This window comes from Pseudomonas sp. GL-B-26 (assembly GCF_019947405.1).
In the GTDB taxonomy this organism is placed as follows: domain Bacteria; phylum Pseudomonadota; class Gammaproteobacteria; order Pseudomonadales; family Pseudomonadaceae; genus Aquipseudomonas.
Genome location: NZ_JAGYGJ010000042.1, coordinates 1 through 57671 on the forward strand (window position 1 = coordinate 1; position 57671 = coordinate 57671).

At 58.9% G+C, this 57671-nt stretch carries 52 protein-coding genes, 1 tRNA gene, 2 rRNA genes and 2 pseudogenes (1 of these 57 running past the window's edge); 41 read left to right on the forward strand and 16 right to left on the reverse strand.

The genetic code is table 11. From position 1 onward, the window contains the following. Nucleotides 1–98 (forward strand): 23S ribosomal RNA (locus tag KGB23_RS23020); the annotation flags it as partial. A 147-nt stretch (nt 99–245) separates the two neighbouring features. After that, nucleotides 246–361 (forward strand): 5S ribosomal RNA (gene rrf / locus KGB23_RS23025). A 175-nt stretch (nt 362–536) separates the two neighbouring features. Here rrf and KGB23_RS23030 read toward each other — a convergent pair. From KGB23_RS23030 to KGB23_RS23040, 5 genes and pseudogenes are all read right to left on the reverse strand, one after another. Next, nucleotides 537–902 (reverse strand): NIPSNAP family protein, encoded by a 366-nt coding sequence (locus KGB23_RS23030; protein ID WP_150659132.1) that lies wholly within the window; start codon nt 900–902, stop codon nt 537–539. A gap of 57 nt (nt 903–959) precedes the next feature. Beyond that, nucleotides 960–1442: pseudogene (locus tag KGB23_RS23035) on the reverse strand (IS66 family transposase); the annotation flags it as partial. Next, a pseudogene (locus KGB23_RS30260) lies at nt 1442–1654 on the reverse strand (hypothetical protein); the annotation flags it as partial. The pseudogenes KGB23_RS30260 and KGB23_RS23035, both read right to left, overlap by 1 nt. A 277-nt stretch (nt 1655–1931) precedes the next feature. After that, entirely contained in the window at nt 1932–2330 is a 399-nt protein-coding gene (locus tag KGB23_RS30500) for a phage integrase central domain-containing protein (RefSeq protein ID WP_411741508.1), read from the reverse strand. Between the two features lie 231 nt (nt 2331–2561). Beyond that, nucleotides 2562–2646: transfer RNA gene (locus KGB23_RS23040), tRNA-Leu, on the reverse strand. A 107-nt stretch (nt 2647–2753) separates the two neighbouring features. Between KGB23_RS23040 and queA the strand changes: the two genes are divergently transcribed. From queA to KGB23_RS23070, 6 genes are all read left to right on the forward strand, one after another. After that, nucleotides 2754–3803, forward strand: a complete 1050-nt coding sequence (gene queA / locus KGB23_RS23045; protein ID WP_027922739.1) for a tRNA preQ1(34) S-adenosylmethionine ribosyltransferase-isomerase QueA — start codon at nt 2754–2756, stop codon at nt 3801–3803. A gap of 14 nt (nt 3804–3817) precedes the next feature. Continuing rightward, nucleotides 3818–4933 (forward strand): tRNA guanosine(34) transglycosylase Tgt, encoded by a 1116-nt coding sequence (tgt, locus tag KGB23_RS23050; RefSeq protein WP_161990833.1) that lies wholly within the window; start codon nt 3818–3820, stop codon nt 4931–4933. A gap of 43 nt (nt 4934–4976) precedes the next feature. Beyond that, nucleotides 4977–5312 (forward strand): preprotein translocase subunit YajC, encoded by a 336-nt coding sequence (yajC, locus tag KGB23_RS23055; RefSeq protein WP_008147715.1) that lies wholly within the window; start codon nt 4977–4979, stop codon nt 5310–5312. A gap of 63 nt (nt 5313–5375) precedes the next feature. Continuing rightward, a complete protein-coding gene (gene secD, locus KGB23_RS23060; protein ID WP_223432725.1) occupies nt 5376–7244 on the forward strand; it encodes a protein translocase subunit SecD in 1869 nt (622 codons plus the stop codon). Nucleotides 7245–7253: 9 nt separating this feature from the next. Next, the gene (gene secF, locus KGB23_RS23065) at nt 7254–8168 is read left to right on the forward strand and encodes a protein translocase subunit SecF (protein ID WP_223432726.1); all 915 of its coding nucleotides are present in this window, start codon (nt 7254–7256) and stop codon (nt 8166–8168) included. A 120-nt stretch (nt 8169–8288) separates the two neighbouring features. Then, nucleotides 8289–8840: a glycine zipper 2TM domain-containing protein gene (locus KGB23_RS23070; RefSeq protein ID WP_046046026.1), complete on the forward strand. Its 552-nt coding sequence runs from the start codon at nt 8289–8291 to the stop codon at nt 8838–8840. Nucleotides 8841–9092: 252 nt separating this feature from the next. Here KGB23_RS23070 and suhB read toward each other — a convergent pair whose 3' ends face one another. Then, a complete protein-coding gene (gene suhB / locus KGB23_RS23075; protein WP_223432727.1) occupies nt 9093–9908 on the reverse strand; it encodes an inositol-phosphate phosphatase in 816 nt (271 codons plus the stop codon). Nucleotides 9909–10053: 145 nt separating this feature from the next. Here suhB and trmJ point away from each other — a divergent pair, with 145 nt between their 5' ends. The 21 genes from trmJ to KGB23_RS23180 all read left to right on the forward strand — a co-directional run bounded on the left by trmJ (nt 10054) and on the right by KGB23_RS23180 (nt 28770). Then, entirely contained in the window at nt 10054–10824 is a 771-nt protein-coding gene (trmJ, locus tag KGB23_RS23080; protein ID WP_046046028.1) for a tRNA (cytosine(32)/uridine(32)-2'-O)-methyltransferase TrmJ, read from the forward strand. A 2-nt stretch (nt 10825–10826) separates the two neighbouring features. After that, on the forward strand, nt 10827–11603 hold the full coding sequence (gene cysE, locus KGB23_RS23085) for a serine O-acetyltransferase (protein WP_223432728.1): 777 nt from the start codon (nt 10827–10829) through the stop codon (nt 11601–11603). A gap of 169 nt (nt 11604–11772) precedes the next feature. Further along, nucleotides 11773–12264, forward strand: a complete 492-nt coding sequence (gene iscR / locus KGB23_RS23090) for a Fe-S cluster assembly transcriptional regulator IscR (protein WP_007903581.1) — start codon at nt 11773–11775, stop codon at nt 12262–12264. Between the two features lie 50 nt (nt 12265–12314). Beyond that, on the forward strand, nt 12315–13529 hold the full coding sequence (locus KGB23_RS23095; RefSeq protein WP_074873944.1) for an IscS subfamily cysteine desulfurase: 1215 nt from the start codon (nt 12315–12317) through the stop codon (nt 13527–13529). 84 nt (nt 13530–13613) lie between these two features. Further along, a complete protein-coding gene (iscU, locus tag KGB23_RS23100; protein WP_003443374.1) occupies nt 13614–14000 on the forward strand; it encodes a Fe-S cluster assembly scaffold IscU in 387 nt (128 codons plus the stop codon). Between the two features lie 34 nt (nt 14001–14034). Next, nucleotides 14035–14358, forward strand: a complete 324-nt coding sequence (gene iscA, locus KGB23_RS23105) for an iron-sulfur cluster assembly protein IscA (protein ID WP_007903589.1) — start codon at nt 14035–14037, stop codon at nt 14356–14358. An 8-nt stretch (nt 14359–14366) separates the two neighbouring features. Beyond that, the gene (gene hscB, locus KGB23_RS23110) at nt 14367–14888 is read left to right on the forward strand and encodes a co-chaperone HscB (protein ID WP_008070981.1); all 522 of its coding nucleotides are present in this window, start codon (nt 14367–14369) and stop codon (nt 14886–14888) included. A gap of 51 nt (nt 14889–14939) precedes the next feature. Then, nucleotides 14940–16802, forward strand: coding sequence for a Fe-S protein assembly chaperone HscA (hscA, locus tag KGB23_RS23115; protein ID WP_223432729.1), 1863 nt, complete (start codon nt 14940–14942; stop codon nt 16800–16802). A gap of 2 nt (nt 16803–16804) precedes the next feature. Continuing rightward, nucleotides 16805–17146 (forward strand): ISC system 2Fe-2S type ferredoxin, encoded by a 342-nt coding sequence (gene fdx, locus KGB23_RS23120; protein WP_046046032.1) that lies wholly within the window; start codon nt 16805–16807, stop codon nt 17144–17146. 14 nt (nt 17147–17160) lie between these two features. Then, nucleotides 17161–17361 carry a Fe-S cluster assembly protein IscX gene (gene iscX, locus KGB23_RS23125; protein WP_095079942.1) on the forward strand — a complete coding sequence of 67 codons (201 nt, stop codon included), beginning with the start codon at nt 17161–17163 and terminating at the stop codon, nt 17359–17361. Between the two features lie 92 nt (nt 17362–17453). Continuing rightward, on the forward strand, nt 17454–17879 hold the full coding sequence (ndk, locus tag KGB23_RS23130) for a nucleoside-diphosphate kinase (protein ID WP_007916882.1): 426 nt from the start codon (nt 17454–17456) through the stop codon (nt 17877–17879). Between the two features lie 28 nt (nt 17880–17907). Next, nucleotides 17908–19056, forward strand: coding sequence for a 23S rRNA (adenine(2503)-C(2))-methyltransferase RlmN (gene rlmN, locus KGB23_RS23135; protein ID WP_059403385.1), 1149 nt, complete (start codon nt 17908–17910; stop codon nt 19054–19056). 12 nt (nt 19057–19068) lie between these two features. Then, a complete protein-coding gene (gene pilW / locus KGB23_RS23140; protein WP_223432730.1) occupies nt 19069–19827 on the forward strand; it encodes a type IV pilus biogenesis/stability protein PilW in 759 nt (252 codons plus the stop codon). After that, nucleotides 19827–20858 carry a helix-turn-helix domain-containing protein gene (locus KGB23_RS23145; RefSeq protein WP_223432731.1) on the forward strand — a complete coding sequence of 344 codons (1032 nt, stop codon included), beginning with the start codon at nt 19827–19829 and terminating at the stop codon, nt 20856–20858. The genes pilW and KGB23_RS23145 overlap by 1 nt, the downstream gene beginning before the upstream one ends. Before the next feature lie 3 nt (nt 20859–20861). After that, complete coding sequence (gene ispG / locus KGB23_RS23150; RefSeq protein ID WP_008147751.1) at nt 20862–21971, forward strand: flavodoxin-dependent (E)-4-hydroxy-3-methylbut-2-enyl-diphosphate synthase; 1110 nt, start codon at nt 20862–20864, stop codon at nt 21969–21971. Between the two features lie 24 nt (nt 21972–21995). After that, nucleotides 21996–23285, forward strand: coding sequence for a histidine--tRNA ligase (gene hisS / locus KGB23_RS23155; RefSeq protein ID WP_223432732.1), 1290 nt, complete (start codon nt 21996–21998; stop codon nt 23283–23285). A gap of 40 nt (nt 23286–23325) precedes the next feature. Next, nucleotides 23326–23967 carry a tetratricopeptide repeat protein gene (locus tag KGB23_RS23160; protein WP_223432733.1) on the forward strand — a complete coding sequence of 214 codons (642 nt, stop codon included), beginning with the start codon at nt 23326–23328 and terminating at the stop codon, nt 23965–23967. Then, the gene (bamB, locus tag KGB23_RS23165; protein WP_150659141.1) at nt 23960–25111 is read left to right on the forward strand and encodes an outer membrane protein assembly factor BamB; all 1152 of its coding nucleotides are present in this window, start codon (nt 23960–23962) and stop codon (nt 25109–25111) included. Before KGB23_RS23160 ends, bamB begins: the two co-directional genes overlap by 8 nt. A gap of 139 nt (nt 25112–25250) precedes the next feature. Then, nucleotides 25251–26720 (forward strand): ribosome biogenesis GTPase Der, encoded by a 1470-nt coding sequence (gene der / locus KGB23_RS23170; RefSeq protein ID WP_046046039.1) that lies wholly within the window; start codon nt 25251–25253, stop codon nt 26718–26720. 122 nt (nt 26721–26842) lie between these two features. Further along, the gene (locus tag KGB23_RS23175; RefSeq protein ID WP_223432734.1) at nt 26843–27991 is read left to right on the forward strand and encodes a pyridoxal phosphate-dependent aminotransferase; all 1149 of its coding nucleotides are present in this window, start codon (nt 26843–26845) and stop codon (nt 27989–27991) included. Then, nucleotides 27979–28770 (forward strand): amidohydrolase, encoded by a 792-nt coding sequence (locus KGB23_RS23180; RefSeq protein ID WP_223432735.1) that lies wholly within the window; start codon nt 27979–27981, stop codon nt 28768–28770. Before KGB23_RS23175 ends, KGB23_RS23180 begins: the two co-directional genes overlap by 13 nt. A gap of 205 nt (nt 28771–28975) precedes the next feature. Here KGB23_RS23180 and leuA read toward each other — a convergent pair whose 3' ends face one another. Next, a complete protein-coding gene (leuA, locus tag KGB23_RS23185; RefSeq protein WP_008147766.1) occupies nt 28976–30655 on the reverse strand; it encodes a 2-isopropylmalate synthase in 1680 nt (559 codons plus the stop codon). Between the two features lie 398 nt (nt 30656–31053). On the opposite strand from leuA, the gene KGB23_RS23190 reads away from it, so the two are divergent. Further along, nucleotides 31054–31410, forward strand: a complete 357-nt coding sequence (locus KGB23_RS23190; protein WP_223432736.1) for a hypothetical protein — start codon at nt 31054–31056, stop codon at nt 31408–31410. A 136-nt stretch (nt 31411–31546) separates the two neighbouring features. Here the strand turns inward: KGB23_RS23190 and KGB23_RS23195 are convergent, their stop codons facing one another. Further along, complete coding sequence (locus tag KGB23_RS23195) at nt 31547–32368, reverse strand: peptidoglycan DD-metalloendopeptidase family protein (protein ID WP_223432737.1); 822 nt, start codon at nt 32366–32368, stop codon at nt 31547–31549. Between the two features lie 3 nt (nt 32369–32371). Next, nucleotides 32372–33751 carry an exodeoxyribonuclease VII large subunit gene (gene xseA, locus KGB23_RS23200; protein WP_033061484.1) on the reverse strand — a complete coding sequence of 460 codons (1380 nt, stop codon included), beginning with the start codon at nt 33749–33751 and terminating at the stop codon, nt 32372–32374. A 185-nt stretch (nt 33752–33936) separates the two neighbouring features. Between xseA and KGB23_RS23205 the strand changes: the two genes are divergently transcribed. From KGB23_RS23205 to guaA, 4 genes are all read left to right on the forward strand, one after another. Next, nucleotides 33937–34704: a sulfite exporter TauE/SafE family protein gene (locus KGB23_RS23205; RefSeq protein WP_223432738.1), complete on the forward strand. Its 768-nt coding sequence runs from the start codon at nt 33937–33939 to the stop codon at nt 34702–34704. A 60-nt stretch (nt 34705–34764) separates the two neighbouring features. After that, nucleotides 34765–35313 carry a sugar ABC transporter ATPase gene (locus KGB23_RS23210; RefSeq protein ID WP_223432739.1) on the forward strand — a complete coding sequence of 183 codons (549 nt, stop codon included), beginning with the start codon at nt 34765–34767 and terminating at the stop codon, nt 35311–35313. Nucleotides 35314–35430: 117 nt separating this feature from the next. After that, the gene (gene guaB / locus KGB23_RS23215; protein ID WP_123368331.1) at nt 35431–36900 is read left to right on the forward strand and encodes an IMP dehydrogenase; all 1470 of its coding nucleotides are present in this window, start codon (nt 35431–35433) and stop codon (nt 36898–36900) included. Between the two features lie 93 nt (nt 36901–36993). Beyond that, nucleotides 36994–38571, forward strand: coding sequence for a glutamine-hydrolyzing GMP synthase (gene guaA, locus KGB23_RS23220; protein ID WP_046046047.1), 1578 nt, complete (start codon nt 36994–36996; stop codon nt 38569–38571). A 79-nt stretch (nt 38572–38650) separates the two neighbouring features. Here the strand turns inward: guaA and KGB23_RS23225 are convergent, their stop codons facing one another. Then, nucleotides 38651–41692, reverse strand: coding sequence for a membrane-targeted effector domain-containing toxin (locus KGB23_RS23225; protein WP_411741507.1), 3042 nt, complete (start codon nt 41690–41692; stop codon nt 38651–38653). A gap of 134 nt (nt 41693–41826) precedes the next feature. Then, nucleotides 41827–42531: a trehalose operon repressor gene (treR, locus tag KGB23_RS23235; protein WP_223432742.1), complete on the reverse strand. Its 705-nt coding sequence runs from the start codon at nt 42529–42531 to the stop codon at nt 41827–41829. Between the two features lie 237 nt (nt 42532–42768). Between treR and treP the strand changes: the two genes are divergently transcribed. The 7 genes from treP (at nt 42769) to tadA (ending at nt 52307) form a co-directional block, all read left to right on the forward strand. Further along, a complete protein-coding gene (gene treP, locus KGB23_RS23240; protein ID WP_223432743.1) occupies nt 42769–44211 on the forward strand; it encodes a PTS system trehalose-specific EIIBC component in 1443 nt (480 codons plus the stop codon). A 119-nt stretch (nt 44212–44330) separates the two neighbouring features. Beyond that, on the forward strand, nt 44331–45980 hold the full coding sequence (treC, locus tag KGB23_RS23245; RefSeq protein WP_223432744.1) for an alpha,alpha-phosphotrehalase: 1650 nt from the start codon (nt 44331–44333) through the stop codon (nt 45978–45980). Between the two features lie 95 nt (nt 45981–46075). Then, entirely contained in the window at nt 46076–47299 is a 1224-nt protein-coding gene (locus tag KGB23_RS23250) for a maltoporin (protein WP_223432745.1), read from the forward strand. Between the two features lie 62 nt (nt 47300–47361). Continuing rightward, the gene (gene ptsP / locus KGB23_RS23255) at nt 47362–49890 is read left to right on the forward strand and encodes a phosphoenolpyruvate--protein phosphotransferase (protein WP_223432746.1); all 2529 of its coding nucleotides are present in this window, start codon (nt 47362–47364) and stop codon (nt 49888–49890) included. Between the two features lie 2 nt (nt 49891–49892). Next, on the forward strand, nt 49893–50183 hold the full coding sequence (locus KGB23_RS23260) for a PTS transporter subunit EIIB (protein ID WP_223432747.1): 291 nt from the start codon (nt 49893–49895) through the stop codon (nt 50181–50183). Nucleotides 50184–50433: 250 nt separating this feature from the next. Further along, the gene (locus KGB23_RS23265; protein ID WP_150658658.1) at nt 50434–51810 is read left to right on the forward strand and encodes a multicopper oxidase family protein; all 1377 of its coding nucleotides are present in this window, start codon (nt 50434–50436) and stop codon (nt 51808–51810) included. Next, nucleotides 51810–52307 (forward strand): tRNA adenosine(34) deaminase TadA, encoded by a 498-nt coding sequence (tadA, locus tag KGB23_RS23270; RefSeq protein WP_223432748.1) that lies wholly within the window; start codon nt 51810–51812, stop codon nt 52305–52307. The genes KGB23_RS23265 and tadA overlap by 1 nt, the downstream gene beginning before the upstream one ends. Nucleotides 52308–52440: 133 nt before the next feature. On the opposite strand, the gene cmoB is transcribed toward tadA, so the two are convergent. The 5 genes from cmoB to lon all read right to left on the reverse strand — a co-directional run. Further along, nucleotides 52441–53397 (reverse strand): tRNA 5-methoxyuridine(34)/uridine 5-oxyacetic acid(34) synthase CmoB, encoded by a 957-nt coding sequence (gene cmoB / locus KGB23_RS23275; RefSeq protein ID WP_223432749.1) that lies wholly within the window; start codon nt 53395–53397, stop codon nt 52441–52443. Beyond that, the gene (gene cmoA, locus KGB23_RS23280; protein ID WP_223432750.1) at nt 53394–54173 is read right to left on the reverse strand and encodes a carboxy-S-adenosyl-L-methionine synthase CmoA; all 780 of its coding nucleotides are present in this window, start codon (nt 54171–54173) and stop codon (nt 53394–53396) included. The genes cmoB and cmoA overlap by 4 nt, the downstream gene beginning before the upstream one ends. Before the next feature lie 182 nt (nt 54174–54355). Further along, a complete protein-coding gene (locus KGB23_RS23285; RefSeq protein WP_223432751.1) occupies nt 54356–54991 on the reverse strand; it encodes a lysoplasmalogenase in 636 nt (211 codons plus the stop codon). Between the two features lie 2 nt (nt 54992–54993). Next, nucleotides 54994–55386 (reverse strand): protease inhibitor I42 family protein, encoded by a 393-nt coding sequence (locus KGB23_RS23290; protein ID WP_223432752.1) that lies wholly within the window; start codon nt 55384–55386, stop codon nt 54994–54996. Between the two features lie 117 nt (nt 55387–55503). Beyond that, on the reverse strand, nt 55504–57671 hold the 3' portion of the coding sequence (gene lon / locus KGB23_RS23295; RefSeq protein ID WP_223432753.1) for an endopeptidase La. 250 nt of this gene lie beyond the right edge of the window; only the last 2168 of its 2418 coding nucleotides appear in the window; its start codon lies beyond the right edge, outside the window; it ends in the stop codon at nt 55504–55506.

Here is a 57671-nt window from a genome sequence, read left to right on the forward strand (position 1 = left end):
TGAAGGGCCGTCGAAGACTACGACGTTGATAGGTTGGGTGTGTAAGCGCTGTGAGGCGTTGAGCTAACCAATACTAATTGCCCGTGAGGCTTGACCATATAACACCCAAGCAATTTGCTGACCTGAAGAGGCACCAGATTGCGGTGTGTGAAGACGACACAAGTCGAAAATTCGCAACGCAACACACAAATCTATTGCATACCCAATTTGCTGAAACGTCGAAAGACGGCTCAGTACCCGAATTTCTTGACGACCATAGAGCATTGGAACCACCTGATCCCATCCCGAACTCAGCAGTGAAACGATGCATCGCCGATGGTAGTGTGGGGTTTCCCCATGTGAGAGTAGGTCATCGTCAAGATTAAATTCCGAAACCCCTATCTGCGTCTGCAGGTAGGGGTTTTGTTTTGTCCTCGAAAAAAGCATCCTGAGACTGGTACGGAGGTTGAGTTTGTATCTGGTTTGTAACCGTCCGGCCAACACATCTTCCTGATCCCCGCGTTTAAGGCTACGGGGGCTGCCTTTGTCGATGTCAGCTACGCGGATCGAGCTTCGGCTCTAGATAGATCTACGGAAGTTCTGATGGCATCAATTACGTCTTGAGCGAGCGCCATAACTGTCGTTGTACTGACTTCAATCCGGCTGACAATGTCTTCTCTCGGGCCCTGTTTCCAGGCAGCGCTTGCGTAAAAAACATCTTGAGATACTTGGCGATGGATCTCGCTTTCATAGGAGCGAATCAGGTGATAGCTGTCACAATCATGTAATGAGCTGCCATAAGAAACGACATCTATGCCAGATTCTAGGTGAAGCGGTACACTTACATTCTGCATTATTTGATGAAAATCCAATCCCGATCCTGGCTTTAAGGTATACATCAGGATTTCAATAATTCGAGTCATTCCAAGTCTTCCATGTGGAGTTTCAACGTGAGCATCCGTACATCCCAGCTTACGTTATTAGGCGGGAGTCCAGCTATGCGGCAGCAGTTGCGTAATCTCATTCGCTCGCTGCGTCGGTAGGCGTGTAAGGACGTCCTTTAAATAAGCGTACGGATCATGCTCGTTGAGCCGCGCAGACTGGATTAAGCTCATGATCGCCGCCGCCCGATGCCCGCTGCGTAACGACCCTGCGAAGAGCCAGTTCTTGCGTCCAAGAGCCCACGGCCGGATCTGGTTCTCTGCCCAATTATTGTCAATGGGTACGGCCCCGTCATCAAGGTAGCGCGACAGCGCTGCCCAGCGTTTCAAGCTGTAATCCAATGCTCTGCTGATGGCTGAGCCTTCAGGCACGAGATCACGCTGGGCAATCATCCAGGCATGCAGCATATCCATCACCGGTACCGCTTTTTCTTGCCGTTTTCGGCGCCGTAAATCCGGCTCCAGATCGTGAACTTCACGTTCGATTTCGTACAGCAACTGGATATAACGCAGGGCCTGTCTAGATGCCGAAAAACGTCCTGAATCCCAAAACCGTCGGGGACCACTATTGGTTTGGACAGCAATCGAGGCACGACATCGAGGTCGTGGGGCGCACTCTTGGTCGAGCAGCAGAATGTCGGATCGGTCCGCACTGCATGAAAATAATGGGCTGCTGCCCATCTCTGCGCACTGGGGGTTGCCGTGAGTCCCCGAACGTACCGCGCGGTCGCGCTCCCGACTCCCAGGAACACCTGCAAGCGCTCTTGCAAGAATGTTGAGTGTTATCAGGGATCAAGGCCCCTGCGACCTGTGAGGGTTGTCCACTAACGCGGGACTGGCGGCTCCTTACGGCCGGGAGCTTGGGCATCTCATGATCTGGCCTCCTGAACACTTCCGAAGAAGTGGGCGGGTGGAGGCGGCGCTGCAATCCTCGACGGCAACCGGCTGGTGGTCTTACTCAGCGCCTGAAGAAATTCCGGCAGCTTGCTTTCACGCAAATGCGGAGAGTACTCAGGGGAAGGCGGCGCCAGCGCGATGGCATGAAGTTCTGAAGCCGGATTGTGTTCGCACACCCCCCCCTCCCCGCGCAATCGCCTGACTGAAAAACTTCTTGAGCCAGGTCCGGGCTTTGTCTGCCACATTGAACGCCCCGCGCTTTTCGATGCTGGCCTGCAACTTCGCGCAGTCGGCGCGATTGATGTGTTCCAGCTGCATCTCGCCGAGTGCCGGTAGCAGATCCTTGTCGAGGTAGTCGCGAATCTTCTTTAACGTCGCATGGCTGCGGCCGGAGTCGGCCTTGAACTGATACCAGTACTCCGTAGCTCGCCTGAAGGTGTTGAGCCCAGCCTCCCGTTGCTGCTGCTTGTCATCCCGCCGCTTGGCGCCAGGGTTGATGTCGTTCTTGAGCAGCTTCCGGCATTCAGCAGTCGTTCACGAGCCTCCTGCGGCTTGGACACTTTGAGTTGCAAGGCGGTGAGGGGCATGGCTGTACACATCCGGTTCTCGAACTGGAATCTGTACAGAAAATGTACCAAGAAGAGGCTGGCTTGCGAGGGATGGAACCCCAAAGACCAAAAAGCCCGCAGTTAGCGGGCTCTAGGGGTGTTGCGTAGACGCTGGTAGTCGTCTATGTACTGCAAATGGTGCCCCGAGGGAGACTCGAACTCCCACTCCTTTCGAAAACGGATTTTGAATCCGCCGCGTCTACCAATTCCGCCATCAGGGCTCAATGGCGGCGAAGTATAGAGATGAGATAACCGTCGGTCAATCAGGTACATGGAGAATTTTTGATATTTCCGCTAGACTTCCCGGCCCTGCTAGACGAACCCCATCATGCGCGTTGCTGACTTTACCTTCGAGCTCCCTGATTCGCTGATCGCTCGCCATCCTTTGGCTGAGCGTCGCAACAGTCGCCTGTTGACCCTTGATGGGGTCAGCGGCGCCCTGGCACACCGTCAATTCACTGATTTGCTCGAGCATTTGCGCCCGGGTGATTTGATGGTGTTCAACAATACCCGGGTGATTCCGGCGCGGCTGTTTGGCCAGAAGGCTTCCGGCGGCAAGCTGGAAATCCTGGTGGAGCGGGTGCTCGACAGTCATCGCGTGCTGGCCCATGTGCGGTCCAGCAAGTCGCCGAAGCCGGGGTCGAAGATCCTGATCGACGGCGGTGGTGAAGCCGAGATGCTGGCGCGTCACGATGCGCTGTTTGAGCTGGGCTTTGCCGAAGAGGTGTTGCCGCTGCTCGACCGCGTCGGTCACATGCCGTTGCCTCCTTATATAGACCGCCCGGATGAAGGCTCGGACCGCGAGCGTTATCAGACGGTCTACGCCGAGCGTTTGGGTGCGGTAGCAGCGCCGACGGCGGGGCTGCATTTCGATCAGCCGCTGATGGAGGCGATTGCCGCCAAGGGCGTCGAGACTGCGTTCGTGACGTTGCACGTGGGTGCGGGCACGTTCCAGCCAGTGCGCGTCGAGAAGATCGAAGACCACCACATGCACAGTGAGTGGTTGGAAGTCGGTCAGGACGTGGTCGATGCAGTTGCAGCCTGCCGCGCTCGCGGTGGTCGCGTGGTGGCGGTGGGGACCACCAGCGTGCGCTCCCTGGAAAGCGCTGCGCGCGATGGTGTGCTCAAGCCGTTCAGTGGCGACACCGACATCTTTATTTACCCGGGCCGCCCGTTTCATGTGGTCGATGCCCTGGTCACCAACTTTCACTTACCCGAATCCACGCTGTTGATGCTGGTTTCGGCGTTCGCCGGTTATCCCGAAGCCATGGCCGCTTATAAAGCCGCCGTTGAGCATGGTTACCGCTTTTTCAGCTACGGTGATGCGATGTTTATCACCCGTAATCCCGCACCACGTGGCCCTGAGGAAACAGAATGAGTCGCACCAGTCGCATGTCTTTTGAGCTTCTTGCCACCGATGGCAAGGCTCGTCGCGGTCGTTTGACCTTCCCGCGCGGTACCGTCGAGACCCCGGCGTTCATGCCGGTGGGCACGTATGGCACGGTCAAGGGCATGTTGCCGCGGGATATCACCGCCACGGGCGCGGAAATCATTCTGGGCAACACCTTCCACTTGTGGCTGCGTCCTGGCACCGAAGTGATCAAGAAGCACGGCGATCTGCACGATTTCATGCAGTGGAAAGGCCCGATTCTGACCGACTCCGGCGGTTTCCAGGTGTTCAGCCTGGGCGCGATGCGCAAGATCAAGGAGGAGGGCGTGACCTTCGCTTCTCCGGTCGACGGCGCCAAAGTGTTCATGGGCCCGGAAGAGTCGATGCAGGTCCAGCGCGATCTGGGCTCGGACATCGTGATGATTTTCGACGAATGCACCCCGTACCCAGCCGATGAAGACGTCGCGCGGGTGTCCATGGAGCTGTCGTTGCGCTGGGCCAAGCGTTCGAAAGAGGCCCATGGCGACAACACTGCGGCGCTGTTCGGCATTGTTCAGGGCGGCATGCACCAGGATCTGCGCATGCGCTCCCTGGAAGGTCTCGACAATATCGGCTTCGATGGTCTGGCCATTGGCGGTCTGTCGGTGGGCGAGCCGAAGCACGAGATGATCAAGGTCCTGGATTACCTGCCGGGTCAGATGCCGGCTGACAAACCTCGTTACCTTATGGGCGTTGGCAAACCGGAAGATCTGGTTGAGGGTGTGCGCCGCGGTGTGGACATGTTCGATTGCGTGATGCCAACCCGTAATGCCCGCAATGGGCATCTGTTCATTGATACAGGCGTGCTGAAGATCCGTAACGCGTTCCATCGCCATGATGATTCGCCGCTGGATCCGACCTGCGATTGCTACACCTGCCAGAACTTCTCCCGTGCTTATCTGCACCATCTGGACAAGTGTGGCGAAATGCTGGGTAGCATGTTGAATACCATCCACAATTTGCGCCATTACCAGGTGCTTATGGCTGGTTTGCGCGAGGCTATTCAACAGGGTACATTGGCCGCCTTTGTCGATGCCTTCTACGCCAAACGCGGGCTTCCTGTTCCGCCTTTGGACTGAGTTTTCTGACCCCAAGATTCAACATTTGCAACTGGAGTGCTAAATGAGCTTTTTTATCTCTAATGCCATGGCTGACGCTGCTGCACCTGCTGCAGGCCCAATGGGCGGCGGCTTTGAGTGGATTTTCCTGGTCGGTTTCCTGGTCATCTTCTACCTGATGATCTGGCGTCCACAGGCCAAGCGCGCCAAAGAGCAGAAAAACCTGCTGAGCAGCCTGCAGAAAGGCGACGAAGTTGTTACCACCGGTGGTATCGCCGGCAAGATCACTAAAGTGGCAGACGACTTCGTTGTTCTGGAAGTTTCCGACACCATCGAAATGAAGTTCCAGAAAGGCGCCATCGCCGCCACGCTGCCAAAAGGCACGCTGAAAGCGATCTAAGTTTCAACTTCTACTCAATCGACGGGGCGCGCAAGGCGCCCCGCGTCATAAGCGGGCGGCGTGATGCTGAACAAATACCCTCTGTGGAAATACATTCTGATCCTGGCGGTGCTGGCGGTCGGTCTGATTTATTCCGCTCCCAATCTATATCCTGATGACCCGGCCATTCAGGTCAGCGGTGCAAGCACTGCGCTGCAAGTCAATCAGGCTGATCTGGATCGTGTGAGCGCAGCGCTCAAGGAATCCGGGATCAACGTCAAGGCTGCCACCCTGGCAGCAAACGGCAAGGGCGGTCTGATTCGTCTGACCAAGGCTGAAGACCAGCTACCTGCCAAGGACGTCGTACGCAAGGCATTGGGTGATGACTACGTCGTTGCACTGAACCTGGCACAAACCACCCCGCAATGGCTGCGCAGCCTGGCCGCGCACCCGATGAAGCTGGGTCTGGACTTGTCCGGTGGTGTGCACTTCCTGCTGGAAGTGGACATGGACAAAGCGCTCGATGCGCGCCTGAAAGTCTACGAAGGCGACGTCAAGAGCCTGTTGCGTAAAGAGAAGCTGCGCTATCGCAGCCTGCCGCAACTCAACGGTGCCATTCAGCTGGGCTTCACTGATGAAGCAACCCGCGAACAAGCCCGTACGCTGATCCGCAAGAGCTTCAATGATTTCGACATTGTTCCGGCCGACCTCAATGGCCAACCGGTACTGCGTCTGGCGATGACCCCGGCCAAGCTGGCGGAAATCCGTGAATACTCCATCAAGCAGAACTTGACCACGGTACGTAACCGCGTCAACGAGCTGGGTGTTGCCGAGCCAATCGTTCAGCGTCAGGGCGCCAACCGCATCGTGGTTGAGCTGCCGGGCGTGCAGGACACTGCCGAAGCCAAGCGTATCCTCGGCAAGACGGCCAACCTTGAGTTCCGTCTGGCCGCTGAGCCAGGTGCTTCGAAAGCCACTTCCGAAACCTTCGAGTTCCGTGAAGGCAATCGTCCGCCAGCACAGATCGAGCGTGGCTTGATCATCACTGGCGACCAGGTGACGGACGCCAAGGCTGGCTTCGGCGAGCACGGCACGCCAGAAGTGAACATCCGTCTGGATGGCCACGGTGGCGAGCTGATGAGTCGTGCGACTCGCAGCAACGTCGGTCGCAGCATGGCAGTGATCTTTATCGAGCAACGTCCGGTTACCACTTACGTCAAGCAAGTGGTTAACGGCGTCGAGAAAGACGTGCCGGTCCAGACGTTCAAGGAAGAGAAAAAGATCATCAGCCTGGCGACCATCCAGTCGCCGCTGGGTGCTCAGTTCCGCATCACTGGCCTGAACGGCCAGGGCGAGTCGTCCGAACTGGCGCTGCTGCTGCGTGCCGGTGGTCTGGCTGCACCGATGTACTTCGCTGAAGAGCGCACCATTGGCCCGAGCCTGGGTGCCGACAACATCGTCAAGGGTATCGATGCATCGCTGTGGGGCATGCTGTTTGTCTCGCTGTTCATCATGGCCATCTACCGCTTCTTCGGCATCATCGCCACCGTCGCGCTGGCGGTGAACATGGTGCTGCTGCTGGCCTTGATGTCGCTGCTGGGGGCAACGCTGACCCTGCCGGGTATCGCCGGTATCGTATTGACCATGGGTATGGCCGTCGACGCCAACGTTCTGATCTTCTCGCGGATACGTGAAGAGATCGCGGCAGGCATGACCGTACAACGGGCAATCAACGAAGGCTTCGGCCGGGCATTCACCGCGATTCTCGACGCCAACCTGACAACCTTGTTGGTCGGCGGGATTCTCTTTGCGATGGGCACCGGCCCGGTCAAAGGTTTCGCAGTGACCATGTCCCTCGGGATCTTTACCTCGATGTTCACGGCCATCATGGTGACCCGCGCGATGGTCAACCTGATCTTCGGCGGTCGTGACTTCAAGAAGTTGTGGATTTAAGGGGCTGCCATGTTACGTACAATCAACTTCATGGGCGTTCGCAACTTTGCGTTCGGCGTCACATTGTTCCTTACCGCACTGGCATTGTTCAGTGTTGCCACCAAGGGCATGAACTGGGGGCTGGACTTCACCGGCGGTACGCTCATTGAGCTGACCTACGAGCGTCCGGCCGATGTCACCAAGGTGCGTGAGCAACTGGCCACTTCGGGTTATCACGAGGCAATCGTGCAGAGCTTCGGTGCGACTACCGATTTGCTGGTGCGCATGCCGGGTGAAGACCCGCAGCTGGGTCATCAAGTGGCAGAAGCGCTGCTGAAAGTCGGCGGCGACAACCCGGCGACGGTCAAGCGCGTCGAGTTCGTCGGCCCGCAGGTGGGTGAAGAGCTGCGCGACCAGGGCGGCCTCGGCATGCTGATGGCGCTCGGCGGCATCCTGATCTACCTGGCTTTCCGCTTTCAGTGGAAGTTTGCGGTTGGTGCCATTGTTTCGCTGATCCACGACGTGATCGTGACCATCGGTATCCTGTCGTTCTTCCAGATCACCTTCGACCTGACGGTGTTGGCGGCGGTACTGGCGATCATTGGTTACTCGCTCAACGACACCATCGTGGTATTCGACCGGGTTCGTGAGAACTTCCGTGTGCTGCGCAAGGCGTCCTTGATCGAGAACATCAACATCTCGACTACCCAGACCCTGCTGCGGACCATGGCAACGTCGATCTCCACTTTGCTGGCGATCGCGGCCCTGTTGTTCTTTGGTGGCGACAACCTGTTCGGCTTCTCCATCGCGCTGTTTATCGGTGTGTTGGCGGGTACTTACTCGTCGATCTACATCGCCAACGTCGTGCTGATCTGGCTGAACCTGAGCACTGAGGATCTGATTCCTAGTGTGGCTACCGATAAGGAAGTCGACGACCGCCCATAACGGCTATCGTTTTCCAGCTGTCGGCCGAAAAGGCGCGAGTGTTGAACTCGCGCCTTTTTTTATGCTCCAAGGCTAGGAGAAGCGCGGGCATGTCCCGCATGTGATGGTCAGGAGGTTCATGTGAACAAGTCGATGCTGGTTGGTGCAGTATTGGGTGCTGTTGGTGTGACGGCCGGAGGTGCTGTTGCCACCTACAGCCTTGTCAAAAAAAGCGGCCCTGAGTATGCGCAAGTTCTGGCCGTTGAACCGGTCAAGACACAAATCAAGACGCCACGTGAAGTATGCAAGGATGTTGCAGTAACCCGGCAAGCGCCGGTGAAAGATCAGCATCAGATCGCCGGTACCGTGGTCGGTGCGTTGGCGGGTGGTCTGCTGGGTAATCAGATCGGCGGCGGCACCGGCAAGAAAATTGCTACGGTCGCAGGCGCTGTCGGTGGTGGTTACGCCGGCAATAAGGTTCAGGAAGGCATGCAGGAGCGCGACACCTACACCACGACTCAGACGCGGTGTAATACCGTGAATGACATCAGTGACAAGGTCGTAGGTTATGACGTCCGTTATTCGCTGGACGGCAAGGAAGGCAAAGTGCGGATGGATCGCGACCCGGGCAACCAGATTCCGGTCGATAAGGAAGGCAAGCTGATCCTGGGGCAGAACGAAGAGAATCGCTAAATACTCAGGTTTGAGATTCAAAAAGAAGCACCCTTCGGGGTGCTTTTTTTGTGCCTGAAATCCGGTCTCGGAAACACCCAAAACCCAATGTGGGAGCGGGCTTGCTCGCGAAAGCGGTGTGTCATTCACTGTAAATGCTGAATGTTAGACCGCGTTCGCGAGCAAGCCCGCTCCCACAAGGGGTTGGTGGTGAGGCACAAATTTCGGGCATAAAAAAAGCACCCCGAAGGGTGCTTTTTTGTGGCTGCTCGCTTAGCGCCTCAGCGAGGCCGGCAGGTGCGGCTGGATGGCCGTCAGTACTGCTTTGAAGCATTTGGTATTGCCGGCAACGACGTGGCCTTTCTCAAGGAAGTCGTGACCGCCGGTGAAGTCGCTCACCAGGCCGCCTGCTTCCTGGATCAGCAGGGCGCCAGCAGCCATGTCCCACTCGGACAGGCCCGACTCCCAGAACGCGTCGAAACGGCCGGCCGCTACGTAAGCCAGGTCCAGGCTCGCCGAGCCAGCACGGCGGATGCCGGCAGTTTGGCCAACCAAGGCGCGGAACATGCCCAGGTAGTTGTCGAGGTTGTCCATCTGGTCATCGCGGAACGGGAAGCCGGTACCCAGCAGGGCGCCGTCCAGGCTGGTGCGGCCGCTGACGCGCAGACGACGACCGTTCAGTTGAGCGCCGCGACCACGGCTGGCGGTGAATTCTTCCTGGCGAACCGGGTCCAGAACAACAGCGTGTTCCAGGCGACCGCGGTATTTGCAGGCGATGCTGACAGCGAAGTGAGGAATGCCGCGCAGGAAGTTGGTGGTGCCGTCCAGTGGGTCGATGATCCACAGGTAGTCTTCGCCTTCGCCGCTACCCGGGTGCATGCCGGTTTCTTCGCCGAGAATGCCGTGGGTAGGGTAGGCCTTGCGCAGCGCGTCGATGACTTTCTGTTCGGCGGCGCGATCCACCTCGGATACGTAATCCTTGGCGTCTTTTTCGTCGACCTTGATGGTATCCAGGCGCTCGATGGAGCGGAAGATCAATTCACTGGCGCTGCGGGCGGCGCGCAGCGCGATATTCAGCATGGGCTGCATGGATGTGTCACCTAAGGTTGTTAAAGAAAGCCGGGCATTCTATCAGAACTTTTCTACAGGTGAAGGTTGGTGTTCGCTTTCATAGCTTAACGGTAGGTTGAGCTGTAAGATTCTGCTCCCATTAAAGTGTTCGAGAGCGCCTCCCTTGCTGCAAAACATTCGTGTCGTCCTGGTCAATACCAGCCATCCCGGGAATATCGGCGGGGCTGCGCGTGCCATGAAGAACATGGGCCTGTCGCGGCTGGTGCTGGTCGAACCGCGGTTGTTCCCGCATCACGAAGCCGATGCTCGTGCTTCCGGTGCCGGTGACATCCTTGAAAACGCGCAAGTCGTCGCCACCTTGGAAGATGCCTTGGTTGGCTGCAATCTGGTGCTCGGCACGAGCGCCCGTGACCGTCGCATTCCCTGGCCGTTGCTCGATCCCCGCGAATGCGGTGTAAAAGTGGTCGAGGAGGCAACGCAGGGTGCTGAAATCGCCTTGGTCTTTGGTCGTGAAGATTCCGGCCTGACCAATGAAGAGCTGCAGCGATGTCATTATCACGTGCACATCCCATCAGACCCTGAGTTCAGCTCGCTGAACCTTGGGGCGGCGGTGCAGGTTTTGAGCTATGAAGTGCGTATGTCCTGGCTCGCGGCCCAGGGTCAGCCGAGCAAGGTCGAGAAGGATGAAGTGGCGTCCACCAAAAGTGGTGAGCTGGCGACCATGGATGAACTGGAGCGATTCTATGAGCACCTGGAGCAAACCCTGGTGGCCATTGAGTTTCTCGATCCGGAAAAACCACGGCACTTGATGGCGCGCCTGCGCCGGTTGTACGGACGCAGCTCGGTCAGCCGGGCGGAAATGAATATATTGCGTGGCATCCTCACGGAAACCCAGAAAGCGGCCCGTGGCGAGCTTCTTAAGCGGAAGGATTAAAAATGTTCGAGCGTTTGCGTGAAGATATCCAGAGTGTTTTCCATCGTGATCCGGCAGCGCGCAACGCCTTTGAAGTTCTGACGTGCTACCCGGGCATGCACGCCATCTGGATCCACCGTCTGTCGTCGGTCCTGTGGAGTATGGGCTGGAAGTGGCTGGCGCGGCTGGTGTCAAACTTCGGTCGCTGGTTGACCGGGATCGAAATTCATCCGGGTGCCAAGGTCGGTCGTCGCTTCTTTATTGACCATGGCATGGGCATCGTCATCGGTGAAACCGCTGAGATCGGCAATGACGTCACCCTTTATCAGGGTGTGACCCTGGGTGGCACTAGTTGGAACAAGGGCAAGCGTCACCCGACGCTTGAAGATGGCGTGGTGGTCGGGGCGGGGGCCAAAGTACTGGGTCCGTTTACGGTCGGCGCCGGAGCCAAGGTCGGTTCCAATGCCGTGGTCACCAAGGCGGTTCCGGCGGGTGCGACGGTGGTCGGCATTCCGGGTCGGATCATCGTCAAGCCCGATGAAGAGCAGGACGCCAAGCGCAAGGCCATGGCCGAGAAGATCGGTTTCGATGCCTACGGTGTTGGCGAAGACATGCCGGACCCGGTGGCGCGTGCCATCAATCAGTTGCTCGATCACCTGCAGGCCGTCGACGGCCGTCTGGAAGGTATGTGCGGTGCGTTGAAAGATCTGGGCAGTAACTACTGCGCCAAGGATCTACCTGAGTTGCGCGAAGAAGACTTCGCCTGTGTCAAGGACAAGGATGAAAGCAAGGCGAGCTAACTCCGGGCTGACCCCTTCGCAAGCAATTGCTGGCTGTTCGCGGCCAGCCTTTGCTATGATGCGCCCGCTCTTTTGCGGGTAATCCTGACTAAAGTACTAGGTCTTATAGTTGACTTAAATACTCGGGAATTGCATACTCGCCCCATTCCGAACTCCGTGGTAATTGTCCATGCGACTGACTACAAAAGGCCGATACGCCGTGACTGCCATGCTTGACCTGGCGTTGCACGCGCAGCACGGGCCGGTGTCCCTGGCCGATATCTCCGAGCGCCAAGGCATCTCCCTGTCCTACCTCGAACAGCTCTTCGCCAAATTGCGCCGCAGCAATCTGGTGTCCAGCGTCCGTGGTCCAGGCGGCGGCTATCAGCTGTCGCGCGACATGCAGGGTATCCAGGTCGCCCAGGTGATCGATGCGGTGAACGAATCGGTCGATGCCACCAAATGCCAGGGCCAAGGTGATTGCCATCAAGGCGACACCTGTCTGACCCACCACTTGTGGTGCGATCTGAGCCTGCAGATTCACGAGTTTCTCAGCGGTATCAGCTTGGCTGACCTTGTCACTCGCCGTGAGGTACAAGAAGTAGCCCAGCGTCAGGATCAGCGCCGTTGCAATAGCAAAGCGCCACGCCTGGACAAGATTGAAGCGTCCGCCGTCGAATGACAGCCAAAGAGCTAGCGGCACGCCAGCCAGCCTGATTTAGGAGATAGTCCATGAAATTGCCGATTTACCTTGATTACTCTGCGACCACCCCGGTTGATCCGCGTGTAGCGCAAAAGATGAGTGAGTGCCTGCTGGTTGACGGAAACTTCGGTAACCCGGCGTCCCGTTCCCACGTGTTCGGCTGGAAAGCTGAAGAGTCCGTCGAAAACGCTCGTCGTCAGGTCGCTGACCTGGTCAACGCCGACCCGCGTGAAATCGTCTGGACCTCCGGTGCCACCGAGTCCGACAACCTGGCAATCAAGGGTGCGGCGCATTTCTATGCCACCAAAGGCAAACACCTGATCACCACCAAGATTGAGCACAAGGCTGTCCTCGACACCATGCGCCAACTGGAGCGTGAAGGCTTCGAAGTCACTTACATCGAGCCTCGCACTGATGGTCTGGTCACTCCAGAGATGATCGAAGCTGCCCTGCGCGACGACACCATCCTGGTTTCGGTCATGCACGTGAACAACGAAATCGGCACCATCAACGACATCGCAGCCATCGGCGAACTGACCCGCTCCAAGGGCATCCTGTTCCACGTCGACGCTGCTCAGTCCACCGGCAAGGTCGATATCGACCTGTCGAAGCTGAAAGTCGACATGATGTCGTTCTCTGCCCATAAAACCTACGGCCCTAAAGGCATCGGCGCACTGTACGTCAGCCGCAAGCCGCGTGTTCGCATCGAAGCGACCATGCACGGCGGCGGTCACGAACGCGGTATGCGTTCGGGCACCCTGGCGACCCACCAGATCGTCGGCATGGGCGAAGCCTTCCGCGTAGCCAAGGAAGACATGGTTGCCGAGAACATCCGCATCAAGGCCTTGAGCGACCGTTTCTTCAAGCAGGTCGAAGGCCTGGAAGAGCTGTACATCAACGGCAGCATGACCGCCCGCGTTCCGCACAACCTGAACCTGAGCTTCAACTACGTTGAAGGCGAGTCGCTGATCATGGCGCTCAAGGATCTGGCGGTTTCGTCCGGTTCGGCCTGCACCTCGGCTTCCCTTGAGCCTTCGTACGTACTGCGCGCCCTGGGCCGCAACGACGAACTGGCACACAGCTCGATTCGCTTCACCTTCGGCCGTTTCACCACCGAAGAAGAAATCGACTACGCCGCGCAGAAAGTCTGCGAGGCCGTTACCAAGCTGCGCACTCTGTCGCCGCTGTGGGACATGTACAAAGACGGTGTCGACATTTCGAAAATCGAGTGGGCGGCACACTGATTTCAAGTCGCCGCAACCCGGCCCTGTAAGACGCAGGTTTTCAGGGCTTAAGAGCGACTCTCTGATGAGTGAGGATTAAGAATCATGGCTTACAGCGAAAAGGTCATCGACCACTACGAGAACCCGCGCAACGTCGGCAAGATGGACGCGGAAGACCCTGATGTCGGCACCGGCATGGTCGGCGCCCCGGCGTGCGGCGACGTGATGCGTCTGCAGATCAAGGTCAACGAGCAAGGCATCATCGAAGACGCCAAGTTCAAGACCTACGGTTGCGGTTCGGCTATCGCCTCCAGCTCCCTGGCGACCGAGTGGATGAAAGGCAAGACTCTGGATGAAGCAGAGACCATCAAAAACACTCAGCTGGCTGAAGAACTGGCTCTGCCGCCAGTAAAAATTCACTGCTCCGTACTTGCTGAAGACGCTATCAAAGCGGCCGTTCGCGACTACAAGCAGAAGAAAGGCTTGATCTGACTTTCAAGTTTTGGCGACGAGTAAGGAGTCACCGATGGCTATCAGCATGACAGAAGCGGCTGCTCAACACGTGCGACGCTCCCTCAACGGGCGCGGCAAAGGTGAAGGGATTCGTCTGGGTGTTCGCACCACAGGCTGTTCCGGCCTTGCCTACGTGCTGGAGTTTGTCGACGAGGTGGTTGCAGAGGATCAGGTGTTCGAAAGTCACGGCGAGAAAGTGATCATCGACCCGAAAAGCCTGGCCTACCTGGACGGCACCGAACTCGACTTCGTCAAGGAAGGGTTGAACGAAGGCTTCAAGTTCAACAACCCCAACGTGCGCGGTGAATGTGGCTGCGGCGAAAGCTTCAACATCTGAGGCTGCGCGTGGGTACTCCTTGTCATTTCGCTTTATTTGAGCTGAAACCGAGCTTCCGTCTGGATCTCGATCAGTTGGCCACGCGCTACCGTGAGTTGGCGCGCGGTGTTCATCCGGACCGCTTTGCAGACGCTTCCGAGCGCGAGCAGCGGCTGGCGCTAGAGCAATCCGCGAGCCTCAACGAGGCCTACCAGACGCTCAAAAGTCCCCCAAAGCGCGCGCGTTATTTGCTCGCCATGGGCGGTCGCGAGCTGCCGCTGGAGGTCACGGTGCATGATCCGGAGTTTCTTCTGCAGCAGATGGAGCTGCGTGAAGAGCTCGAAGACCTGCAAGACAGCGCCGACCTGGCGGGTGTTGCAGTGTTCAAGCGTCGCCTGAAGACTGCGCAAGATGAACTGAACGAAAGCTTCGCAGCCTGTTGGGATGATGCAGCGCAACGTGAACAGGCCGAACGCCTGATGCGGCGCATGCAGTTTCTCGACAAGCTCACCTACGAAGTGCGCCAGTTAGAAGAGCGCCTCGACGATTAACCCAGTGCCGCTCCGGTCGCACGCCTGATATACAGATAAGTCCTGATAACGATGGCCCTACTGCAGATCGCCGAACCCGGCCAAAGTCCTCAACCGCACCAGCGCCGTCTGGCTGTGGGGATCGACTTGGGCACTACCAATTCGCTGGTCGCTGCATTGCGCAGTGGTCTTTCCGAACCTCTGGCTGACGCTGACGGGCAGGTCATCCTGCCGTCTGCCGTGCGCTACCACGCCGATCGCGTCGAAGTCGGCGAGTCGGCCAAGCTGGCTGCCGCCACCGATCCTTTGAACACTGTGCTATCGGTCAAGCGCTTGATGGGTCGTGGTCTGTCCGACGTCAAGCAATTGGGCGATCAACTGCCGTACCGCTTTGTCGGCGGCGAATCGCACATGCCGTTCATCGACACCATTCAGGGGCCGAAAAGCCCGGTCGAAGTTTCCGCCGATATCCTGAAAGTGCTGCGTCAGCGCGCCGAAGCGACGTTGGGTGGCGAACTTGTGGGTGCGGTGATCACCGTTCCGGCCTATTTCGACGATGCTCAGCGTCAAGCCACCAAGGATGCGGCCAAGCTGGCCGGTCTGAACGTGCTGCGTCTGCTCAATGAGCCGACCGCCGCCGCTGTGGCTTACGGTCTGGATCAGCACGCTGAAGGCCTGGTCGCTATTTATGACCTGGGTGGCGGCACCTTTGATATTTCGATTCTGCGCCTGACCGGCGGTGTGTTTGAAGTTTTGGCTACCGGCGGCGACAGCGCGCTGGGCGGCGATGACTTCGACCACGCAATCGCTGGCTGGATCATCGAGAGCGCCGGTCTGTCCGCCGACCTCGATCCGGGTGCGCAACGCCATCTGCTGCAAACCGCTTGTGCGGCCAAAGAAGCCCTGACCAATACCTCGACCGTTGAAGTCGCTTATGGCGACTGGAAAGCCGGGCTGACCCGTGAAGCCTTCAATGCGCTGATCGAGCCAATGGTTGCCCGCAGCTTGAAAGCCTGTCGCCGCGCTGTGCGTGATTCCGGCATCGAGCTGGAAGAAGTGCATGCCGTGGTCATGGTCGGCGGTTCGACCCGTGTGCCTCGCGTCCGCGAAGCCGTCGCTGAAGCCTTCGGCCGCGAGCCGTTGACCGAAATCGATCCGGATCAAGTGGTGGCCATTGGTGCCGCGATCCAGGCCGATACCCTGGCCGGCAACAAGCGCGATGGCGATGAACTGCTGTTGCTTGACGTGATTCCGTTGTCCCTTGGGCTGGAAACCATGGGCGGGCTGATGGAGAAGGTGATTCCTCGCAACACCACCATCCCTGTCGCCCGAGCTCAGGACTTCACGACTTATAAAGATGGCCAGTCGGCCATGGCGATCCACGTATTGCAGGGTGAGCGCGAGCTGATCAGCGACTGCCGTTCCCTGGCACGCTTCGAATTGCGCGGCATTCCGGCGATGGTGGCCGGTGCGGCGAAGATTCGCGTGACCTTCCAGGTCGATGCCGACGGTCTGCTCAGTGTTTCTGCTCGCGAGCTGGGCTCGGGCATTGAGGCCAGCATCCAGGTCAAGCCGTCCTACGGTCTGACGGATGGCGAAATTGCCAAGATGCTCAAGGACTCGTTCCAGCACGCCAACGACGACAAGGTCGCTCGGGTGTTGCGTGAACAGCAGGTCGATGCCCAGCGCCTGATCGAAGCGGTGCAGGGCGCCCTCGATGTCGATGGCGAGCGCTTGCTCGACGCCGAAGAGCGCATGGTCATCGAATTGCAGATGCAGGAACTGACCGAACTGATGAAAGGTACTGATGGTTATGCCATCGAGCAGCAGACCAAGCGTCTGTCGCAAGTGACCGACGCCTTTGCTGCCCGCCGCCTGGACTCGACGGTGAAAGCCGCGCTGGCGGGGCGCAACCTGAATGAGATTGAGGAATAACGATGCCGCAGGTCATTTTTCTGCCACACGAGAAGTTCTGCCCGGAAGGTATGGTTGTAGAAGCTGAGCCTGGCACATCCATTCTCGAGCTGGCCCACGAACACCATATCGAGATGGAAAGCGCCTGTGGCGGCGTTTGCGCCTGTACCACCTGCCACTGCATCATCCGCGAAGGTTTCGACTCGCTGGAAGAAGCGGATGAGCTGGAAGAAGACTTTCTTGATCGTGCCTGGGGTCTGGAGGCGCAATCGCGTCTAGGCTGTCAGGCGATTGTCGGGAATGAAGACCTGACTGTTGAAATTCCGAAATACTCGCTCAACCATGCAGCCGAAGCGGCGCACTGATTCAAGGAACTGAAATGAGTCTGAAATGGGTTGATGTGCTGGAAATCGCGATCCAACTGGCTGAATCCAAGCCGGATGTGGACCCGCATTACGTGAACTTCGTCGATCTGCACCAATGGGTGCTGGCATTGCCGGAGTTCAGTGATGATCCGACCCGCGGTGGCGAGAAGGTGCTTGAAGCCATTCAGGCCGCCTGGATCGAAGAAGCAGACTGAGTCTGCGCCGTACGCAGTTAGGCAATACTAAAGAACCCGCGTATAATTCGCGGGTTTAATTTTTCGCAAATTACCGTTTCTGGAGTTACACCATGGCTGTTCAACGTACTTTCTCCATCATCAAGCCTGACGCTGTTGCAAAAAACGTTATCGGCGAGATCACCACTCGTTTCGAAAAAGCTGGCCTGCGCGTTGTAGCTTCGAAACTGAAGCAACTGTCCAAAGCTGAAGCTGAAGGCTTCTACGCTGAGCACAGCGCTCGTGGTTTCTTCGGCGACCTGGTTGCTTTCATGATCTCCGGTCCGGTTGTCGTTCAGGTTCTGGAAGGCGAAAACGCTATCGCTCTGAACCGTGAGCTGATGGGCGCTACCAACCCTAAAGAAGCTGCTGCCGGTACCATCCGCGCTGACTTCGCTGATTCGATCGACGCCAACGCTGTACACGGTTCGGACTCCGAAGCCGCTGCTGCTCGCGAAATCTCGTACTTCTTCGCAGCTACTGAAGTAACCACTCGCTAAGCATTGGCTTAAGAGTGAAGGTGAATCCATGACTACATCGACTGTAAAAACCAACCTGCTGGGTCTGACTCAGCTGGAAATGGAAAAATTCTTCGACTCAATCGGGGAGAAGCGTTTCCGTGCCGGTCAGGTAATGAAATGGATTCACCACCTTGGCGTCGATGATTTCGACGCCATGACGAACGTCAGCAAGGCCTTGCGCGACAAGCTCAAGGCTATTGCCGAGGTTCGCGGTCCTGAAGTTGTCAGCGAGGACATCTCCACCGACGGCACCCGTAAGTGGGTGGTGCGCGTGGCGTCCGGCAGCTGTGTCGAGACCGTGTACATTCCCCAGGGCAAACGCGGCACTTTGTGCGTTTCGTCCCAGGCAGGCTGTGCCCTGGATTGCAGTTTCTGCTCCACCGGCAAGCAAGGATTCAACAGCAACCTCACTGCCGCCGAAGTCATCGGCCAGGTGTGGATTGCCAATAAATCGTTCGGCAGCATCCCGGCGACTGCCGACCGTGCCATCACCAACGTGGTGATGATGGGCATGGGTGAGCCGCTGCTGAACTTCGACAACGTCGTGGCTGCCATGCATCTGATGATGGATGACCTGGGCTACGGGATCTCCAAGCGCCGCGTAACCCTGTCTACATCGGGTGTGGTGCCGATGATCGATGAGCTGTCCAAGCACATCGACGTCTCCCTGGCGTTGTCCCTGCACGCACCGAACGACGCATTGCGTAACCAATTGGTGCCGATCAACAAGAAGTATCCGCTTAAGATGCTGCTCGAGTCGTGCCAGCGCTACATGTCGTCCCTGGGCGAGAAGCGCGTGCTGACCATTGAGTACACCTTGCTCAAGGACATCAACGACAAGGTCGAACACGCGGTCGAAATGATCGAGTTGCTCAAGAACATCCCGTGCAAGATCAACCTGATTCCGTTCAACCCGTTCCCGCATTCCGGTTACGAGCGCCCGAGCAACAACGCGATTCGTCGTTTCCAGGATCAGCTTCACCATGCCGGCTTCAATGTCACCGTACGCACCACCCGCGGTGAAGACATCGATGCCGCGTGTGGCCAATTGGTAGGACAGGTGCTGGATCGCACCCGTCGCAGCGAACGTTATATCGCCGTGCGCGAGTTAAGCGCCGAAAACGATATCGCACAGAACGCTGCGAACAATAATTAAGAGAGGATCTCTATGTCCCTGCGCTTCGCGCTGCTTTTGCTGTTGGCCAGCCTGTGTGCTGGTTGTGTCCTGTCGGGCGATTTCAACCCGATGAAGACCAGCAAGGGCCGCGATGAGGCGCGCGTTGCGTATGTGCAGCTGGGCTTGGGGTACTTGCAGCAGGGTATGACCGAACGGGCGAAAGTACCGTTGAAGAAAGCGCTGGATCTGGATGAGTCGGATCCGGATGCCAACGCTGCGCTGGGTCTGGTATTCCAGGCCGAGATGGAGCCGGAGCTGGCGGATCAGCATTTTCGCAAGGCGCTGTCTTCCCGTCCCAACGATGCGCGAATCCTGAACAACTACGGCAGTTTTCTTTTCGAAGAGAAACGCTACAAAGAAGCTTACGAGCGCTTTGAACAGGCCGCCGCCGATACCTTGTATCCTGAGCGTTCGCGAGTGTTCGAGAACCTCGGCATGACCGCTTCGAAGCTGGGGCAGCGCGATCTGGCGCAGCAGCAGCTGGAAAAATCCCTGCGTTTGAATCGCCAACAGCCACGAGCATTGCTGGAAATGGCTGAGTTGTCCTTCGAAGACAGGCATTATGTGCCCGCGCGTGACTATTACGATCGTTTTAGCCGGCTCACCGAGCAAAATGCACGTAGTCTATTGCTCGGCGTTCGGCTGGCAAAAGTGTTTGATGATCGCGACAAGGCCGCCAGTTTTGGCCTGCAACTAAAACGACTCTATCCCGGTACGCCGGAATATCAGCAATACCTGTCGGAGCAATGATGAAAGCGGCGCATCCCGAAGTTGTAGCAGCGAATCGCGTTAATCCCGGTGAGACTTTGCGCCAGGCTCGCGAAAGCAATGGCTGGTCGCTGGCCGAAGTGGCCCTCAAGCTCAACCTCACCGTCAATTCCCTGAGCAATCTGGAAGCCGGCGCTTTCGACAAGCTGCCTGGGCATACCTTTGCTCGCGGTTATATTCGCACCTACGCGAAACTGCTCGGCATGGATCAAACCGTACTGGTCCAACAGTTCGACCAATCCACCGGCACCGACTCCCAGGGCAGCAACGTTCATAGCCTGGGACGTATCGAAGAGCCGGTTCGGGTTTCCCACACCATTTTGCGAATTGTCAGCCTGCTGTTGCTGTTCGCAGTGATTGGTGGTGGTTTTGTCTGGTGGCAGGATCAAACCTCATTGCGCACCAAAGACCTGACCAGCCTGAGCCCGGAACACGTTGAAGTCGAAGGCGCTGACGGCACCACCCAGATTCATCCGCTGGACGAGCCGGAAGACCAGGCCGTTGCGGAAGGTCAGGCTGAAGGCACAACCGCTCTTGCGTTGCCGCAGGCCGAGACGTCGGCTGAAGCGCCGGCCGAAGCTGAAGCGACTGCGCCTGCTGCACCGGTTGCACCAACGCCTGTTGCACCTGCCCACAGCATCGCTCCGGTTGTCGCGACTCCGGCCGCGCCTGCCCCGACTGCCCCGACTGCTCCCGTTGTATCGACCCCGCCTGCGAGCGCTTCGGTTACTCCGACCATTCCCGCTCCAGTCGCGGCGGCTCCGGTTGCCGGTCAAGGCCAGGTTCAACTGCAATTCACTGCCGATTGCTGGACGCAAGTGACCGATGGCACCGGCAAGGTGCTGTTGAGCGGTCTCAAGCGTAAAGGCGAAAACGTTTCCGTGAGCGGCAAGCCACCGTTTTCCGTGCGTCTGGGCGTCGCCCGTGGCGCGCAGGTCAGCTACAACGGGCAGGTGGTTGATGTCGCTCCGTTCACCAGTGGCGAGACTGCTCGCCTGAAGTTGGGTCAATAAGTCATGCACGGCGAATCTCCAATCAAACGTCGCGAATCCCGCAAGATCTGGGTCGGTAACGTGCCTGTTGGCGGCGATGCGCCTATCGCTGTGCAGAGCATGACCAACAGCGACACCAACGACGTGGCCGCCACCGTGGCCCAGATCAATCGCCTGGAAGCGGCTGGCGTCGATATCGTACGAATTTCCGTTCCCGATATGGATGCCGCTGAAGCCTTCGGCAAGATCAAGAAGCTGGTCAAAGTACCGTTGGTTGCCGACATTCACTTCGACTACAAGATCGCTCTGCGCGTAGCCGAACTGGGCGTTGACTGCCTGCGCATCAATCCGGGCAACATCGGTCGCGAAGACCGCGTACGTGCGGTAGTCGATGCCGCCCGTGATCGCGGGATTCCGATCCGTATCGGCGTGAACGCCGGTTCCCTGGAAAAAGACCTGCAAAAGAAATACGGCGAGCCGACTCCGGCTGCGCTGGTTGAATCTGCCCTGCGTCACGTCGAGCACCTTGAACGTCTGAATTTCCAGGACTTCAAGGTCAGCGTGAAAGCCTCCGACGTGTTCATGGCCGTCGCCGCTTACCGCTTGCTGGCCAAGGAAATCGTCCAGCCGCTGCACCTGGGCATCACCGAAGCCGGTGGTTTGCGTTCAGGTACGGTGAAATCCGCCGTGGGCCTCGGTATGCTGCTCGCCGAAGGGATTGGCGATACTATTCGCATCTCGTTGGCGGCGGACCCGGTCGAGGAAGTGAAAGTCGGCTACGACATTCTCAAATCCCTGCACCTGCGTTCCCGTGGCATCAACTTCATCGCCTGCCCGAGTTGCTCGCGGCAGAACTTCGATGTGGTCAAAACCATGAACGAGCTGGAAGGGCGCCTCGAAGACCTGCTGGTGCCATTGGATGTCGCGGTCATCGGTTGCGTGGTCAACGGACCGGGCGAAGCCAAGGAAGCCCATATCGGCTTGACCGGCGGCACGCCAAACCTGATTTACATCGACGGTAAGCCGTCGCAGAAACTGACGAATGACAATCTGGTGGATGAGCTTGAACGCTTGATCCGCCAGAAAGCGGCCGAAAAGGTCGAAGCTGACGCAGCAGTCATTGCGCGCGGCTAAGTCGAACGAATTTAAGGATTTATAGTGAGCAAGTCTCTGCAAGCCATACGTGGCATGAACGACATCCTGCCCGAGCAGACTCCCCAGTGGCGTCATTTCGAGGGCACCGTCTCGCGTTTGCTGGATAACTACGGTTACAAGCAGATCCGCATGCCAATCGTCGAGTTCACCGAGCTGTTCAAGCGCTCCATCGGTGAAGTGACCGACATCGTCGAAAAAGAGATGTACACCTTCGACGACCGCAACGGCGACTCCCTGACCCTGCGCCCTGAAGGCACGGCGGCCTGTGTGCGTGCGGTGCTTGAGCACGGCATCACCGGCGGTGGCCAAGTGCAGAAACTCTGGTACATCGGCCCGATGTTCCGCCACGAACGTCCGCAGAAAGGCCGTTATCGCCAGTTCCACCAGATCGGTTGTGAAGTCTTCAACCTCGACGGTCCGGACATCGACGCCGAGCTGATCGTGCTGACCTGGCGCCTGTGGGGCGAGTTGGGTATCCGTGATGCGGTCAAGCTCGAACTCAACAGCCTCGGCACTGCCGAGTCCCGCGGTCGTTATCGCGAAGCGCTGGTCGAGTTCCTTTCGGCCCGCCTGGACAAGCTGGACGAAGACAGCCAGCGCCGTCTGAAGACCAACCCTTTGCGGGTCCTGGATACCAAGAACGCTGACACTCAAGCCGTGCTGGTCGACGCGCCGAAAATGGCTGACTACCTCGACGAAGAATCCCGCGTGCACTTCGAGGGCCTCAAGGCTCGTCTGGACACCGCTGGCATTCCTTATGTGATCAACCCGAAGCTGGTTCGCGGGCTGGATTACTACAGCAAGACCGTTTTCGAATGGGTCACCGACAAGCTGGGCGCCCAAGGCACCGTGTGTGCTGGTGGTCGTTACGACGGTCTGGTGGAGCAGATGGGCGGCAAGCCGACCCCTGGCGTTGGTTTCGCCATGGGCATCGAGCGCCTGGTGCTGTTGCTTGAAACCCTGGAGCAGATCCCGGAAGAGATTTCCCGTCAGGTCGATGTTTACCTCTGCGCCTTCGGTGAGGCCGCCGAGTTGGCCGGTCTGGCCCTGAGTGAACGTGTTCGTGATCAATTGCCCAACCTGCGTCTGCAAGTGAATGCCGGCGCCGGCAGCTTCAAAAGCCAGTTCAAGAAAGCCGACAAGAGCGGTGCGTTGTACGCGCTGATCCTCGGTGACGACGAAATGGCCCAGCAAGTGGTAGGTTTCAAACCCCTGCGTGGCCAGGGCGAACAACAAAGCATTGCCTGGGATGCGCTTGCTGCACACCTGGCCACCTGCGTCGTGCAGGGTTGAAGCTGTCAAACAGCCGATTTAGCGATTAAGGAGTATTGGGGTGTCGAGTACCGAAGACGAACATCTGGCGGATTTGAAGGACTGGTGGACACGCAACGGCAAGCCCCTGGTCACTGGCGGCCTGTTGGCGCTGGTCATCGTGTTCGGCTGGCAGGCCTTTCACAAGTATCAGAGCAATCAGTCGCAAGGCGCCTCGATGCTCTATCAGCAACTGCTGGAAACCACGCTGACGCCAGACGGCAAGCCTGATGCCGCCCGTGTTGCGGACTTGGCCGGCAAGCTCAACAGCGAGTTCGGCGGTAGCGCTTACGCGCAGTACGGCAGCCTGTTCGTGGCAAAAGTTGCGGTCGACAGCGGCAAGCTGGATGACGCAGCCAGCGAACTGAAAACCATTGTTGCCAAACCGGCCAACCCGGCGCTGGGCGAAATTGCTCGTCAGCGTCTGGCGCAGGTGCTGGCCGCGCAGAACAAGGCCGATGAAGCCCTGAAACTGCTCGAAGGCGATGCCGATAAAGCATTCCTGGCCACTCGCGAAGAACTCAAAGGCGACTTGCTGGTGCAGTTGGGTCGTACCGACGAAGCGAACACGGCGTACCAAAAAGCCAAGGCGGCACTGTCGGATGAAGCGGCAGTGGGTGGCCTACAAATCAAGCTGGACGACCTGGCCAAAGGGGATGCGTGACGTGATTCGTTGGAAACATGCAGCATTGCTGGCTCTGGCCATATTGGCCGCGGGTTGCAGCAGCAACAGCAAAAAAGAACTGCCACCGGCCGAGTTGACCGACTTCAAAGAAGAAGTGGTTCTGCAAAAGCAGTGGAGTCGTTCGATCGGTAACGGTCAGGGCGAATCGTACAACATGCTGGTTCCGGCGATCGATGGCGATACCATCTATGCCGCCGACGTCACCGGTGTGGTGATGGCGATGGATCGCAGCAATGGCGACGTCAAATGGAAGAAAGATCTCGAACTGCCTGTTTCCGGCGCTGTCGGCGTCAGTTACGGTCTGCTCCTGATCGGTACGATCAAGGGTGAAATCGTTGCCCTGGACGCCATCAACGGTGAAGAGAAATGGCGCGCTCGCGTGTCCAGTGAAGTCCTCGCACCGCCGGCCAACAACGGTGATGTCGTTGTAGTTCAGACTCAGGATGACCGTCTGATCGGTCTGGATGCCGCTACCGGCACCCAGCGCTGGTTGTATGACAGTACTCCGGCGGTATTGACCCTGCGCGGCACCAGTGCGCCGATCGTCACCAACCGCCTCGCGGTGGCTGGCCTGTCGACCGGTAAAGTGGTCGCTCTCGATATTTCCAACGGCGTGCCGGTATGGGAACAACGTGTAGCGATTCCACAAGGTCGTTCGGAACTGGAGCGCGTTGTCGATATCGACGGCGGCCTGCTGCTGTCCGGCGGTACGCTGTATGTCGCCAGCTATCAGGGTCGCGTTGCGGCACTGGATCTGGAAAGCGGTCGTCAGCTCTGGCAGCGTGATGCTTCCAGCTATGCCGGTGTCGCCCAGGGTTTTGGCAGCGTCTACGTGAGCCTGTCTTCGGGCACCGTTGAAGGCGTCGACGAACGTTCCACCACAGCTTTGTGGAGCAACGATTCGCTGGCCCGTCGTCAACTGTCGGCTCCGGAAGTGTTCTCCAGCTACGTTGCAGTCGGTGATATGGAAGGTTACCTGCATCTGCTGAGCCAGGTGGACGGCCGTTTCGTCGGCCGCGAGCGCATCGACAGCGACGGCCTGCGTGCCCGTCCGCTGGTGGTGGGTGACACGATTTATCTGTATGGCAACAGCGGCAAACTGGAAGCCCTGACCATTAAGTAAAGGTTTGACTATGCTTGGGGTTAAACCCCAGGCAGCCTTGTTCTGCAAGGCTTGCGGCGCCTCCAGGCGCTGCCCCGAGCACCAGCCGCTGCCTCGCAGCGGCTTTTGTATTTTCTGAAATAACGAAGTGGAGAGCCGCATGGTTCCCGTAATCGCCCTGGTGGGCCGACCGAACGTCGGCAAGTCCACCTTGTTCAACCGCCTGACCAGGACTCGCGACGCCATCGTCGGCGACTTGTCCGGTCTGACCCGTGATCGCCAATACGGTGAGGCCAAGTGGCAAGGGCGTTCCTACATTCTGGTCGACACCGGCGGTATCTCCGGTGACGAGCACGGTATGGACGAGAAAATGGCCGAGCAGTCGCTGCTGGCCATTGAGGAAGCGGATGTCGTTCTGTTCCTGGTAGATGCCAAGGCCGGTTTCACCGCCGCCGACCAGATGATCGCCGAGCATTTGCGCAAACGTAACAAGCGTTCTTACGTGGTTGCCAACAAGGTCGACAACATCGACCCTGAAATGGCCCGCGCTGAATTCGCCCCGTTGGGCATGGGCCACGCGATCCCGATCGCCGGTGCTCATGGTCGTGGCATCACCCAGATGCTGGAAATCGCCCTCAGCGACTTCCCGAAAGACGATGACGAGCTGGAAGAAGGCGAGGAAGAGATCGTTGCCGAAGGCGAGGAAGCCAAGCGCATTCCTGGTCCTAGCGAAAAAGACGGGATCAAGATCGCGATCATCGGCCGCCCGAACGTCGGCAAGTCGACCCTGGTCAATCGCATGCTCGGTGAAGACCGGGTAATCGTCTATGACGAGCCCGGCACCACCCGCGACAGTATCTACATCCCGTTCGAGCGTAACGACGAGAAGTACACGCTGATCGACACCGCCGGTGTGCGCAAGCGCGGCAAGATCCACGAAGAAGTCGAAAAATTCTCCGTGGTCAAGACCCTGCAAGCGATCAAAGACGCCAACGTGGTGATCTTTGTGATGGACGCCCGCGAAGGCGTGGTCGATCACGATCTCAACCTGCTGGGCTTCGCCATTGAGTCGGGTCGTGCGCTGGTGATCGCGATCAACAAGTGGGACGGCATGACGCCGAGCGAGCGCGACTTCGTGAAGGTCGAGCTGCAACGTCGACTGTTCTTCGTTGACTACGCCGACATTCACTTCATCTCGGCGCTGCACGGCACGGGCGTGGGCAACCTCTACGCCTCCGTACAGAACTCGTTCAAGTCTGCGGTCACCCGCTGGCCAACCAACCGCCTGACCACGATTCTGGAAGATGCGGTTGGTGAGCACGCGCCACCGATGGTCAACAACCGCCGGATCAAGCTGCGTTACGCCCACTTGGGTGGTGCGAACCCGCCGATCATCGTGATTCACGGTAACCAGATCGAGAAGGTGCCGAAGTCTTACGTACGTTACCTGGAAAACACTTATCGTCGTGTTCTGAAGCTGGTCGGCACGCCGATCCGCATCGAGTTCAAGGGCGGCGAGAACCCGTACGAAGGCAACAAGAATTCGCTCACCGACCGTCAGGTCAACAAGAAGCGTCGCATGATGTCGCACCACAAAAAGGCCGACAAGAAGCGCCGCGACAAGCGCTGATTCAGGTTTTTCCCGTGGAATGAAGAGGGCGCCAATGGCGCCCTTTTTCATGCCTGTCGTTTGGGCTATTCTCGGGCTCTCCCGTGCCGCCGTAGAGCCGGGTGTAGAGCAGGGAATCACCGATGATCACCAGTAAGCTGCCGAATGTCGGCATCACTATCTTTACTCAGATGTCTCAGCTCGCGGCGCAAACCGGGGCGCTCAATCTGTCTCAGGGTTTTCCCGATTTCGATGCGCCGCAGGCCCTGTGCGATGCGGTCGGTCGGCATATCGCCAATGGCCACAACCAGTATTCGCCGATGACCGGCCTTCCGGCATTGCGTCAGCAGATTGCGGCGAAGATCGCCCGCAGCTACGGCGTCAATGTGGATGCCGACCATGAGGTGACAGTCACGCCCGGTGCAACCCAGGCGATCTTTTGCGCCATTCAGGCGGTTATCCACAGCGGCGACGAAGTGATCGTCTTCGATCCGGCCTACGACAGTTATGAACCTTCGGTTGAGCTGGCCGGTGGTCGCTGCGTTCATGTGCAGTTGGGCCTGAATGACTTTGCCATCGACTTCCAGAAGCTGGGTGAAGCCATTACGCCGCGCACGCGGATGATCATCCTCAACACCCCGCACAACCCAAGTGGTGCGCTGATCAATCGTGCCGAGCTGGATCAGCTGGCAGCGTTGATTCGCGACCGCGACATTTATGTCATCAGCGATGAGGTCTACGAACACTTGGTGTTCGATGGCGTGCCTCACGTCAGCGTGCTGAATCACCAAGAGCTGTATCAGCGTGCATTCGTGGTCAGCTCCTTCGGCAAGACCTATCATGTCACTGGCTGGAAAACCGGCTACGTGGTCGCACCGCCGGCCCTCACCGCCGAGCTGCGCAAGGTTCACCAATACGTCAGTTTCTGCGGTGTAACGCCGCTGCAATACGCCTTGGCCGACTTCATGGCCGAGCACCCGGAACACGTCGAAGAACTGCCGGCTTTCTATCAGGCCAAGCGCGATCTGTTCTGCGATCTGCTGGTGCCGTCTCGCTTCAGTTTCACCCGAGTGGCCGGCACGTATTTCCAGTTGGTCGATTACTCGCAGATCCGCCCGGACCTCAATGATGTCGAGATGGCGCAGTGGATGACCCGCGAACATGGCGTGGCGAGCATCCCGATCTCGGTGTTCTACCAGGCCCCGCCCGAAGGCCAGCGCCTGGTGCGCCTGTGCTTCGCCAAACGCGAGGAGACCCTGCGTGAAGCAGCGGCAAAACTATGCGTGATCTGAGTGCACTGCCCAATCTGAACATCGCGCTGATCCAGACCACCCTGGCCTGGCACGATCGTCAGGCCAATCTGGAGCATTTCGAGCTGTTGCTGGAACAGGCTCGTGGGGCGGACCTGGTTATCCTGCCGGAGATGTTCACCACCGGTTTTTCCATGGAATCGGAGACCCTCGCCGAGTCGGAAAATGGACCGACCAGCAAATGGCTGCGGGTTCAGGCAGCGAAACTGGATGCGGTGATCACCGGCAGCGTGATCGTCCAGGCGGCTGACGGCAGCCATCGCAATCGCCTGTTGTGGGCGCGGCCGGACGGGGAGGTGTGGCACTACGACAAGCGACATCTGTTCCGCATGGCCGGCGAACACAATCACTTCACCCCCGGCGAGCGTCAGGTGCAGTTCGAACTCAAGGGCTGGCGCGTGCGTCCGCTGATTTGCTACGACCTGCGCTTCCCGGTCTGGAGCCGTGATGCTCAGGACACCGATTTGCTGCTGTACACCGCCAACTGGCCGGGGGCACGGCGTCAGCACTGGAACCGTTTGCTGCCAGCTCGGGCGATTGAAAACCTTTGCTACGTGGCGGCGGTGAATCGGGTTGGTACTGACGGCAAAGGTTTTGCGTATACCGGCGACAGTCAGGTGCTGGACTTCCAGGGTGAGACGTTACTCAGTGCGGGCGAAGCTGATGGGGTGTTTCAGGTCGTTCTGAACGCTGCAGATCTTCAGGCTTATCGAACACGCTTTCCAGCGAACCTGGATGCCGATACGTTCGAGTTCACCTGAGATTTTTGCTGCCTGACCGTCCGTCTTCGCGAGCAAGCCCGCTCCCACACTTGATCGGTGTGAACACAGATTTTGTGTACACCAAAAATCCACTGTGGGAGCGGGCTTGCTCGCGAAGAGGCCATAACAGGCAATACAAAAATCCCAGGCAAACAAAAAGGCCCCGAGGTTCGCACCCCGGGGCCTTTTGCATTTCAGCGAAGGCTTACGCCGCTTTCGCTTCCGGCTGGCTCAGCGAGCGGTTAAGCGCGCTGAACAGGGCCTTGAAGCTGGCGGTGGTGATGTTTTCATCGATACCGACGCCGTGCACCGCACGTTCACCGTTCACGCGCAGTTCAATGTAGGCCGCCGCCTTGGCATTGGTGCCCGAGCCGATGGCGTGTTCGTTGTAGTCCATGATTTCAACCGGAATCGGCAGACCGGCCACGAGCGCTTCCAGGGCGCCGTTGCCCTTGCCACGCCAGTGCAGGTTGGTTTCACCCTGACCTTTACCAGAGACTTCCACTTCGACGGCGCTGTGACCGTTTTCTTCCTGCAGGCGATGGCTGACCAGCGCGTACGGAGTGTTCGCCTGCAAGTACTCGCTGTGCAGCAGCGCGTGGATCTGCTGAGCCGTCATCTCGAGGCCCAGACGGTCGGTTTCACGCTGCACAACCTGGCTGAACTCGATCTGCATGCGACGCGGCAAGCTGATGCCGTATTCCTGTTCCAGCAGGTAAGCGATACCGCCCTTGCCCGACTGGCTGTTGACGCGGATCACCGCCTCGTAGCTGCGGCCGATATCGGCCGGGTCGATTGGCAAGTACGGCACTTCCCACAGGGCGTCCGGTTTCTGCTGGGCGAAGCCCTTGCGGATGGCATCCTGGTGGGAGCCGGAGAACGCGGTGTGAACCAGGTCGCCGACGTACGGGTGACGTGGGTGCACCTGGATCTGGTTGCATTCTTCGACGACTTTGCGCACGCCGTCGATGTCGGAGAAGTCCAGCTCAGGGTGAATGCCCTGGGTGTAGAGGTTCAGCGCCACGGTCACCAGGTCGACGTTACCGGTACGTTCGCCGTTGCCGAACAGGCAGCCTTCGACACGGTCCGCACCGGCCATCAGGCCCAACTCGGTGGCCGCAACGCCAGTGCCACGGTCGTTGTGGGTGTGCAGGCTGATGATCACGCTGTCGCGACGGTTGATGTGACGGCCGAACCATTCGATCTGGTCGGCATAGATGTTCGGGGTCGCGCATTCGACGGTGGCTGGCAGGTTGAGAATCACCTTGTGCTCAGGCGTCGGGTTCCAGACTTCGATGACTGCGTCGCAGACTTCTTTGGCGAACTCGAGCTCAGTGGCGCTGAAGGTTTCTGGCGAGTACTCGAAGGTCCACTCGGTGTTTGGCTGCTGGGCGGCATATTTGACGAACAGCTTGGCCGCGTTCACGGCGATGGCCTTGACCCCTTCCTTGTCCTGGTTGAAGACAATGCGACGGAAGGAAGGGGAGGTCGCGTTGTACAGGTGAACGATGGCTTTCTTCGCCCCGCGCAGGGATTCGAAGGTGCGCTCGATCAAGTCTTCACGGCCCTGGGTCAGCACCTGAATGGTGGTGTCGTCCGGGATGTGGTTGCCTTCGATCAGGGTGCGCACGAAGTCGAAGTCGGTTTGCGAAGCCGCCGGGAACGATGCTTCGATTTCTTTAACGCCGACCGACACCAGGGTTTTCCAGAAACGCAGCTTCTTGACCGCGTCCATTGGCTCGATCAGCGACTGGTTACCATCACGAAGGTCGGAGCTGCACCAGATCGGCGCGGCGGTAATGGTCTTCGACGGCCAGGTGCGGTCCGGGATGTCGATGGTCGGGAACGCGCGGTATTTCGAAGACGGGTCTTTGAGCATGCTCATCGGGAAATCCTTATTGTGTGGGCCGAAAAAAGGCGGCCTGCCGGTGGATCAAATGTTCTGGGGATAAAGCGTAGGACGAGGCACCGCGATTCAGCCTGGCAGTCGTGCACTGACAAGGCACAGGCTGCGGTGCTGGCGAAGCTGAATGAGGGTGTGAGAGGTTTTCATGCCTTCAACCCTAACCGCGAGGGTGAAGGATGGCAAGCGGTCGAAAAAAATTGAGAGGAATCCTCGAAAAGTCGTTGTTATCGAGATTTTATTGCGGTGAACGACGGTCATTGTTTTTATGTTTGCGCGAGGTTTGAGCGATGCGCAATTGAAGGCTTTCGGTGATGGGGCGTGTCAGCGCGGCTATTCTTAAAGCCTCACCAAGGACTACTGGCAGGCAGGAGTCGGCAATGAACGAGTCGGATTGGAAGCTTTATAGCGCACTGCGTCCGTTGGCCCATGAGCGGCTATGTATCCGGATCATGGCGGAGGTCGAACGCACGGTGCTGGATAAAAGCATTGCACCTTATGAGCGGATAGAAGTCAGCGAAGAAAGGCTGAAGGCCGGTCAACAGGAGCTGTATTGGGCGTTTGGCGTGTTCAGTCACTCACGCAATGAGGCGCCTGCTCACTTGCTGGGGCTGTGTACTCATGAGTTGATCAGCGCTGAAGAGTTGGCGGGCTTCTCGGAGGAAACTCAGGCCTGGATCAAAGAGTGCCTGGCGCACAGGGAAATTCATGGGATTGAGGACCTGGAAGCGGAATAAGTGGCGCCTGTGAGGCCGCCTTCGCGAGCAAGCCCGCTCCCACATTTGATCGGCGTGAATGTAGATTTTGTATTCACCGAAAATTCAATGTGGGAGCGGGCTTGCTCGCGAAGAGGCCGGTAGCCTCAACGGCAATTTAAGGCTGAAACGCCCCAATGAAAATCGCCGGATCCACCCGCGCATCATTCAGGCTGACGTTCCAGTGCATATGCGGCCCGGTCGCCCGCCCGGTGGCACCCACTTTCCCAACCACCCCACCACGGGCCAATTGCTGGCCAACCTTCACGTCGATTTTCGACATGTGGCAGAACATGCTGATAAACCCCTGCCCGTGATCGACAAACACCGTGTTGCCGTTGAAGAAGTAGTTGCCGATCAGGATCACCTTGCCGGCAGCCGGGGTCTTGATCGGCGTACCAGCAGGCACGGCGAAGTCCAGGCCAGCGTGAGGATTACGCTCTTCACCATTGAAGAAGCGGCGCACGCCGAACTTGCTCGACAGCGGGCCGTTGACCGGTTTGTCCAGCAACAGGTTGCTCGGGGTGTTCGGGCTGAAGCTGCGGTAAGCCTGGATCTGTTCGGCCAACTCACCCTCGATGCGCTTGAGATTCTCCGGGTTTGGATTGACCTGCTGCGTGTTCTTCAACGTGATGTGCTGTTCCGGGTATTTCTTGTTACCAATGTTGAAATTCAGAGTGCGACCGCCACTGCTGACCTGCTGAGTGCCCGGTTTTACCGTCAACGGCACGCCGACAATCGCCAGCCAGTTGTTCTGTTCCTTGATCACCAGCACCGGTTTGCCCTGATAACTGGCCTTCGGCGCCTGCACCGAGGCGCCCAGATCCACCACTGCCACGCCGCCCGGCACTGGTTTGTTCAACAGGCGGGTGATGTAACTGTCGGCGTGGGCGTTGAAGGTCAGGCACAGCAACAGCAGCGGAGCTAAAAAACGCGGCATGGATCAATCCAGTAAAGAAAGGGTGACAGGTGTCAGGTGATTGTCTTCGACCCGAACTTGCAGCTCGCCTTCGCCAAGTCTGGCTTTCAGGCGCTGACCATTGTGGGTTTGCGCGGCGTTGCGGATCGCGTTGCCGCGTTCGTCCAGCAAAATGCTGTAGCCGCGGCCGAGGGTCGCCAAAGGGCTGACCACATGCAGCGTCTGCATCTGGCTTTGCAGTTGCAGGCGACGGGATTTGAGCCCTTCGCGCATGGCACGGGGCAGGCGTTCGGCAAGACTGTCGAGGCGCTGACGGAGCATCGCCAGTTGCCGTCCCGGATGTTGCCCGGCGAGGCGGGTTTCGAGGCGGATCAACCGTTCGCGACGGGTATTGAGGCTGCGTTCGAACGCGCGGCGCATGCGCATGTCCAGATCATCCAGGCGTTGCGCTTGTTGACGCAGACGCTCGCCGGGATGGCGCAAGCGGCGAGACATGCCTTCCAGTCGCAGTCGATCACGCATCAAGCGGTCGCGGATACGCATCACCAGCCGTCGATGCAGGCTTTCGACCCGGCGGACCAGGTCACTTGAATCCGGCGCGAGCAGTTCGGCAGCGGCGGACGGCGTCGGGGCGCGGACGTCGGCCACGAAGTCACTGATCGATACGTCGGTTTCATGGCCGACGGCGCTGACAATCGGCGTCACGCAGGCATCCACGGCGCGGGCCACGGCTTCTTCGTTGAAGCACCAGAGGTCTTCCAGTGAACCGCCGCCACGGGCCAGGATCAACGCGTCGAAACCGCGGGCGTCCGCCAGTTTCAATGCGCGGACAATCTGCGCCGTGGCTTCGCGGCCCTGCACGGCAGTGGGGATCAACGTGAGTTGGATCTGCGGCGCACGACGGCGGAATACGCTGATGATGTCGCGAATCACCGCGCCGGTGGGCGAGCTGATGATGCCGATGCGTTGTGGATGCGCTGGCAGCGGCACTTTGCGCTCGGCGCTGAACAGGCCTTCGGCGCTGAGTTTTTCCTTCAACGCATCGAAGGCCAGACGCAGCGCACCGTCACCGGCCGGCTCCACGGTATCGAGGATCAGCTGATAGTCGCCACGGCCCTCGAACAGCGAAACCTTGCCGCGCACCTTCACCGCCAAGCCATCCTTCAATGCCTGACGCACTCGCGCCGCGTTCTGCCGGAACAGCGCGCAACGCACCTGGGCACCGCTGTCCTTGAGGGTGAAATACACGTGGCCGGACGCCGGACGGGCAAGGTTGGAGATTTCGCCTTCAACCCAGATGTTGCTGAACACGTCTTCGAGCAACACCCGCGCGCGGCCGTTGAGCTGGCTGACAGTCAGGACTTCACGGTCCAGGCCGAGTCTTGCAAAGGGATCTTTAATCATGGGGCGCAGTTTAAAGGCATTCGACGCTGAATCTCCATGCACCAACGAAAATCCCCTGTGGGAGCGGGCTTGCTCGCGAAGGCGGAGTACCAGTCGACATTAATATTGAATGTTGAACCGTATTCGCGAGCAAGCCCGCTCCCACAAGGGGTAAAGTCAGCTCCGGGAATCAAGGAAGACATGGAATGAATGTGCTTGAGCTGTTGAACCAATGGCCATTCGGTCCAACGGATTGGCTGATCATCGGGCTGGCAATCGCTCTGGCCTACATCGTGTTTGGTATTGCCGGTTTCGGCACTGCGTTGGTAGCGGGGCCGATTCTGATCCTGTTCATGCCGCTGTCGAAGATCGTGCCGCTGTTGGTGCTGCTGGATTTCATCGCGGCGTTCGGCAATCTGCTGCCTTCGCGACGGGATGTGGCGAAGCCCGAGTTGCTGCGGCTGCTGCCGTGCATGGCGGTGGGCTGCACGTTGGGGGTGATTTTTTTACTGAATCTGAAATCCGATGTGTTGCTGCTGTTGATGGGGCTGTTTATCAGCGCTTATGCGATTTATAGCCTGTGGGTCAAAACCCGTCCGACGCAATTGTCCGGCGCTTGGGCTGTGCCGATGGGCACGGTGGGCGGGATGTTCGGGGCATTGTTTGGCAGTGGCGGCTTTTTATATGCGATCTATTTGAACAGTCGCCTGCCCAAAGAGGCAGCCCGGGCGACCCAGAGTGCGCTGATCAGTTGCAGCACGGTGGTGCGTTTGAGCCTGTTTGCCGTCGCAGGTGTGTATGCCGAGCTACCCTTGTTGGTATTGGCGCTGTGTTTATTGCCGGCCATGGCATTGGGGCTGTGGATCGGCCGGCGGTTGACCATGAGATTGTCCCGCGAGGCGTTTGTGCGGCTGGTGACCTGGTTGGTGCTGGCCAGCGGAATCGCCTTGATCGGACGATATTTGAGTGCTTGACCTCTGAAGCCGGGTGCTTATGCTGCCGGGCTTCGTTAAAGCGTTGCAGCAGGCCGCACCATGAATTCGCAAAGCATTATTGTCCCGAAAATCTCCACACTGCCGGTGCACGAACCCCGGGCCCGGGCGGTCGTGCGTTGGCTGGTGCGCAAGAACATCATTAAAGAAGAACTGACCACTTGTGGCCGCACTGGCAATCGCATGGCTCATGCCATCGCCGACGGTGCCCGCGCTGTCGTGCTGCATCCTGAAGCACTGCCGTTCGGCGAACCGATCAATGGCCTGGAGATCATCACCAAGCGCTGCATCTATACGCCGGCCAAGGGTTTCCTTGAAGAGGCGGGTTGCTCCGAGTGCCGCAAGGAAGTCGGCGAAGCGCTGTTCGAAAGCCTGGAAGACTGGATGCCGGGGCGCACCGATAACTTCACTTGTCCGGAGTGCGGGCATGAAGATGACATCAACGGCTTTCTTTTCCTGCAGGAATGCGGCTTTTCCAACCTGGGCTTTATCTTCAACAACTGGGCCGAGGCCGGGTTCAAGCAGAGCTTTATCGACGAATTTGCCGATTGGCTCGATCAGCCTGTCAGTTGGGTGAAAGTCGAGCTGTAGGCGACGACAATCCCCGTATATCAGTAATGCTAATAATAGACAGAGTTTTACATTGAACCTGAGGGGGTGTCTGACTATAATGGCGCGCTTCCATTTTCCCGCTCGGGAGCCCCCGCGATGCTGCGTATCAGCCAAGAAGCTCTGACATTCGACGACATTCTCCTAGTGCCTGGTTATTCCGAGGTGCTTCCTAACGAAGTCAGTCTCAAGACCCGCCTAACCCGTGGCATCGAGCTGAATATTCCTTTGGTTTCTGCCGCCATGGACACCGTTACTGAAGCCCGTCTGGCAATTGCCATGGCTCAGGAAGGTGGCATCGGCATTATCCACAAGAACATGACCATCGAGCAGCAAGCTGCCGAAGTGCGCAAGGTCAAGCGTTATGAGGCCGGCGTGGTCAAGGACCCGATCACCATCGAGGCTGACGCCACGGTTCGTGAACTGTTCGAACTGACCCGCATGCACAACATCTCCGGCGTTCCGGTACTGCACGATGGCGACCTGGTCGGCATCGTCACTTCCCGTGACGTACGTTTCGAAAACCGTCTGGACGCCACCGTCCGTGAAGTGATGACGCCTAAAGAGCGTCTGGTCACGGTCAAGGAAGGCGCCGACAAAAACGACGTCCGCGAGTTGTTGCACAAAAACCGTATCGAACGCGTGCTGATCGTCGACGACAAATTCGCCCTCAAAGGCATGATGACCGTCAACGACATCGAAAAAGCCAAGGCATACCCGCTGGCCAGCAAGGACGATCAAGGTCGTCTGCGCGTTGGTGCTGCAGTCGGTACCGGTAAAGACACCGGTGATCGCGTCGCTGCCCTGGTCAATGCCGGCGTTGACGTGGTGGTGGTCGACACTGCTCACGGTCACTCCAAAGGTGTGATCGACCGCGTTCGCTGGGTCAAACAGAATTTCCCTGAAGTGCAGGTTATCGGCGGCAACATCGCCACCGGCGCTGCCGCCAAGGCTCTGGCTGAAGCGGGCGCCGATGCAGTCAAGGTCGGTATCGGCCCAGGCTCGATCTGCACCACCCGCATCGTCGCCGGTGTCGGCGTCCCGCAAATCAGTGCCATCGCCAACGTCGCCGCTGCCCTTGAAGGCACTGGCGTTCCGTTGATCGCCGACGGCGGCATCCGTTTCTCCGGTGACCTGTCCAAGGCCATCGTTGCCGGTGCTTCCTGCGTGATGATGGGCTCGATGTTCGCCGGTACTGAAGAAGCGCCGGGCGAGATCGAACTGTTCCAGGGTCGTTCGTACAAGGCTTACCGTGGCATGGGTTCGCTGGGCGCCATGTCCCAGGCTCAAGGCTCCTCCGACCGTTACTTCCAGGACTCCTCGGCAGGCGCCGAGAAACTGGTTCCGGAAGGTATCGAAGGGCGTGTTCCTTACAAGGGCACCCTGAGCGCCATCATCCATCAACTGATGGGCGGCCTGCGTTCCTCGATGGGTTACACCGGCAGCGCCGATATCGAAGAAATGCGCACCAAGCCTGAGTTCGTGCGGATCACCGGTGCTGGCATGGCCGAGTCCCACGTTCACGACGTACAGATCACCAAAGAAGCGCCAAACTACCGCGTAGGTTGAGCCTTCCAGCAATAAGTTAAGTAACCGGGGCTGTTTTCAGCCCCGAGTTGTTTCTGATTCTCTTCACCGAACTGCATAGACGAGACTGACCACATGGCCCTCGACATTCACGCTCACCGCATCCTGATCCTCGACTTCGGTTCCCAGTACACCCAGCTGATTGCCCGCCGCGTGCGTGAAATCGGCGTGTACTGCGAACTGCATCCGTTCGACATGGACGACGAAGCGATTCGCGAATTCGCGCCGAAAGGGATCATCCTCGCCGGCGGCCCCGAGTCCGTACACGTCGCCGACAGCCCGCGCGCACCGCAAGCCGTCTGGGACCTGGGCGTACCGGTCTTCGGTATCTGCTACGGCATGCAGACCATGGCTGAACAGCTGGGTGGCAAGGTCGAAGGTTCCGAACTGCGTGAGTTCGGTTACGCCCGTGTTGACGTGGTAGGCAAGAGCCGTCTGCTCGACGGCATCGAAGACCACATCGACGCCGACGGCCTGTTCGGCCTCGACGTGTGGATGAGCCACGGTGACAAAGTCACCAAGATGCCACAGGAATTCCACATCCTGGCCAGCACCCCGAGCTGCCCGATCGCCGGCATGTTCGACGATGCCCGCGGCTACTACGGCGTGCAGTTCCACCCGGAAGTGACCCACACCAAGCAGGGCGGTCGCATCCTCTCGCGCTTTATCCTCGACATCTGCGGCTGCGAAGCCTTGTGGACGCCTTCGAAGATTGCTGAAGACGCCATCGCCAACATTCGCGCCCAGGTCGGCACCGACAACGTACTGCTTGGCCTGTCCGGCGGTGTGGACTCCTCGGTGGTTGCCGCGCTGCTGCACAAAGCCATTGGCGACCAGCTGACCTGTGTCTTCGTCGACAACGGCCTGCTGCGTCTGCATGAAGGCGAGCAAGTGATGGCCATGTTCGCCGAGAACATGGGCGTCAAGGTGATCCGCGCCAACGCTGAAGATCAGTTCCTGAACAACCTGGCTGGCGAAAGCGACCCAGAGAAGAAGCGCAAGATCATCGGCCGTACCTTCATCGACGTCTTCGATGCCCAGTCCAACAAACTGGACAACATCAAGTACCTCGCCCAAGGCACCATCTACCCGGACGTGATCGAGTCGGCTGGCGCCAAAAGCGGCAAGGCTCACGTAATCAAGTCGCACCACAACGTGGGTGGCCTGCCGGAAGAAATGAACCTCAAGCTGGTTGAACCCCTGCGCGAGCTGTTCAAGGACGAAGTCCGTCGTCTGGGCCTGGAACTCGGCCTGCCGTACGACATGGTCTACCGTCACCCGTTCCCGGGCCCGGGCCTGGGCGTGCGGATCCTCGGTGAAGTGAAGAAGGAATACGCCGACCTGCTGCGTCGCGCCGACCACATCTTCATCGAAGAGCTGCGCAAGGCCGACTGGTACCACAAGGTCAGCCAGGCATTCGTGGTGTTCCAGCCGGTGAAATCGGTTGGCGTTGTCGGCGATGGCCGTCGTTACGCCTGGGTGGTTGCCCTGCGTGCCGTTGAAACCATCGACTTCATGACCGCGCGTTGGGCACACCTGCCTTACGAACTGCTGGAAACTGTTTCCGGCCGGATCATCAACGAAATCGAAGGCATCTCCCGCGTCACTTACGACGTGTCGAGCAAGCCGCCAGCGACGATTGAGTGGGAGTGATCCCGCGCTAGCCTTGATGGCTTGATCGCAGGTAACTGAAAAGGCCGTGTGAACACTGTTCACACGGCCTTTTTGCGTTTTAGACGCCGGGTAGTCGGACGGGGGTCATGCCCATTCTGTGCAGCGCTGAACTCAAGGCGTCGGGGTTTTGAAAGCGTCGGCCGTTGATCTGCCAGGCATCCCGTTCGACGTAGTACCCACCTGCATCATGCTTGATGGGCGTTCGAACGAGTTTGCCACGGGTGATGATGCCGTTACTGGTGATGACTCTGTTGGTGAGGGTTCTGCTGCGGTGAACCAGCAATGGTTCGCCGGTACTGGTGCTGAGGGTGTACGTGCCAGGACTGGGTAGCCCATCCTCCAGCCTTTGCGCCAGGATCACGCTTTTCGGCGTCGGGATTTGCAGCAACAAGTCATTTTTGGCAAAACCGGCTGCTCGCCCGGGGCGCGGCTCGTCGGCCACCCCCGGGTCGACCTTGATACCGCCGAGCTCGTCCGGGCCTACGCTTTCAATACGCAGCCCGATGCTGCCTTCAAGCTCGCTGATTCCCGCCACGCCGCCATAGGTATTGGCGTGGCTGTTCCCGACCAACGCCACCCAGCGATGCGCGCCTCTGGCCGTCTGGTCGGCGCCGATGACTTGGCGGGCGAAGAAATTCATCATTTTTTGCCGAAAATTGATGTTTGCCCCCTGGATGCCAGTGCTGCGGTAACTGGCGAGGCAGTCGATGGCCTGAACACGAATATGGTTTTTTTGCGCCGTCCTGACCACCTGCTCAAAGGTGAATTGTTCGCTGGGGTCAGTCGAAAAACCTGCATCAAGGTCCTTGAGGTAGCTTTCCAGATCCTCGGACATCACTCCAGTGCGATTGAACACATCCAGGTCAGCCTGATGGAAATCGGTCAGCAGATGCTCCATGTATAAGGTTTTGACTTTTTGTTTGTGCAGCACGCTCATATTCTCGATCAGAAACTGTTTGCTGCCCACGCTGTCGTGGCTTTCACCGATGACCAGGCTCTGTGACCGCTTGAAAAGGGTCTTGATGATGTCCTGGAGCTTTGCATTCGCGATGAACGATGGAATGGTCGGTCTGGGTCGCAGCGGCGGTTGCGAGTAAAAGGTCGCGGCGTCGTCGTGCAGCGTTCGGCGCAGTCTTTTGAAGGCTTCCAGCTCATTGTCCGGATTGTTGGGATTGACAAAGCCGTCCTTCAAATCCCCCTTCGAGGCCATACCCTTGGCCGCCTGTTTGAGGGCTGGCTTGAGGTCCTGCGGAACATCGTATGCAGTCGCCGGGGCATCGAAGTCCGGGAGTGGCGGCTCGGCCCTGGCAAACAGATCGGCAAACTTGCCCCCGCCCACCAGGCCGGGACGCGTGAGGGGCACCCATTCACCCATTTCATTCAGGCGTACCGGTATGTTGCGGTAAAAGGAGTAAGGATTGACCGGGTCAATGATTGCCCAGGTTTTCAGTTCGTTGCTGTAGCGCACCAGGTAGAAACTGTCACCGACTGCGATGTAGTTACCTCCAGTCCGGGGTTGGTAAATGCCCTGGAGTTTGCCTTCGTCACTGACCGGGAAGTCGCCGTCGAGGACCTCATTGGTTTCAAAAGGGGCGAGAATGTCGGCGTCGGCAGGCGTGGCCATGACGGTCTCGAAAGACGGGGTGGGTGGTGGGGGCAGTTCAGCTTCTGTCTCCGTGATTTCTGCGAAATCGGAGGCCTCTGCAAGTTCTGCCGCCCCCCTCAGGAAAGGCAAGTTGAACAGCACATCCACGCTGCCAAGGATGGCGCCAGTCACTGCGGCCTTGCGTTCCGCCGGGGTGTGGCCGTTGATGGCCTGGTCGATGTGAAGCCCGACATTGGCGATGCCAGCGCCGATGACGACAAACGCTGCCGGCCATGCAAGGGCGGCCATCGGCCCGAAGGTGTGGTTGAAGGCATTGAGATAGCCGATCCACAGCTTTTTCCTGATCTCGCCGTTGGAGTGCAGCAGGTAATTGGCGTCGCTGAGCATGCGCTCATGAGTGGACCGGTTCAGATGGGTGAACGCATCACCGGTAATTTTCTCGCCTCGGTAGTGGAGCAAATGATGGTCCGCGACTGCATATTCACCGGGCAATACGTCATAGGCATGGGTGAGGCCGATATTTTCGGTTTCCGTCTCCTCAAACGCATGAATGATCAGGCCAATTCCGGTGAAGTTGGCGAGCTTGTGCCCCAGTGAAGTGGGTTTGTCCTGAGTAATGTCGCGCTCTTGCTGCTTGAAGTGCATGAGCATGCGCTCACGGCCTTCGGCATCCTTGACTTCATTGGCCAGCCATTCGTGCAATTGCCCGACGCTGGTGAAGCAGTGAAAACCTCTGGGCTCACCCGGAATGTAGAGAATGTTCAGGTCACTGTCGTCGGTGATACTGAAAATGTCCGTCGACACGTACTGATCAATGCAAAACTTTCGGATTGAAAAACCGCTGCCTGCTGGCGCCTCGTCCAGCAGCATTTGCCGGGTGAGTGGCCTGCTCACATTTGCGGTGGCCGCCCTGAGCACCAGGGTGAAGTGTTCGCGGGTCAGGTATCCCTTCTCGTAGTCTTCAATGGCTTTGGCAATGAACGTGCACTTGATCAGCGCACGGAAGTTGTCGCTGTGCTTTTCCCAGAACGTCGCGATGGCCGTTTTGCAACGGTCAGCGAAATTGATATCCCAGAAGGTTTTCAACACATCCCTGGCATGCAGGCGAATCTCGTTGGTTTCATCGTAGTTTCCGGCATTGCCGTCGGCACGGTAGAAACCACTGTCAACGTCCAGCAGGTCCCCGTTGTCCTGGTCGTGGACACTGAAACGCTGCATGACCAGTTGCGGGAAGGTCATCGACTCCCTGGGTGTTTCAAACACATGCTGCCAGCCGGTAAAGGTCTTCGAGTTGCTTTGAGCGGCATTAAACCGATGCCAGTAGACCTTGTCGGGTTCGATATCCGTGATGTTGTGCTGGATGAGAATGTCTTTGGCGACCTGGTACGCCATGGAGTACAGGTCGGGGCAATCGGTTACCAGATCAGGGATCAGGGCCTGGAGGGCCTGCGCATCGGTAGCGTCGGGCAGGGTGATTTCTTGAGCATCGTCCATGATGTTTTCCTTGAGAGGTGGTCGGGGCGCTCACTATCTCAAGGGGCATCGGTTCCATCTGTAAGCTTCTGGGTATCTGGTGGTGGTCTGTTGCAGATAGAAGAAGTAGGGCATGACGAAGGTCTGAGTCAGGCTCAGCGCCGCGCCACGTCCGAAAAGTAAAACTTGTCCAGGGTGTGCCGCGACTCGGTGTACTCGAACTGGCGGCCGTCCTGCAAAAACGTCTGGTTGCTGACCACGATCACATGGCTCTGGCCGTCGAGGTCCAGGTGTTGCTGGTCGTCCTTGCTCCGGGGCACCGCTTCGATGGTGCGCTGGGCGTAGGCGATTTGCAGTTGCAAGGTCTGCTCGATGAAGGCGTAGATCGAGTGCTCGGCGATGTCTCGGGACAGGCCGGGAATCACGTCGCTGACGAAATGGTTGATGTCGAGGATCACGCGTTTGCCGTCGATCCGCCGCACTCGCTTGATCCGTGTGATCAGGCTGCCTTCTTCAGCCTTGATGTGCTCCAGCAGCAGGCCTTCGAGGGGGATTTGAGTGAACTCGACCACCTCGGTACTGACGTCGTTACCCAGGCGCGGATACGTTTCCTGAAAGCTGACGATGCCGCCCAGCTGAAATTCGATCGGGTTGGTCGACAGCACGAACGTGCCTTTGCCGTGGACTTTCTGGGCGAAACCGCGCTCCTGCAGTTGCTCGATAGCCTTGCGCACGGTGCCGCGACTGGCCTGGTAGCTGTCCATCAGTTCGGTTTCGGAAGGCAACCGGGCGCCGCGTTCCAGACGTTCGGTCGTGATGCTGGCAAGCAGATCGCTGTAGATCTGGTTGTATTTACTCATGGGGATGGCTCTGTGCCGCGATGTGCTCAAGGTTTCGAACCTTAAGGGCAGGGTAGGGGTTTGTCCATGCGGCGTTAGGTTTCTTTGACTTTTGAGGTGGGAAATGTCGCCGCCGGTCGGGTTCAGGATAAACAAATTCAAACTCGTCTGTACGAGTTGTTGCTTTAACTCGTACAGACGAGTACTTTTCGCTTCGGCGTGCTGCCAAAAACAAAAAACTACAGCGGAAGAAAAAGCATGAGCCACGACTATCCGAATATCGCCAGCGAGCTGCTGCAAAGCCTCGGTGGCAGCGACAACCTCGAGCAGGCCGCGCACTGCGTCACCCGCCTGCGCCTGGCCCTCAAGGACCCAAGCCTGGTCAACAGCGCCACGCTGAACCAGATCGATCTGGTCAAAGGCTCGTTCTTCACCGGCGGCCTGTTCCAGGTGGTGATTGGTCCCGGTGAAGTGGAAAAGGTCTACGCCGAACTGCGTCGTCAAACCGGTCTCGCGGCCTCGACCATCGCCGACGTTAAGCAGAAAAGCGCCGACAAGATCAACGCGATGCAGCGTCTGGTGCGGGTGTTTTCCGACGTCTTCATGCCCATCCTCCCGGCGTTGATCATTGCCGGCCTGCTGATGGGCATCAACAACCTGATCGGCGCCAAGGGCATGTTCATCGAGGGCAAGACCCTGCTGGACGCCTATCCGAAACTTGACGGGCTCTGGAGCCTGATCAACCTCATGGCCAATACCTCGTTTGTGTTCCTCCCGGCGCTGGTGGGCTGGTCGGCGGCCAAGCGGTTTGGCGGCAGCGAAATCCTCGGCATCGTGCTTGGCCTGATGCTGGTGCACCCCGATCTGCTCAATGCCTGGAACTATGGCAAAGCGGTGGCCGGGCTGGACGGGCAGAGCCTGCCGTACTTCGACATCCTGGGGTTGTTCCAGATCGAGAAGGTTGGCTATCAGGGACAGATCTTGCCGATCCTGCTGGCGGCCTACGTGATGAGCGTCATCGAAAAATGGCTGCGGGCGCGGGTGCCGAACGCGATTCAATTGCTGGTCGTGCCGATCACCACCATCGTTGTGACCGGCGTGCTGGCGCTGGCGGTGATCGGCCCGGTGACCCGGCATCTGGGAATTCTTATCACCGAAGGCGTGGTCATGCTGTTTGACCTGGCGCCAATGGTCGGCGGGGCGATTTTCGGTCTGCTCTACGCGCCGCTGGTGATTACCGGCATGCACCACATGTTCCTCGCGGTCGACTTGCAGCTGATCTCCACCCAGGGCGGCACCTTTATCTGGCCGATGATCGTCATGTCCAACCTGGCCCAGGGCAGCGCGGCACTGGCGGTGTTCTACATGACCCGTAACGTGCGGGACAAAAGCATGGCCTCGACCTCGGCGATTTCCGCGTACTTCGGCATCACCGAACCGGCCATGTTCGGGGTCAACCTGCGCTACAAATTTCCGTTTTATGCAGCCCTGATCGGTTCGGCCATGGGTTGCATTTTCCTGTCGCTGAACAAAGTCCAGGCCTCGGCAATCGGCGTCGGTGGCTTGCCCGGTTTTATCTCGATCATTCCGCAGTTCATTCCGATGTTCGTGATCGGGATGGTCATTGCCATGGTCGTGCCGTTTGTTCTGACCTGCGGGTTGAGCATGAAGATTGTTCGGCCTGGGTATCGGGTTGCCTGACAGATCGCATTCGCGAGCAAGCCCGCTCCCACAGGTTGACCGCATTCCAAATGTGGGAGCGGGCTTGCTCGCGAAGAGGCCCTAAAGGCCGATACAAAACTTACTGAAGGAATCCCGCCATGCAAGACTGGCAACGTTCGGTGATCTACCAGATCTACCCGAAGAGTTTTCACAGCCACGCCGGCAACCCCACGGGTGATTTGCTTGGCGTTGTGGCCAAGCTCGATTACCTGCACTGGCTGGGTGTCGATTGCCTGTGGATCACGCCGTTCCTGCGCTCGCCCCAGCGCGACAACGGCTACGACATCAGTGATTACTACGCCATCGACCCGAGCTACGGGACCATGGCCGATTGCGAGTTGCTGATCGCCGAGGCCGGCAAGCGCGGGATCAAGCTGATGCTCGATATCGTGGTCAACCACACCTCCATCGAGCACACCTGGTTCCAGCAGGCCCGCAGCAGCCTTGATAACCCTTACCGGGATTTCTACATCTGGCGCGACCAGCCGAACAACTGGGAATCCAAGTTTGGCGGCTCGGCCTGGGAGTACGAAGCTCAGACCGGTCAGTACTACCTGCACTTGTTCGACCACACTCAGGCCGACCTGAACTGGGACAACCCCAAGGTGCGCGCCGAAGTCTTCAAGATGATGCGTTTCTGGCGCGACAAGGGTGTAGGCGGGTTCCGTCTGGACGTGATCAACCTGATCTCCAAACCGGCGGACTTCCCTGAGGACAACACTGACGGTCGCCGTTTCTACACCGATGGCCCGAACGTCCACGAATACTTGCAGCAAATGCACCGCGAAGTCTTCGAAGGCCACGATCTGATCAACGTCGGCGAGATGTCGTCCACCAGCCTGGAACACTGCATCCGCTACTCGCGGCCAGACTCGAAAGAACTGTCGATGACCTTCAACTTCCATCACCTGAAGGTCGATTACCCCAACCTGCAGAAATGGATTCGCGCCGATTTCGATTTCCTCGAACTCAAGCGCATCCTCTCCGATTGGCAAACCGGCATGCAGGCCGGCGGTGGCTGGAACGCGCTGTTCTGGTGTAACCATGACCAGCCACGGGTGGTCTCGCGTTTTGGTCATGACGGCGAATATCGAGAGATCTCGGCGAAGATGCTCGGCACGGCGCTGCATTTCCTCCAGGGCACGCCGTTCGTGTACCAGGGCGAGGAACTGGGCATGACCAATCCGGGCTTCGATCACATCGATCAGTACCGCGATGTCGAGACGCTGAACATCTTCCGGCTCAAGCGCGAGGCGGGTGCTAGCGACGCCGATAACATGGCGGCGATCATGCAGAAGTCCCGGGACAACGGCCGTACGCCGATGCACTGGAATGCCGAGCCTAATGCCGGTTTCAGCGCTGTCGAGCCGTGGATCGGGGTGCCGGCCAACGCTGCGCAGATCAACGTCGCCGCCCAACTCGATGACCCGGATTCGGTGCTGCATCACTACCGCCAACTGATCGCTCTGCGCCGCAGTGAAGCGCTGATGTCTGACGGTGTGTACCGGCAGTTGCTGCCTGAGCACCCGCAAATCTGGGCGTATGTGCGTGAAGGCAGGGGCGAGCGTTTGCTGGTGCTGAACAACTTCTACGGCACGCCATGCGAAGTCGAACTGCCAGATGAAGTGATCAGCGAAGCGATGATGCAGCGGTTGGTGATCAGCAACTACCCGGACTGTCCGCCGCGCAATCGGCAGGTGTTTTTACGGCCCTTTGAGTCGTTCGTTCTGCACCTGACCAACCACTAAAAAACACTGTTTTAAAACAACACGCAGAACGCTGCGCGGGAGAGTTTTGCGCGCCGATTTTGCCGCTGCACACAATAAAAATAATGGGGTGGTTCTTGAAAACAACAATAAATCGTAGCCTTGTAGTGGCGGGCGTGTGCCTGGCTTTGCCTCTTTCGGCCCAGGCGCTGGAGTTCGCCGGTTACTTGCGTAGCGGCGTCGGGACCTCGGTCAACAGCGGTAAACAGCAGTGTTTCCAACTGCAGGGTGCGCAGACCAAATACCGCTTGGGCAACGAATGTGAGCAGTACGCGGAGCTGGAATTGCGCCAGGATCTTTACACCCTGGATGACGGCTCGGTGCTGAGCGTCGACGGCATGGCTTCGTTGTACAACCAGTACAACAAGGACCTGACCTTCAACGGTGACAACGGCTCAGTGCGCATGCCGCAGATGTATGCGCAATGGTCGAACATGCCTAGCCTCAACGGCGGTTCGTTGTGGGCCGGTCGGCGTTACTACAAACGGAACGATATTCACATTTCCGACTACTACTACTGGAACCAGAGCGCCACCGGCGGCGGTATTGAGGACGTGCTGATCGGCGATCTGAAATACAGCTACGCCTTCTCGCGCAAGGACAACCTGTACCAGAAGGACTACATCAACCGTCACGATTTCAACGTCGCTGGATTCAACACCAACCCTGGCGGTGAACTGGAGTTCGGCCTGAGTTACATCGACAAGCCCGACAGCCGCGACGCTCACCGTGGCTGGGCGATCACCACCCAGCATGTGCAGAAGGGCTTTCTGGGCGGCAAGAATAAACTGGCCTTTCAGTACGGCGAAGGCCCCGGCACCGGGTTGGGCTATACCGGTAACGTGAAGCTGGACGACAGCAACAAAAGTTATCGTGTGGTGGAGTTCTTCGACTGGCAAGTGACGCCGCGATTTGGCGGGCAGATCGAAGCGGTCTACCAGAAGGATATTCGCCCGGACGGCGCTGACCAGAACTGGATTTCCCTGGGTGTTCGCCCGACTTATGCGCTCACCGAGCAGTTCAAACTGGTGACCGAATTGGGTCACGATCAGGTCGAAACCACGGGCGGCACGCGCAAGCTGAGCAAGTTCACCTTCGCTCCGACCTGGTCGCCCAAAGGACCGGAATTCTGGGCTCGCCCCGAGGTGCGTTTGTATTACACCTATGCGAGCTGGAACGAGGCGGCCAAACGGGCGGCCAATGAACTGGCGCAGGGGTCGGCATTGTCCGACACCGGCGCCTTCGGCACGGCGCGGCACGGTTCGAACGTCGGATTGCAGGTCGAGTATTGGTGGAAATAAGCGATGCTGTCGGAGCCTCGCGCTCCATCAGCACTTCAAAGAACAAAACAGCAGGTGACGTCATGGCCACACCCCAACAATTGCAACTGCTGGCACCTTTGTCCGGCGTGCTGATGCCGCTGGACCAGGTGCCCGATCAGGTGTTTTCCAGTCGCGTGATTGGCGACGGTCTGTGCATCGACCCGACTTCGCAAACCTTGTGCGCACCGCTGGCCGGGGTGATCAGCAATGTGCAGGTCAGTGGGCATGCCGTCAGCATCACCGACGACAATGGCGTGCAGGTGTTGATGCACATCGGCCTCGATACAGTGAACCTGGCAGGAAAGGGCTTCACCCGATTGGTTGAGGAAGGTCAGCGGGTGGCGGTGGGGCAGTCGCTGATCGAGTTCGATGCCGATTACATTGCCTTGAACGCCCGCAGTTTGTTGACCTTGATGCTGGTGGTCAGTGGTGAGCCCTTCACTTGGCTGACACCGGAAACGGGTTTGGTAGACAGTGGCCAACCGCTACTGAGTTTGAAGCCCATCGAGCAGGCAACGGATGAGCCAGTGCCGGAAGAGGGCGAAGCACTGTTTTCCAAACCGGTGACACTCGCCAACCCGAACGGTTTGCACGCCCGTCCGGCAGCGGTGTTCGCTCAGGCGGCGAAAGGTTTTTCGGCGAGCATTTACCTGCATAAACAGCAGGCGAGTGCGAACGCCAAATCGTTGGTGGCGATCATGGCGTTGCAGACGGGGCACGGTGACGTTGTGCAAGTCAGTGCGGCCGGCCCGGATGCTGAAGCGGCGATCAAGACGCTGGCCGAATTGCTGACCGCCGGGTGTGGCGAGACGGTAGCCGTGATGGCAGAAGTCGAGACGGTTGAAGCTTCATCGCTGAACGTTTTGCGCGGAGTCTGTGCCTCGGCGGGTTCGGCGTTTGGCCAGGTTGTGCAGATTGCCGAGCAAACATTTGAAGTGAACGAGTTCGGCGTCGGTCCGCAGCTTGAGCGAGAGCATCTCTCCCGTGCTTTGGTCGCAGCGGCGCTGGCCTTGCAGCAGTTGCGCGACAACGCCACCGGTGACGCCCAGGCAGAGATTTTCAAGGCGCACCAGGAACTGCTTGAAGACCCGAGTCTGCTGGATCAGACCGAGGCGCTGATCATCGAAGGCAAAAGTGCCGGGTTCGCCTGGCGCGCGGCCACCGAGTCGACGGCAACCTTGTTCAAAAGCCTGGGCAATGCCTTGCTGGCGGAGCGGGCGGCGGACCTGGCTGATGTGGGCCAGCGAGTGCTCAAGCTGATCCTCGGCGTACAGGATCAGGCGATGGAGCTGCCTGAAGGGGCGATCCTGATCGCCGAACAACTGACGCCGTCACAGACCGCCGGGCTCGATACTCGCAAGGTACTGGGTTTCGCCACGGTCGGTGGCGGCGCTACCAGCCACGTCGCGATCCTCGCTCGGGCGTCCGGTTTGCCGGCGATCTGCGGGTTGCCCGTTCAGGTGCTGGCGCTGGCCAACGGCACTCAAGTGTTGCTCGACGCCGACAAGGGCGAGCTGCATCTGGACCCGGACCTGGCGGCCATCGAGCAGCTGCAGGCCAATCGTCAGCGCCAGCAGAAGCGCCATCAACATGAGCTGGCGCACGCTGCGTTGGCGGCTTGTACTCGCGATGGTCACCACTTTGAAGTGACGGCCAACATCGCCTCGCTGGCTGAAGCGGAGCAGGCCATGGCACTGGGAGGCGAGGGCGTCGGACTGTTGCGTTCGGAGTTTCTTTATCTGGACCGCAATCATGCGCCGAGCCATGACGAACAGGCATCCACCTACAGCGCCATCGCCCGCGCCCTGGGGCCGGCGCGCAATCTGGTGGTGCGTACTCTGGATGTCGGCGGCGACAAACCGTTGGCCTACGTGCCAATGGACAGCGAAACCAACCCGTTCCTCGGCATGCGCGGAATTCGTTTGTGCCTGGAGCGCCCGCAGCTGTTGCGCGATCAGTTCAAAGCGATCCTGAGCAGCGCCGGGTTGGCCCGTCTGCACATCATGTTGCCCATGGTCACGCAACTGTCGGAGTTGCGACGGGCCCGGCAGCTGCTTGAGGAAGAGGCGCTGGCATTGGGTCTCACTGAGCTGCCGAAACTGGGGATCATGATCGAAGTGCCGGCAGCGGCACTGATGGCCGATCTGTTTGCGCCTGAAGTGGATTTCTTCTCGATCGGCACCAACGACCTGACCCAGTACACCCTGGCCATGGACCGCGATCATCCGCGCCTGGCCAGTCAGGCCGACAGCTTTCATCCGTCGGTGCTGCGTTTGATTGCCAACACGGTGAAAGCCGCTCATGCCCATGGCAAATGGGTCGGAGTGTGCGGCGCCATGGCTTCGGAAAAACTGGCGGTGCCGCTGCTGCTGGGACTAGGGGTGGATGAACTGTCGGTGAGCGTACCGCTGATTCCGGCGATCAAAGCGGCGGTTCGCGAAGTGGATCTGCTGGACTGCCAGGCCATCGCCCAGCAAGTGCTGGGCCTGGAAAGCGCCGAGCAAGTGCGCGAGGCGTTGCGGCTGTATCACGAGGCGACGGTCGATACTTCACTGGTACTGGAGAACTGAGCATGTTCGAGAAAATGCAGCGGGCGTTCTGGAAAGCGTTAACGCCGGATCTGGTGGTGGATGAACCGAAAGTGGTTGCTCAGCCTGTTTCTGGCCTGGCCCCGGAAATCGTCGCCGCACTGGGCGGAATGGATAACCTCAAGTCGCAGCAGCGGGTGGCGCTGACCCGGGTTCGGGTGGCGTTGCGGGATGTGGGGCGGATGGATCGGCAGGCTTTGAATATGGCCGGTGTACCGGGAGTCATGATGCTGGATGATGGGGTGGTGCATCTCATCACTGGCCTCAAGCCATAACCGATCCCTGTGGCGAGGGAGCTTGCTCCCGCTGGACGGCGAAGCCGTCTCAAAACCGGCGACCGAGGTTTAACAGACAAAATGCATCAGCCAATTTACGACTGCTGCGCAGCCGAGCGGGAGCAAGCTCCCTCGCCACAGGGTGATGTGCGGCCCTTGGTCGCCCTTACTGTTTCTCAACCGCAGGTGTATCGTATTCGCCTTTTACAGGCCCACGGGCCTGTCGCTGATACGTGAGGTAGTTGAGTTCATGTCCTTTACCCGTCGCCAAATCCTCGGTGGCCTGGCCGGTCTTGTTGTCGTTGGTGTCGGAGCGGGGGGGGCGTCGCGGTACTGGTTGGGCAAAATGGCCGACGCCGACGCGGGCCACGACTATGAGTTGATCGCCGCACCGCTGGACGTCGAACTGGTGGCCGGGCACAAGACCGAAGCCTGGGCGTTCGGTCCGTCGGCGCCGGGCACCGAGTTACGCGTGCGTCAGGGCGAATGGCTGCGGGTACGTTTCATCAACCACCTGCCGGTTGCCACTACCATTCACTGGCACGGCATTCGTCTGCCGCTGGAAATGGACGGCGTGCCCTACGTCTCGCAGCTTCCAGTGCTGCCGGGCGAATACTTCGACTACAAATTCCGCGTGCCCGACGCCGGCAGCTACTGGTATCACCCGCATGTGAACAGCAGCGAAGAACTCGGCCGCGGGCTGGTCGGCCCGTTGATCATCGAAGAGCGCGAGCCTACCGGCTTCAAGTACGAGAAAACCTTGAGCCTCAAGAGCTGGCACGTCGATGAAGAGGGCGCTTTTGTCGCGTTCAGCATTCCTCGCGAAGCGGCCCGTGGTGGCACGGCGGGACGGCTGTCGACGATCAACGGTGTCTCACAAGCGGTGATCGAATTGCCCGCCGGGCAGATCACCCGGGTGCGCCTGCTCAACCTGGATAACACCCTGACTTACCGCCTCAATATTCCAGGTGTCGAAGCGCAGATCTACGCGCTGGACGGCAACCCCATCGAACCGCGCCCGTTGGGCAAGGAATACTGGCTCGGCCCGGGCATGCGCATTTGCCTGGCGATCAAGGCCCCGCCGGCCGGTGAAGAGCTGTCCCTGCGCAACGGCCCGGTACGACTGGGCACCTTCCGCTCGGTGGCAAACACTGATGCGCCGACCGAATGGCCTCCCGCGCTGCCCGCCAACCCGGTGGCCGAGCCGGACCTGGCCAACGCGGAGAAACTCAACTTCAATTTCGAATGGGTAGGCTCAGTGTCGGTGAACGTCGACAATGGCAAGCCGCCGAGCCTGTGGCAGATCAACGGCAAGGCCTGGGACATCACCGACAAAACCTGCGCCGACCGCCCGATTGCCAAGCTCGAGAAGGGCAAGAGCTACATTTTCGAATTGAAAAACATGACTCAGTATCAACACCCGATTCACCTGCACGGCATGAGCTTCAAGGTGATTGCGTCGAACCGGCACAAGGTCATCCCGTACTTCACCGACACCTACTTGCTGGGCAAAAACGAGCGCGCGCAAGTGGCGCTGGTGGCGGATAACCCGGGGATCTGGATGTTCCACTGCCATGTGATCGACCACATGGAAACCGGCCTGATGGCCGCCATCGAGGTGGCGTAATGCGTCAGATACGTCCCACCGCAATCATCGACCGCAGCCGTGATCGTGACTTCATGCGCGAAGCCCTGGCCCTGGCCGCCCAAGGCGCGGCCCTGGGTGAAGTGCCGGTGGGCGCGGTGCTGGTTCAGGACGGTGAAATCATCGGTCGGGGTTTTAACTGCCCGATCAGCGGTAATGACCCGAGCGCTCACGCCGAGATGGTCGCGATCCGCGCGGCCGCGTTGGCAGCCAGCAACTATCGTCTGCCCGGCAGCACGCTGTACGTGACGCTTGAGCCGTGCAGCATGTGCGCCGGGCTGATCGTGCATTCGCGGATTGCGCGGGTGGTGTATGGGGCGCTGGAGCCGAAGGCCGGGATTGTGCAGAGTCAGGGGCAGTTTTTTACCCAGGGATTTTTGAATCACCGGGTGCTGTATGAAGGCGGAGTGTTGGCTGAGGAGTGCGGGGCTGTTCTCAGCGAATTCTTCAAAGCCCGCAGAGCCAAACCTTCTGACTAAACACCAACCCAATGTGGGAGCGGGCTTGCTCGCGAAAGCGGTGGATCAGTCAACATCTCTGTTGAATGTTAGTCCGTATTCGCGAGCAAGCCCGCTCCCACATTTGATCTCCATAGGGAGGGAGATCGGTGTTTTACTTGCGGGCGACGATCACGGCACGCATCGGCGCCGGCAGCCCTTCAACCGTCTTGCTGTGATCTTCCGGGTCAAGGAAATCGCTCAGCGACTGATACTTCATCCACTCTGTCCCGCGCTGTTCCTCGACCGTCGTCACGCTCACGTCCACACAGCGAACATCCGTGAATCCGGCCCGGCGCAGCCACAGCTCCAGCGCCGGCACCGACGGCAGGAACCACACGTTACGCATCTGCGCGTAACGGTCTTCCGGCACCAATACCTGTTGTTGATCGCCTTCAATCACCAGCGTCTCCAGCACCAATTCGCCACCCTTGACCAGGCAATCCTTCAGCGCCAGCAAATGCTCGATCGGCGAGCGACGGTGATAGAACACCCCCATGGAAAACACCGTGTCGAAGCCTTCCATGTTCGGCGGCAAGTCTTCGAAGGGGAACGGCAGGTGCCAGGCATTGGGTTCGGACAGGTAACGCTGCACCGCCTGGAACTGGCAGAAAAACAGCCAGTTCGGATCGACACCAATCACGCTATCGGCCCCGGCACCGAGCATGCGCCACATGTAATAACCATTGCCGCAACCGACATCGAGGATGCGTTTGCCCTTCAGATCCAGATGCGGTGCAACACGCGACCACTTCCAGTCCGAACGCCATTCGGTGTCGACATGCACACCAAACAGATCGAACGGTCCTTTGCGCCATGGTGACAAGCCCATCAGCGCAGTGCGCATCTGCGCACGAGTTTTGTCATCGCAATCGGTGTCCAGCGTCAGACCATTAAGCAGATCGACTTCGCTCGGCTGAATCTTCGGCAAGGCGTCCAGCGCACTCTGCCAGCGCTCCAGATCGCCATGACCTTTTTCCATTTTTTTGTCGAGTTGCGCTTGCAGCGTGTTGGCCCAGTCGGCCAGTGGTGTGCCGGCCAACCGGCGGGCGAGGGGGGACAGATCAATCATGGCAAGGCAATCAACGAGGCAAAGTTAAGACACTGGAACCACGGCACGACTTTCGAGAACCCGGCGGCCAGCAGGCGCTCGCGGTGTTCTTCGAGGCTGTCGGGCTTCATGACGTTTTCGATGGCGCTGCGCTTCTGGGCGATCTCGAGTTCGCTGTAGCCGTTGGCGCGTTTGAACGCGACGTGCAGGTCGGTGAGCAGCGCATGTTCCTCAAGGTCGTTGAAGCGCAGCTTCTCCGACAGAATCAGCGCGCCACCGGGCAACAGCGATTGGTGGATGCGCGAGAGCAACGCTGTGCGCTGTTCCGGGGCGATGAATTGCAGGGTGAAGTTCAGCGCCACCACCGAGGCTGGCTGGAATTCGAGGGCCAGGATGTCGCCTTCGATCACTTCGACCGGCAGCAGCTCCTGGAACATCGAGTCCTGACCATTGAGGTACTCGCGGCAGCGTTCAACCATCGCCGCCGAGTTATCCACAGCGATGACGCGGCAGCCGTCGGTGCGCACATGGCGGCGCAGCGCCTGGGTCACGGCGCCCAAGGACGAGCCGAGGTCGTAGAGCACGCTGTTGGGCTGGGCAAATTGCGCAGCGAGCACGCCAAGGTTTTCAACGATGGTCGGATAACCCGGCACCGAGCGCTTGATCATGTCCGGGAACACCCGCACCACGTCCTCGTTAAAGGCGAAGTCAGGCACCTGGGCCAGAGGCTGGGCGAAAAGGCGATCGGGTTCTTTGCTCACGGCGGTTCCGGCGGCGTAGGTGGAAAAGGCCGGCATTTTAGCCAAATTGACGGGGGGATGCGCGGGTTGTCTGATAAACCGCCGGGCAGGATCCGAGGTTTGCGTGTTCAGTGAGACCGCTTTCGCGAGCAAGCCCGCTCCCACAGTAGTTCTGCGTCGGACACAAGAAGTGCGTTTAACACTAATCAAATGTGGGAGCGGGCTTGCTCGCGAAGGATTCAGCGCGGTTTCGGGCCGAACGCCGAGGCCGCAATTCCCCATTGTCCCAGCCAGTAGCTGAGGATGATGACGTAAGGCGCCGCATGAAACGGCGCGACAAACCGGTTGATGCCAATCACGCTGTCCGAAAACACAAACGCCACCGCACCTGCCGCCGCCAGCAGCGCCGAGCGTTTGGGCAAGTCGGTGCCGAGTCGGGCCAGTGCGCGCCAGAGCATTGCGCTGATCGCCAGACCGTAGACGATCACCGGGATCAGCAGCGGACCCAGCCCATTGGAAATCAAGATCCCCAACAACACCGCGCCGACGCCCAAAGCGATGATCAGCGGTAACAACGCCACCCGCCGGCAATCGCTCAAATAGGCTTTCAGATACGCCAAGTGGGCGACCAAAAACGCCCCGAGACCGAACACAAACAAATCCCCGGGCCATGCCAGCAGCACATCGCCGACCAGAGAGAAAATCAATCCAAGGCTGATCCAGCGTCGATATTCGCTGGGCGGTGCGTCGTGCAACCAACCGAGCAGCGCCAATACTGGCAGCGGTTTGACCAGCAGACAGAGCAACGCCGCATGCACACTGACGCCGTAGAGGAACGTCACCGCGCCCATCAGCGCCAGAATCAGCCAGCCCACGATCAGTTAACCGAGATCGCGCAGTCGAAGGTTTCCACTGCCGGTACTTCTGGTGCCCATGGCTGTGAGTAGGTCAGGCGCAAACGGCCAGTGCCCGCGGCGAAAGACTGGAAGCGCCAGGTCGAGAGGCCGGCGCTGCCGACGATCCCCGCGTCTTGCGGGTTGCTGTAGACCTCGGGGCTGAGTGCGCGCAATACGCCACCGGCCGAATCCTGGATCGCCCAGCGGTAACCTGTGGTCGGGTTGCTTGGCAGGGTCAGGATCAGGTTTTGCCCATTGTGCAGTTGCACTGGGCATTCGCTTTGTTTTTCCACGGTCACGTTCTGTTTCGGTTGCGTGGCGCAGGCGGCCAGCAAGGCGAGGGCGAGGGGGACAAACAGGCGGATGGGGGACATAAGGTCAGTGGCTCCGGCATTCACGACGAACGGCGAGCATAACTGAAGATGAGACAAATTGTGACGAGGAGGAGAGATCGTTCCCACGCTCTGCGTGGGAACGATCAGTTACGGGAGTTAGAACAGAATTTTTGCCACATCCGCAAACCGCTTGGCAAAGTGCACGGTAAGCCCTTCCTTCAGATAATCCGGCAATTCTTCAAAGCTACCGCGATTAGGCTCCGGCAGGATCAATTCGAAAATCTTCTGCCGCCGCGCTGCAATCACCTTCTCGCGTACCCCGCCAATCGGCAGTACATGCCCGGTCAGCGTCAGTTCGCCGGTCATGGCGATGCCTTTTTTTGGTGCCTGGTTTCGGGCGAGCGAGAGCAGGGCGCTGGCCATGGTTACGCCGGCGCTTGGGCCGTCTTTGGGGGTCGCGCCTTCCGGGACGTGCAGGTGAACGAAAGCTTCGTCGAAGAACTTCGGATCACCGCCAAACGACTTCAAGTTGGAGCTGACGTAGCTGTAGGCGATTTCCGCCGACTCCTTCATTACATCGCCCAGTTGCCCGGTGAGTTTGAAGCCGCGGTTCAAGGTGTGAATGCGCGTGGCTTCGATCGGCAACGTCGCGCCGCCCATGCTGGTCCAGGCCAGCCCGGTGATGACGCCGGTACCGGACAGCACTTGCTCGTTACGGAAGACCGGATGACCGAGTGAGGCTTCGAGGTCTTTCGGGCCGAGCTTGATCACCGCTTTCGGCTCGTCGATCAGTTTCACAACGGCTTTGCGCACCAGTTTGCCCAGTTGTTTTTCCAACTGCCGAACCCCCGCTTCACGGGCGTATCCGTCGATCAACGCTTTGAGGGCGCTGTCGCTGATACTCAGGCTGCCCTTGGACACGCCGGCCTTTTCCAGTTGCTTGGGCCACAGGTGGCGCTTGGCGATGGCGATTTTTTCTTCGGTGATGTAACCCGACAGGCGAATCACTTCCATGCGGTCCAGCAACGGGCCGGGGATCGAGTCCAGGGTGTTGGCGGTGCACACGAACAGCACTTTCGACAGGTCCAGACGCAGGTCCAGGTAGTGGTCGAGGAATTCGACGTTTTGTTCCGGGTCCAGAGTTTCCAGCAGCGCCGAGGCCGGGTCGCCCTGGTAGCTCTGGCCCATCTTGTCGATCTCGTCGAGCATGATCACCGGGTTCATCACTTCGACATCTTTCAACGCATGGACGAGTTTGCCCGGCTGCGCGCCGATGTAGGTGCGGCGGTGGCCCTTGATCTCGGCTTCGTCGCGCATGCCGCCGAGGCTGAAGCGGTAGAACGGCCGACCGAGGGATTCGGCGATGGATTTGCCGACGCTGGTCTTGCCCACGCCCGGCGGACCCACCAGCAGCACGATGGAGCCGCTGATCTCGCCTTTGTAGGCACCGACCGCGAGGAACTCGAGGATGCGGTCCTTGATGTCGTCGAGGCCGGCATGGTGTTTGTCCAACACCTTGCGTGCGTGCTTGAGGTCAAGTTTGTCCTCGCCGTACACGCCCCACGGCACCGAGGTCGCCCAGTCGAGGTAGTTGCGGGTGACCGCATACTCCGGCGAACCGGTCTCGAGGATCGACAGTTTGTTCATTTCCTCTTCGACGCGTTTTTGCGCCTGGGGCGGCAGAACCTTGCCTTCCAGGCGCTGTTCGAACTGTTCGATGTCGGCGCTGCGGTCGTCCTTGGTCAGCCCCAGCTCTTGCTGGATAACCTTGAGTTGTTCCTTGAGGAAGAACTCGCGCTGATGCTCGCCGATCTTGCGGTTAACTTCGGCGGAAATCTCTTTTTGCAGGCGTGCGACTTCGACTTCCTTGCGCAGCATCGGCAGGACTTTTTCCATGCGTTTGAGCATGGGCACGCAGTCGAGCACCTCTTGCAGCTCGCTGCCGGTGGCCGACGTGAGGGCGGCGGCGAAGTCGGTCAGCGGCGACGGGTCGTTGGGGCTGAAGCGGTTGAGGTAGTTCTTCAGCTCTTCGCTGTACAGCGGGTTGAGCGGCAGCAGTTCCTTGATCGCGTTGATCAGCGCCATGCCGTAAGCCTTGACCTCGTCGGTCGGCTCGGTGGGCTGATGCGGGTATTCGACTTCGACAAGATATGGCGGGCGATGGTGTTTGAGCCAGGTGCGAATGCGCACGCGAGTCAGGCCTTGGGCGACGAATTGCAGTTTGCCGTTTTCGCGACTGGCGTGATGCACCTTGACCAGCGTGCCGTAGAGCGGCAGGGCCGAGGTGTCGAAATGGCGCGGGTCTTCCTGGGGCGTGTCCATGT

Coding starts and splice junctions, on each gene's coding strand:
- KGB23_RS23030 (WP_150659132.1), bottom strand. CDS start 902: ATGACTCGAATTATTGAAATCCTGATGTATACCTTAAAGCCAGGATCG.
- queA (WP_027922739.1), top strand. CDS start 2,754: ATGCGCGTTGCTGACTTTACCTTCGAGCTCCCTGATTCGCTGATCGCT.
- tgt (WP_161990833.1), top strand. CDS start 3,818: ATGTCTTTTGAGCTTCTTGCCACCGATGGCAAGGCTCGTCGCGGTCGT.
- yajC (WP_008147715.1), top strand. CDS start 4,977: ATGAGCTTTTTTATCTCTAATGCCATGGCTGACGCTGCTGCACCTGCT.
- secD (WP_223432725.1), top strand. CDS start 5,376: ATGCTGAACAAATACCCTCTGTGGAAATACATTCTGATCCTGGCGGTG.
- secF (WP_223432726.1), top strand. CDS start 7,254: ATGTTACGTACAATCAACTTCATGGGCGTTCGCAACTTTGCGTTCGGC.
- suhB (WP_223432727.1), bottom strand. CDS start 9,908: ATGCAGCCCATGCTGAATATCGCGCTGCGCGCCGCCCGCAGCGCCAGT.
- cysE (WP_223432728.1), top strand. CDS start 10,827: ATGTTCGAGCGTTTGCGTGAAGATATCCAGAGTGTTTTCCATCGTGAT.
- iscR (WP_007903581.1), top strand. CDS start 11,773: ATGCGACTGACTACAAAAGGCCGATACGCCGTGACTGCCATGCTTGAC.
- KGB23_RS23095 (WP_074873944.1), top strand. CDS start 12,315: ATGAAATTGCCGATTTACCTTGATTACTCTGCGACCACCCCGGTTGAT.
- iscU (WP_003443374.1), top strand. CDS start 13,614: ATGGCTTACAGCGAAAAGGTCATCGACCACTACGAGAACCCGCGCAAC.
- iscA (WP_007903589.1), top strand. CDS start 14,035: ATGGCTATCAGCATGACAGAAGCGGCTGCTCAACACGTGCGACGCTCC.
- hscA (WP_223432729.1), top strand. CDS start 14,940: ATGGCCCTACTGCAGATCGCCGAACCCGGCCAAAGTCCTCAACCGCAC.
- fdx (WP_046046032.1), top strand. CDS start 16,805: ATGCCGCAGGTCATTTTTCTGCCACACGAGAAGTTCTGCCCGGAAGGT.
- iscX (WP_095079942.1), top strand. CDS start 17,161: ATGAGTCTGAAATGGGTTGATGTGCTGGAAATCGCGATCCAACTGGCT.
- ndk (WP_007916882.1), top strand. CDS start 17,454: ATGGCTGTTCAACGTACTTTCTCCATCATCAAGCCTGACGCTGTTGCA.
- rlmN (WP_059403385.1), top strand. CDS start 17,908: ATGACTACATCGACTGTAAAAACCAACCTGCTGGGTCTGACTCAGCTG.
- pilW (WP_223432730.1), top strand. CDS start 19,069: ATGTCCCTGCGCTTCGCGCTGCTTTTGCTGTTGGCCAGCCTGTGTGCT.
- KGB23_RS23145 (WP_223432731.1), top strand. CDS start 19,827: ATGAAAGCGGCGCATCCCGAAGTTGTAGCAGCGAATCGCGTTAATCCC.
- ispG (WP_008147751.1), top strand. CDS start 20,862: ATGCACGGCGAATCTCCAATCAAACGTCGCGAATCCCGCAAGATCTGG.
- bamB (WP_150659141.1), top strand. CDS start 23,960: ATGCGTGACGTGATTCGTTGGAAACATGCAGCATTGCTGGCTCTGGCC.
- der (WP_046046039.1), top strand. CDS start 25,251: ATGGTTCCCGTAATCGCCCTGGTGGGCCGACCGAACGTCGGCAAGTCC.
- KGB23_RS23175 (WP_223432734.1), top strand. CDS start 26,843: ATGATCACCAGTAAGCTGCCGAATGTCGGCATCACTATCTTTACTCAG.
- KGB23_RS23180 (WP_223432735.1), top strand. CDS start 27,979: ATGCGTGATCTGAGTGCACTGCCCAATCTGAACATCGCGCTGATCCAG.
- leuA (WP_008147766.1), bottom strand. CDS start 30,655: ATGAGCATGCTCAAAGACCCGTCTTCGAAATACCGCGCGTTCCCGACC.
- KGB23_RS23190 (WP_223432736.1), top strand. CDS start 31,054: ATGAACGAGTCGGATTGGAAGCTTTATAGCGCACTGCGTCCGTTGGCC.
- KGB23_RS23195 (WP_223432737.1), bottom strand. CDS start 32,368: ATGCCGCGTTTTTTAGCTCCGCTGCTGTTGCTGTGCCTGACCTTCAAC.
- xseA (WP_033061484.1), bottom strand. CDS start 33,751: ATGATTAAAGATCCCTTTGCAAGACTCGGCCTGGACCGTGAAGTCCTG.
- KGB23_RS23205 (WP_223432738.1), top strand. CDS start 33,937: ATGAATGTGCTTGAGCTGTTGAACCAATGGCCATTCGGTCCAACGGAT.
- KGB23_RS23210 (WP_223432739.1), top strand. CDS start 34,765: ATGAATTCGCAAAGCATTATTGTCCCGAAAATCTCCACACTGCCGGTG.
- guaB (WP_123368331.1), top strand. CDS start 35,431: ATGCTGCGTATCAGCCAAGAAGCTCTGACATTCGACGACATTCTCCTA.
- guaA (WP_046046047.1), top strand. CDS start 36,994: ATGGCCCTCGACATTCACGCTCACCGCATCCTGATCCTCGACTTCGGT.
- KGB23_RS23225 (WP_411741507.1), bottom strand. CDS start 41,692: ATGGACGATGCTCAAGAAATCACCCTGCCCGACGCTACCGATGCGCAG.
- treR (WP_223432742.1), bottom strand. CDS start 42,531: ATGAGTAAATACAACCAGATCTACAGCGATCTGCTTGCCAGCATCACG.
- treP (WP_223432743.1), top strand. CDS start 42,769: ATGAGCCACGACTATCCGAATATCGCCAGCGAGCTGCTGCAAAGCCTC.
- treC (WP_223432744.1), top strand. CDS start 44,331: ATGCAAGACTGGCAACGTTCGGTGATCTACCAGATCTACCCGAAGAGT.
- ptsP (WP_223432746.1), top strand. CDS start 47,362: ATGGCCACACCCCAACAATTGCAACTGCTGGCACCTTTGTCCGGCGTG.
- KGB23_RS23260 (WP_223432747.1), top strand. CDS start 49,893: ATGTTCGAGAAAATGCAGCGGGCGTTCTGGAAAGCGTTAACGCCGGAT.
- KGB23_RS23265 (WP_150658658.1), top strand. CDS start 50,434: ATGTCCTTTACCCGTCGCCAAATCCTCGGTGGCCTGGCCGGTCTTGTT.
- tadA (WP_223432748.1), top strand. CDS start 51,810: ATGCGTCAGATACGTCCCACCGCAATCATCGACCGCAGCCGTGATCGT.
- cmoB (WP_223432749.1), bottom strand. CDS start 53,397: ATGATTGATCTGTCCCCCCTCGCCCGCCGGTTGGCCGGCACACCACTG.
- cmoA (WP_223432750.1), bottom strand. CDS start 54,173: ATGCCGGCCTTTTCCACCTACGCCGCCGGAACCGCCGTGAGCAAAGAA.
- KGB23_RS23290 (WP_223432752.1), bottom strand. CDS start 55,386: ATGTCCCCCATCCGCCTGTTTGTCCCCCTCGCCCTCGCCTTGCTGGCC.